Annotated in this window: 51 protein-coding genes and 1 pseudogene; 4 read left to right on the top strand and 48 right to left on the bottom strand. The window is 44.3% G+C overall.

Features of this window, described 5'->3' with window-relative positions; all coding sequences use genetic code 11:
• Positions 1 to 544: 544 nt before the first annotated feature.
• The 15 genes from groL to QM873_RS08765 form a co-directional block, all read right to left on the bottom strand.
• A complete protein-coding gene (gene groL / locus QM873_RS08690; protein ID WP_120701336.1) occupies positions 545 to 2,167 on the bottom strand; it encodes a chaperonin GroEL in 1,623 nt (540 codons plus the stop codon).
• A 23-nt stretch (positions 2,168 to 2,190) separates the two neighbouring features.
• On the bottom strand, positions 2,191 to 2,475 hold the full coding sequence (gene groES, locus QM873_RS08695) for a co-chaperone GroES (RefSeq protein WP_414279168.1): 285 nt from the start codon (positions 2,473 to 2,475) through the stop codon (positions 2,191 to 2,193).
• Between the two features lie 127 nt (positions 2,476 to 2,602).
• On the bottom strand, positions 2,603 to 2,896 hold the full coding sequence (locus QM873_RS08700; RefSeq protein WP_048690545.1) for a hypothetical protein: 294 nt from the start codon (positions 2,894 to 2,896) through the stop codon (positions 2,603 to 2,605).
• Between the two features lie 102 nt (positions 2,897 to 2,998).
• Positions 2,999 to 3,853 carry a PTS system mannose/fructose/sorbose family transporter subunit IID gene (locus QM873_RS08705; protein WP_042361448.1) on the bottom strand — a complete coding sequence of 285 codons (855 nt, stop codon included), beginning with the start codon at positions 3,851 to 3,853 and terminating at the stop codon, positions 2,999 to 3,001.
• Positions 3,837 to 4,679, bottom strand: coding sequence for a PTS mannose/fructose/sorbose/N-acetylgalactosamine transporter subunit IIC (locus QM873_RS08710; protein WP_048789492.1), 843 nt, complete (start codon positions 4,677 to 4,679; stop codon positions 3,837 to 3,839). The genes QM873_RS08705 and QM873_RS08710 overlap by 17 nt, the downstream gene beginning before the upstream one ends.
• Positions 4,680 to 4,741: 62 nt before the next feature.
• Entirely contained in the window at positions 4,742 to 5,236 is a 495-nt protein-coding gene (locus QM873_RS08715; protein ID WP_006595112.1) for a PTS system mannose/fructose/N-acetylgalactosamine-transporter subunit IIB, read from the bottom strand.
• 17 nt (positions 5,237 to 5,253) lie between these two features.
• Positions 5,254 to 5,694, bottom strand: coding sequence for a PTS sugar transporter subunit IIA (locus tag QM873_RS08720; RefSeq protein WP_006595113.1), 441 nt, complete (start codon positions 5,692 to 5,694; stop codon positions 5,254 to 5,256).
• A 134-nt stretch (positions 5,695 to 5,828) separates the two neighbouring features.
• Positions 5,829 to 7,136, bottom strand: a complete 1,308-nt coding sequence (locus QM873_RS08725) for an ABC transporter substrate-binding protein (protein ID WP_006595114.1) — start codon at positions 7,134 to 7,136, stop codon at positions 5,829 to 5,831.
• Positions 7,133 to 7,819 (bottom strand): response regulator transcription factor, encoded by a 687-nt coding sequence (locus tag QM873_RS08730; protein ID WP_006595115.1) that lies wholly within the window; start codon positions 7,817 to 7,819, stop codon positions 7,133 to 7,135. Before QM873_RS08730 ends, QM873_RS08725 begins: the two co-directional genes overlap by 4 nt.
• Positions 7,816 to 9,135 carry a sensor histidine kinase gene (locus QM873_RS09960; protein WP_462217796.1) on the bottom strand — a complete coding sequence of 440 codons (1,320 nt, stop codon included), beginning with the start codon at positions 9,133 to 9,135 and terminating at the stop codon, positions 7,816 to 7,818. Before QM873_RS09960 ends, QM873_RS08730 begins: the two co-directional genes overlap by 4 nt.
• A complete protein-coding gene (locus QM873_RS08745; protein WP_023022091.1) occupies positions 9,135 to 10,121 on the bottom strand; it encodes a substrate-binding domain-containing protein in 987 nt (328 codons plus the stop codon). Before QM873_RS08745 ends, QM873_RS09960 begins: the two co-directional genes overlap by 1 nt.
• A gap of 219 nt (positions 10,122 to 10,340) precedes the next feature.
• Positions 10,341 to 10,736 carry a single-stranded DNA-binding protein gene (locus QM873_RS08750; RefSeq protein ID WP_006595118.1) on the bottom strand — a complete coding sequence of 132 codons (396 nt, stop codon included), beginning with the start codon at positions 10,734 to 10,736 and terminating at the stop codon, positions 10,341 to 10,343.
• 237 nt (positions 10,737 to 10,973) lie between these two features.
• Positions 10,974 to 11,600, bottom strand: coding sequence for a YtpR family tRNA-binding protein (gene ytpR, locus QM873_RS08755; RefSeq protein WP_006595119.1), 627 nt, complete (start codon positions 11,598 to 11,600; stop codon positions 10,974 to 10,976).
• Positions 11,601 to 11,614: 14 nt separating this feature from the next.
• A complete protein-coding gene (locus tag QM873_RS08760) occupies positions 11,615 to 11,932 on the bottom strand; it encodes a thioredoxin family protein (RefSeq protein ID WP_006595120.1) in 318 nt (105 codons plus the stop codon).
• Positions 11,929 to 12,219 carry a DUF4651 domain-containing protein gene (locus QM873_RS08765; RefSeq protein WP_006595121.1) on the bottom strand — a complete coding sequence of 97 codons (291 nt, stop codon included), beginning with the start codon at positions 12,217 to 12,219 and terminating at the stop codon, positions 11,929 to 11,931. Before QM873_RS08765 ends, QM873_RS08760 begins: the two co-directional genes overlap by 4 nt.
• Before the next feature lie 146 nt (positions 12,220 to 12,365).
• Between QM873_RS08765 and pepA the strand changes: the two genes are divergently transcribed.
• Positions 12,366 to 13,430: a glutamyl aminopeptidase gene (pepA, locus tag QM873_RS08770; protein ID WP_414279169.1), complete on the top strand. Its 1,065-nt coding sequence runs from the start codon at positions 12,366 to 12,368 to the stop codon at positions 13,428 to 13,430.
• A 158-nt stretch (positions 13,431 to 13,588) separates the two neighbouring features.
• On the top strand, positions 13,589 to 15,073 hold the full coding sequence (locus QM873_RS08775) for a DUF1846 domain-containing protein (protein WP_343094213.1): 1,485 nt from the start codon (positions 13,589 to 13,591) through the stop codon (positions 15,071 to 15,073).
• 109 nt (positions 15,074 to 15,182) lie between these two features.
• Here QM873_RS08775 and QM873_RS08780 read toward each other — a convergent pair whose 3' ends face one another.
• The 24 genes and pseudogenes from QM873_RS08780 to pbp1b form a co-directional block, all read right to left on the bottom strand.
• Positions 15,183 to 15,338: a hypothetical protein gene (locus QM873_RS08780; protein WP_343094214.1), complete on the bottom strand. Its 156-nt coding sequence runs from the start codon at positions 15,336 to 15,338 to the stop codon at positions 15,183 to 15,185.
• 252 nt (positions 15,339 to 15,590) lie between these two features.
• A pseudogene (gene folK, locus QM873_RS08785) lies at positions 15,591 to 16,400 on the bottom strand (2-amino-4-hydroxy-6-hydroxymethyldihydropteridine diphosphokinase); the annotation flags it as partial.
• Between the two features lie 26 nt (positions 16,401 to 16,426).
• Positions 16,427 to 16,981, bottom strand: a complete 555-nt coding sequence (gene folE / locus QM873_RS08790) for a GTP cyclohydrolase I FolE (protein ID WP_006595126.1) — start codon at positions 16,979 to 16,981, stop codon at positions 16,427 to 16,429.
• A gap of 1 nt (position 16,982) precedes the next feature.
• Complete coding sequence (locus tag QM873_RS08795) at positions 16,983 to 18,287, bottom strand: bifunctional folylpolyglutamate synthase/dihydrofolate synthase (protein ID WP_006595127.1); 1,305 nt, start codon at positions 18,285 to 18,287, stop codon at positions 16,983 to 16,985.
• Between the two features lie 16 nt (positions 18,288 to 18,303).
• Positions 18,304 to 19,260: a dihydropteroate synthase gene (folP, locus tag QM873_RS08800; RefSeq protein WP_414279170.1), complete on the bottom strand. Its 957-nt coding sequence runs from the start codon at positions 19,258 to 19,260 to the stop codon at positions 18,304 to 18,306.
• 159 nt (positions 19,261 to 19,419) lie between these two features.
• Positions 19,420 to 20,094 (bottom strand): CPBP family intramembrane glutamic endopeptidase, encoded by a 675-nt coding sequence (locus QM873_RS08805; RefSeq protein WP_224781595.1) that lies wholly within the window; start codon positions 20,092 to 20,094, stop codon positions 19,420 to 19,422.
• 151 nt (positions 20,095 to 20,245) lie between these two features.
• Positions 20,246 to 21,442: an acetate kinase gene (locus tag QM873_RS08810; protein WP_023022080.1), complete on the bottom strand. Its 1,197-nt coding sequence runs from the start codon at positions 21,440 to 21,442 to the stop codon at positions 20,246 to 20,248.
• 48 nt (positions 21,443 to 21,490) lie between these two features.
• A complete protein-coding gene (locus QM873_RS08815; protein ID WP_023022079.1) occupies positions 21,491 to 22,444 on the bottom strand; it encodes a class I SAM-dependent methyltransferase in 954 nt (317 codons plus the stop codon).
• A gap of 31 nt (positions 22,445 to 22,475) precedes the next feature.
• The gene (gene comGG / locus QM873_RS08820) at positions 22,476 to 22,922 is read right to left on the bottom strand and encodes a competence type IV pilus minor pilin ComGG (RefSeq protein ID WP_006595132.1); all 447 of its coding nucleotides are present in this window, start codon (positions 22,920 to 22,922) and stop codon (positions 22,476 to 22,478) included.
• Complete coding sequence (comGF, locus tag QM873_RS08825) at positions 22,888 to 23,340, bottom strand: competence type IV pilus minor pilin ComGF (RefSeq protein WP_048717662.1); 453 nt, start codon at positions 23,338 to 23,340, stop codon at positions 22,888 to 22,890. The genes comGG and comGF overlap by 35 nt, the downstream gene beginning before the upstream one ends.
• Complete coding sequence (gene comGE, locus QM873_RS08830) at positions 23,324 to 23,617, bottom strand: competence type IV pilus minor pilin ComGE (protein ID WP_048717510.1); 294 nt, start codon at positions 23,615 to 23,617, stop codon at positions 23,324 to 23,326. Before comGE ends, comGF begins: the two co-directional genes overlap by 17 nt.
• Complete coding sequence (gene comGD, locus QM873_RS08835) at positions 23,583 to 24,008, bottom strand: competence type IV pilus minor pilin ComGD (RefSeq protein ID WP_042507426.1); 426 nt, start codon at positions 24,006 to 24,008, stop codon at positions 23,583 to 23,585. The genes comGE and comGD overlap by 35 nt, the downstream gene beginning before the upstream one ends.
• Positions 23,977 to 24,294: a competence type IV pilus major pilin ComGC gene (comGC, locus tag QM873_RS08840; RefSeq protein ID WP_023022076.1), complete on the bottom strand. Its 318-nt coding sequence runs from the start codon at positions 24,292 to 24,294 to the stop codon at positions 23,977 to 23,979. Before comGC ends, comGD begins: the two co-directional genes overlap by 32 nt.
• Entirely contained in the window at positions 24,291 to 25,313 is a 1,023-nt protein-coding gene (comGB, locus tag QM873_RS08845) for a competence type IV pilus assembly protein ComGB (RefSeq protein WP_023022075.1), read from the bottom strand. The genes comGC and comGB overlap by 4 nt, the downstream gene beginning before the upstream one ends.
• Positions 25,255 to 26,196 carry a competence type IV pilus ATPase ComGA gene (gene comGA / locus QM873_RS08850; protein ID WP_006597118.1) on the bottom strand — a complete coding sequence of 314 codons (942 nt, stop codon included), beginning with the start codon at positions 26,194 to 26,196 and terminating at the stop codon, positions 25,255 to 25,257. The genes comGB and comGA overlap by 59 nt, the downstream gene beginning before the upstream one ends.
• A gap of 106 nt (positions 26,197 to 26,302) precedes the next feature.
• Complete coding sequence (locus QM873_RS08855; RefSeq protein ID WP_006595139.1) at positions 26,303 to 26,680, bottom strand: DUF1033 family protein; 378 nt, start codon at positions 26,678 to 26,680, stop codon at positions 26,303 to 26,305.
• Between the two features lie 482 nt (positions 26,681 to 27,162).
• Entirely contained in the window at positions 27,163 to 28,266 is a 1,104-nt protein-coding gene (locus QM873_RS08860) for a glycosyl hydrolase family 8 (RefSeq protein WP_414279171.1), read from the bottom strand.
• A gap of 8 nt (positions 28,267 to 28,274) precedes the next feature.
• The gene (locus tag QM873_RS08865) at positions 28,275 to 29,585 is read right to left on the bottom strand and encodes a glycosyltransferase family 2 protein (RefSeq protein WP_023027557.1); all 1,311 of its coding nucleotides are present in this window, start codon (positions 29,583 to 29,585) and stop codon (positions 28,275 to 28,277) included.
• A complete protein-coding gene (locus QM873_RS08870) occupies positions 29,578 to 29,718 on the bottom strand; it encodes a hypothetical protein (protein ID WP_006595142.1) in 141 nt (46 codons plus the stop codon). Before QM873_RS08870 ends, QM873_RS08865 begins: the two co-directional genes overlap by 8 nt.
• 9 nt (positions 29,719 to 29,727) lie before the next feature.
• The gene (locus tag QM873_RS08875; protein WP_414279172.1) at positions 29,728 to 30,486 is read right to left on the bottom strand and encodes a hypothetical protein; all 759 of its coding nucleotides are present in this window, start codon (positions 30,484 to 30,486) and stop codon (positions 29,728 to 29,730) included.
• A gap of 31 nt (positions 30,487 to 30,517) precedes the next feature.
• On the bottom strand, positions 30,518 to 31,669 hold the full coding sequence (gene wecB / locus QM873_RS08880; RefSeq protein WP_048717463.1) for a non-hydrolyzing UDP-N-acetylglucosamine 2-epimerase: 1,152 nt from the start codon (positions 31,667 to 31,669) through the stop codon (positions 30,518 to 30,520).
• Positions 31,670 to 32,058: 389 nt separating this feature from the next.
• Positions 32,059 to 35,712: a DNA-directed RNA polymerase subunit beta' gene (gene rpoC / locus QM873_RS08885; RefSeq protein ID WP_414279173.1), complete on the bottom strand. Its 3,654-nt coding sequence runs from the start codon at positions 35,710 to 35,712 to the stop codon at positions 32,059 to 32,061.
• A gap of 150 nt (positions 35,713 to 35,862) precedes the next feature.
• Positions 35,863 to 39,432 carry a DNA-directed RNA polymerase subunit beta gene (gene rpoB, locus QM873_RS08890; RefSeq protein ID WP_154854065.1) on the bottom strand — a complete coding sequence of 1,190 codons (3,570 nt, stop codon included), beginning with the start codon at positions 39,430 to 39,432 and terminating at the stop codon, positions 35,863 to 35,865.
• 421 nt (positions 39,433 to 39,853) lie between these two features.
• Positions 39,854 to 42,304: a penicillin-binding protein PBP1B gene (pbp1b, locus tag QM873_RS08895; RefSeq protein WP_398575119.1), complete on the bottom strand. Its 2,451-nt coding sequence runs from the start codon at positions 42,302 to 42,304 to the stop codon at positions 39,854 to 39,856.
• A 208-nt stretch (positions 42,305 to 42,512) separates the two neighbouring features.
• Here pbp1b and tyrS point away from each other — a divergent pair, with 208 nt between their 5' ends.
• Positions 42,513 to 43,769 carry a tyrosine--tRNA ligase gene (gene tyrS, locus QM873_RS08900; RefSeq protein WP_023022070.1) on the top strand — a complete coding sequence of 419 codons (1,257 nt, stop codon included), beginning with the start codon at positions 42,513 to 42,515 and terminating at the stop codon, positions 43,767 to 43,769.
• Between the two features lie 56 nt (positions 43,770 to 43,825).
• Positions 43,826 to 44,668, top strand: a complete 843-nt coding sequence (locus tag QM873_RS08905; RefSeq protein ID WP_195348400.1) for a methyltransferase domain-containing protein — start codon at positions 43,826 to 43,828, stop codon at positions 44,666 to 44,668.
• A 50-nt stretch (positions 44,669 to 44,718) separates the two neighbouring features.
• On the opposite strand, the gene QM873_RS08910 is transcribed toward QM873_RS08905, so the two are convergent.
• The 9 genes from QM873_RS08910 to QM873_RS08950 all read right to left on the bottom strand — a co-directional run bounded on the left by QM873_RS08910 (position 44,719) and on the right by QM873_RS08950 (position 57,593).
• Positions 44,719 to 46,017 (bottom strand): response regulator transcription factor, encoded by a 1,299-nt coding sequence (locus QM873_RS08910; RefSeq protein ID WP_195348399.1) that lies wholly within the window; start codon positions 46,015 to 46,017, stop codon positions 44,719 to 44,721.
• A gap of 12 nt (positions 46,018 to 46,029) precedes the next feature.
• Positions 46,030 to 47,676: a sensor histidine kinase gene (locus tag QM873_RS08915; RefSeq protein WP_414279174.1), complete on the bottom strand. Its 1,647-nt coding sequence runs from the start codon at positions 47,674 to 47,676 to the stop codon at positions 46,030 to 46,032.
• Between the two features lie 2 nt (positions 47,677 to 47,678).
• Positions 47,679 to 48,290, bottom strand: a complete 612-nt coding sequence (locus QM873_RS08920) for a YesL family protein (RefSeq protein WP_270616157.1) — start codon at positions 48,288 to 48,290, stop codon at positions 47,679 to 47,681.
• 197 nt (positions 48,291 to 48,487) lie between these two features.
• Complete coding sequence (locus QM873_RS08925) at positions 48,488 to 49,969, bottom strand: ABC transporter substrate-binding protein (protein WP_414279175.1); 1,482 nt, start codon at positions 49,967 to 49,969, stop codon at positions 48,488 to 48,490.
• Between the two features lie 63 nt (positions 49,970 to 50,032).
• Positions 50,033 to 50,965: a carbohydrate ABC transporter permease gene (locus QM873_RS08930; RefSeq protein ID WP_023022064.1), complete on the bottom strand. Its 933-nt coding sequence runs from the start codon at positions 50,963 to 50,965 to the stop codon at positions 50,033 to 50,035.
• 13 nt (positions 50,966 to 50,978) lie between these two features.
• Positions 50,979 to 51,908 (bottom strand): ABC transporter permease, encoded by a 930-nt coding sequence (locus QM873_RS08935; RefSeq protein ID WP_126403651.1) that lies wholly within the window; start codon positions 51,906 to 51,908, stop codon positions 50,979 to 50,981.
• 211 nt (positions 51,909 to 52,119) lie between these two features.
• Positions 52,120 to 54,000 carry a beta-N-acetylhexosaminidase gene (locus tag QM873_RS08940; RefSeq protein WP_414279176.1) on the bottom strand — a complete coding sequence of 627 codons (1,881 nt, stop codon included), beginning with the start codon at positions 53,998 to 54,000 and terminating at the stop codon, positions 52,120 to 52,122.
• Positions 53,994 to 54,863 (bottom strand): ROK family protein, encoded by an 870-nt coding sequence (locus tag QM873_RS08945; protein WP_414279177.1) that lies wholly within the window; start codon positions 54,861 to 54,863, stop codon positions 53,994 to 53,996. Before QM873_RS08945 ends, QM873_RS08940 begins: the two co-directional genes overlap by 7 nt.
• 84 nt (positions 54,864 to 54,947) lie before the next feature.
• The gene (locus QM873_RS08950) at positions 54,948 to 57,593 is read right to left on the bottom strand and encodes an alpha-mannosidase (protein ID WP_414279178.1); all 2,646 of its coding nucleotides are present in this window, start codon (positions 57,591 to 57,593) and stop codon (positions 54,948 to 54,950) included.
• Positions 57,594 to 57,671 lie beyond the last annotated feature (78 nt).

The raw sequence follows: 57,671 nt of genomic DNA on the forward strand, positions 1-57,671 counted from the left end.
TAAATGACCAGTCTCCTGTAGAGTACAGAAAACTGGTCGCATAAGAGGTTTTTTCTCTTGTCCCATTATTGGGGTGCAGTGCCCATAAGAGGTTTTTTCTCTTGTCCCATTATTGGGGTGCAGTGCCAATAACTGCTCTGATCCTCATCGGATTGATCTTAGTTTCTTCAAGAAAGGAAACCGACCTGTAGAAAAGACCGGCTTCAGCAAAATTTATTTCACAAACTTTTGTAATATATATAAATATGTACTCTCGCCCCCACAAAGATGAGATTAGAGTAAACAGTTCATCCAATGATAAGTCGAAGATTGAAATTATTCACCCATTCCCTTTGAGCAAGTAAGACGTTTAGCCAAACCTCCTGATAGCGGTTGGCGTCAAATGATTAGAGGCATAGTTTCAATCAAACACACAGGTTACGACAGAAAATAAAGAAGGCCGATAATGCCTTCTTTGTTTTCTTAGTAAGATGATTAGGTAGGCCGCAACAAAGCGGCTACCGTCCAATGATTCGGTGCTTTAGCACCAATCATTGGTATCAGATTACATCATCCCACCCATCATGCTTGGATCCATAGCCGGTGCTGCTGGAGCTGGTTCTGGTTTGTTGGCTACCACTGCTTCGGTCGTCAAGATAAGGCTCGCTACGGAAGCCGCATTTTGAAGGGCTGAACGGCTCACCTTCACTGGGTCGATAATTCCTGCTTCAATCATGTTGACCCATTCACCTGTTGCAGCATTGAAGCCTGTTCCGACTTCTGCATGTTTCAAGCGATCGATGACGATTGACCCTTCATATCCTGCATTGTGGGCGATTTGGCGTACAGGCTCTTCCAAGGCGCGAAGCACGATGTTGCGTCCTGTCGCTTCGTCCCCTTCCAATTCAAGGGTTTCAACTGCAGAAATAACATTGGCAAGGGCCGTACCACCACCGGCAACAATTCCTTCTTCAACCGCTGCGCGTGTCGCATTGAGGGCGTCTTCGATGCGGAGTTTCATTTCTTTCAACTCCGTTTCAGTTGCAGCTCCGACCTTGATGACTGCAACGCCACCAGACAATTTGGCCAAGCGTTCTTGGAGTTTTTCACGGTCAAATTCTGACGTTGTGGTTTCAATTTGTGATTTGATCACGGCCACACGGTTAGCGATAGCTTCAGGATTTCCTGCACCTTCTACAATGACTGTGCTATCTTTGTCCACTGTCACTTTACTTGCTTGACCGAGCGCCTCGATGGTCGCATCTTTCAACTCAAGACCGAGATCTTCTGTGATAACAGTACCACCTGTCAAGATCGCGATGTCTTCTAGCATAGCTTTGCGACGGTCTCCAAATCCAGGAGCCTTAACAGCTACGACATTGAAGGTTCCACGAATCTTGTTCAAGACAAGCGTTGGGAGAGCTTCTCCATCCACATCATCCGCAATAATCAAGAGCGGACGGTTGCTTTGAAGGATACTTTCAAGCAATGGCAGGATTTCCTGGATGTTTGACACCTTCTTGTCGGTGATCAAGATATAAGGATTTTCAAGGTCTGCCACCATTTTTTCATTATCAGTGACCATGTATTGAGAGAGGTAACCACGGTCAAACTGCATTCCTTCAACGACTTCCAACTCTGTTTCCATTCCACGAGATTCTTCAATCGTGATCACTCCGTCGTTGCCCACTTTTTCCATGGCTTCTGAGATGTATTCACCGACTTTTTCAGAGCGAGAAGAGACAGCCGCAACCTGGGCGATAGCTTCTTTATTAGCAACTGGAATGGCATTGTTTTTCAAGGCTTCAACAGCTGTTGCAACCGCTGCTTCAATCCCACGACGGATACCGATTGGATTCGCACCTGCTGTAACGTTCTTGATCCCTTCACGGACGATGGCTTGGGTCAAGACAGTCGCAGTGGTTGTTCCGTCTCCAGCGATATCATTGGTCTTCGAAGCAACTTCTGATACCAATTTGGCACCCATATTTTCGAAGTGGTCTTCCAATTCGATTTCTTTGGCGATGGTCACCCCATCATTGGTGATCAATGGTGACCCAAATGATTTTTCAAGGACCACATTGCGACCTTTTGGTCCCAAGGTCACTTTCACAGTATCTGCTAGGATATCCACCCCACGGACCATGGCTGCACGAGCATCTGATGAAAATTTAATTTCTTTTGACATACATCTTTCTCCTTTCTGATTCTTTAGGCTTCAACAATGGCAAGAATACTTGCAGTCCCAACAATCGTGTACTTCTCATCGCCGTCTTTCACATCAACGCCTGCATGATTTTCCACCAAGACCGTATCACCGACTTTGACACTTGGTGCTACCAACTCGCCACTGAGGGTCCGAACTCCCTCACCTACAGCGATGACTTCTGCTGTTTTGGTTTCAGCTTGACTTACTCCTGCGATGACAAAGCCACCGACTGTTTGCTCTTTTTCTTCTACTTTCAAGACCACGCGGTCTCCTAATGGTTTTAACATGTCATTCCTCCGTTCTTGTATTTTAGCACTCTTCAACATCGAGTGCTAACTCATGTTTCTATTGTATCACTTGGTCAAAAATAGTCAAGAAAAAAACACCTCAATCTCTTCGAAGTGTTTTCGATTTCTAGCCAACCAAATTTAGTTTTTGTTGGTAAGCTTGGATGACTTTTTGTAAGTTGGCTCGACCACGATACATCCCATACCCCACTAGCAACATCCCTGCTATTCCAATCAGGGCAACCAAGCTACCTAAGATCAAAAATAGGAGGGAAGTCTTGTGAAAGAAATAAATCAGCAGTCCACCAATACTGGCCATGAGAAAGAGCACACTAAACCAGCGACCCAAGTTTTCCAACATATGGCGTTGGTAGCGAATTTCCGTCTCATACCCTTTTATTAATTCTTGTCTGGTGTGCATAGATGCCTCCTTCAATAAAAATTGAGAATGAAGTATTCGTAAAGGAGGTCACGTACTTCATTCTCAATGCTCCGGTTGCAATAAACTGTTTCCAGTTTTCTCTTAGTATTTGAGACCTGGATCAAAGATTCCAAGAGCTACCCCAGCTAAGGCGATGATGACTAAGAGAAGCATGACCTTGTTTGGTGAGACTTTCTTCTTCGCCATGAGCCACCAGCAAAGCGTGATAAAGGCAGCAGTCAAGAGACCTGGATAGACGCCATCAATCTTTTCTTGGATTTTAAGGAAGGCTTCTCCGTCAGCATTTTTGAATTCGAGGGCTGTTGTAACAGAGACCCAAGTCGCTGCTACGGCACCGATGACCATACCACCGACCACACTAATCGCTTTACGAAGGGCTTGTCCTTTTGGTCCTACAAGGAATTCAACAGCCTTGTCCCCTAAGTGATACCCTTTGAAGAAGGCGAAACGCATGCCTAAGTAGACCAAGAGGTTCCAAACGACGATATAGAAGAGAGCTCCTGCAATGTTTCCGCCTTTAGAAAGACCAAGGGCAATCCCGAGAAGTACAGGGATTAAGGTCCCAACAACCAAGGAGTCCCCAATCCCAGCGATTGGGCCCATCAAACCAGCACGCATCCCGTTGATGGTTTCGCCATCTACTGCTTCTCCATTGGCACGCGCTTCTTCCAAACCAGCTGTGATCCCTACAACCAATGATCCCAATTGTGGTTCCGTGTTGAAGAAGGCTGTATAGGTTTGCATAGCTTCTTTTTGTTCTTCTTTGGAATCATACATTTCTTCCACGATTGGAAGCATCGAAGTCAAATACCCAAAGGTTTGCATATGTTCTTGAGAGAAACAAGTCAAGTGACCATAATACCAATGATGGAATGCTTTGGTTAGCGTTTTCTTTGAAATTTTCTTTTTGTCAGCCATCTTAGATATCCTCCTCATCATCGTCAAAGTCATTTACTCCAGCAGGGACGACTTTCATTGTTTTAATCACTTCAAGTTCATAGTAGATCACTGCAAAGATCAATGAAACTACCGCACTCGCTACCAAGTTCAAGCCAAGAGATTTTGCCAAGGTAAATCCAACAAAGAATGGAATGAAGTCTCTCACTTCGGTAACGATTTGCTTCAAGAGGATGGCAATACCAACACATGGAAGAAGGGCACCGACTGTAAAGAGGGCTTTCATCCAGTAACCATCCATTGGAAGGTATTGTTTCATCAAATCCACCATGTTTTCACCGTATTTGGTGATAATCATGGTTGGAAGGAAGGAGAAGAGGAAGTGAGAAATCCATGGGTAAACCCAGTCAACTGCGTAGAGTTTTTTGAAGTTTCCCTCTTCAACGGCTTTCCAGCCGATATGTTGCCAAAGCAAGTTCATGGTTGCAGTACCGTAGAAAAGAACGGTACCGATAGTCCCAACGGCTGCACCGATTGGGGCTGCTGCCGCTGCAATTGCTGCCTCACCAGTAATATTGTTGGCATGAACAAATAAGATGGAAAGAGGAATTCCGATATAAGAAATAGCCCGTACATCGGCAGATACAGTTCCACCAGGTGTTACCAAAGCGATATAAACGACCTGAAGGGCAACCCCGACCATGATACCGGTTGTCACATCTCCAAGGATTAACCCTGAGATCAACCCACCAACTAGGGGACGACCAAGTGTATAGTTCCCGATACTGGAACCACCCATACCAGGCATTGAAGACAAGCTGGCGAAAATACCAAGCAAGATTGCTTGAATCCATGAAATTGTCATAACAAACGCTCCTTTTGTTTGTAAGTATAGTTTAGTGACGAAGAGCTAGGATACTCCCCTCTCTAGAATCCGAATTTTGATTTAAAATCATCCCAGTAACCGATGGATACATCTGGAAGCAACTGGAATTTCACCTTGTAGCCTGCAGCCTGAATGGCTTCGATGGCTTCTGCTTCTTCCTGGGTGATGGATTGGTTATTTCCCAATTTCACAGCACCCGGACGGTCATTTGCAGGACCGACAATGATTTCTTTGACATCGCCTGGGACAAACCCTTGGTCTACCAAAATTTCTTTCATATCGATGGGGTTCTTAGTAATCAAGAAATAGCGAGTTTCTGATTCCGTTACTTTTGCAGATTTTTCTTTGAAAGCTTCCTTGGTCCAGACAAAGGTTTTTTTATCTGAAGCCCCTTTATAGGCTTGGATCAAGACCTTATTAGAAGCTGCTGCGTCGTTGACAGCGATCAAGCCATCACAAGGCTTTTCTTTAGCCCATCGAGTTACTGTTTGACCGTGGATCATACGGTCGTCAATCCGTACAAATGATACTACCATTTTCTAACCTCCCTTAGTTAAATATCATCATCTTCTTCATCGTCACCCTCTACCGGGGCAAGGGCAAATTCTTGCAAGGCAGTGGAAGCTTCGGATAAAATCACCTGGGCTAAATCAGCCCCCTCCATCATGTCCTTCATCACAACTGCTGTCAACGCCATGGTCAAGTTCATTCCACCTAAGATCAAGGCTGTACTCAGCTTTCCTTGCTCCTCTAGCACTGTCGCTGCCGTTGTCAAAGGACTGCCACCTACAATGTCTGCTAGAACTAAGACAGAGTCCTCATCTGTTAAATGGGAAATCGCCTGACGAAAATCATGAGCAAAATCATCTACCGATTTGCCTTCTTTCAGTCCGACCGCAATCACCTGATCTATCTTATCCCCAGCAAACATTGCCAGCGAACTTTTCAGACCTTCTGCCAGTCCACCATGACTGACCAATACCAGATACTTCATCCTTTCTCCTCCTTTATGATGACCTTATTGTATTGTTTTTGAAAGCGTTTTACTATTGTCATTTGTCACAAAGAAAAGTTGACATCTGTCAATAAAAAAATGACATCTGTCACTTGACAGATGCCTAGTTGCTCTTAACGAAACTTCTCCCGAAGCATTTCCTCAATAATCTTTTGAATTTGAGGCAATTGATTATCAATATCCTTTGCTTTTAGAGCATTATAAATCAAATAATCCAATCGATCCCAGATATCATCGGGTAGGTTGCCAGGAGTACTTAGGACAGCCTTTTTCATAATCTGGTCCAGGGTCCGATTCGTCAAGGAATCAACCCCGAAATCATCCGCTTTAAGAAGGTCCCGACTTTCCGAACTATTGACCACCGAAGGGAGGACAGAGGTCCCCTGCGACTGCCGGAAGAGGTCCTGCTGGACCTGCTGGTCCTGGGTCAAAAATTCCATGAATTCCTTGGCCTCCTTGCTAGCACTGGCCCGAGAAGACAGAGCAAACAAGGACGTATCCACTAAGGTTGACGGAGTTGATCCAGAAGCCCCGGGCATAGGGATACAGGTCCAAGTGAAATTTGAATATTTGGCAACATGATAGGGATAAGGTTTATAAGTTCGGTACTGGGCCAAGGTCATCGGATAAAAAGCGACCTTGCCTTCATCAAAATCCTTAGAAGTAACATTGAAATTCCCATGAAGGGCTTCGAGTTTTTCGACAAAATAGAGCGAGCGCTTCATTTCTTTACTCGTCAGATTAATGTTATCCTGACGGAAAAGCTGGCCACCATGAGCTGCCAAGGCCTCCCTCCAGGTATAATCTGTACTTCCAAACTGATCTAGCTCACCATCTCCATCTGTATCCCGCGTCACTTTTTGACAAATCGTATAAAATTCCTCCAAAGTCCACCCCTCTTTCGGAATAGCAATCCCTTCCTTTTCCAATAAATCTTTATTGACACACATCAAAACAGGATTGCTCTCAAATGGGAGGGCATACTGACGGTTCTTGTATTTACCTGCTTCTAGGGCAACTGGATAAAAATGAGAAGGATCGACCTGTTTGTCCATCAAGGGGGTCAAATCTTCTACCGCCCCACGCGCAGCTAACACCGGGAGCTCAGTACTGGATACCATATATAGATCTGGCTCCTGTCCATGGAGGATCTGATTGGCTAACCAGCTCGCATACTGATTCTTCGGAATCCCGCTTTCGTAGACAATCTTTACCCCTGGATGCGTTTTTTCGAAACGAGCAATCGCTTGGTCCAAGACTTTTTCTTCCGTTTGGGTGGGCACATCCCAGCTAGATCCAGCGTAGACCCCCAAGCGGACAAGCTTAGGCTGACGCTGCCACCAAATCCCTCCAGCAAGTAGAAAAAGCAAAAGCAAGCCTAGAAACAATCTGGAGCCTCGAATCTTACGTTTTTTCTTCATCGGCTATCACTTTCTGTTCCAAAGTCCTTAGTGGTCACACCTTTTTGAACAGACCAAATAGCCAACTGGGTCCGATCCCGCAAGTTCAACTTAGACAAAATGGTTGATAGGTAATTCCGAATCGTTCCCTCAGATAGGAACAATTTGGCTGCGATTTCCTTATTAGACTCCCCAAAACCAACCTGCTGGATGATCCGCCATTCGGTCAGGGATAAGTCGCTCACATATTCTTCAGAAACGGAGATTGTATAATTGCTCTGAGCCATCTGAGAAAAAATCTGAAAAACCTTACTGGCAATATTGGGGTTAATCATGGCTCCCCCATGATAGACAATTTGAATGGCTTGGTAGAGTTCCTCTGTGGAAGCCCCTTTGAGCAAATACCCTGAAGCTCCATATTTCAGAGCCCGAAAGATGAAATCATCATCGTCGAAGGTGGTTAGAATGATGATTTTTACCTCAGGGAAGCGTTCCTTGACTTCTTTTGTCGCCATCACACCATCCATCTTAGGCATACGAATATCCATCAATACAACATCTGGTCGATCTTGGGGGATTCGCTCTAGCACCTCATGACCATCTGCCACTGCAGAAGTCACCTGAATATCTTGATGAGCAGACAAAATAATTTGGAGCGATTCGCGAATCAGCGCTTGATCATCCGCAATCATTACTTTGATCATAAAAGATTTCCTCCTTTTTCTTTGGGCAATTCAATTCGTGTATAAAATCCATTTCGATTGGCAAATTCGATCCTTCCTCCCAAGATAGAAACCCGCTCTCGCATTTGTTTCAAACCATAGCCAACCTGCAGGTGGTCAAAACCAACCCCATTATCTTGGAGAATCATGATATAGGCATCTTCCACCAAAAAGGAAATCTGCATATGGCTAGCATGACCGTGGCGGACAGAATTGGTCATGGATTCCTGAATCACGCGAAAGACGGTATCCTCCACCATGACATCCAGATCAACCTCATCCCAGTCATAGGTGAGATCGACTTGCAGGTGGGAGATGACTTGGTATTCGTGAACCAATTTCAAAACCGCATCCCTCAAGGTATGATCCTCTAGGGCACCTGGCCGAAGCTTGTTCAAAGAGCCCCGGACGTCCTTGATTCCATCCCGTACCACCGTAGAGACCGATTGCAGCTGGGTCTTGGCACGACCAGGGTCAATATCAATCAGAACCCCAACTGCATCAATCCCAGCAGAAATGCCTGTCAAGGCATGGCCTAGAGTATCATGAATTTCCCGTGCTATCCGCTTGCGCTCCCGGTCCTCCGCAATCTTTTCCGAAAGGGCCATGTAGCTATTTAATTCCGTATTAACTTGCGATACCATTTCTAACTCTTTTTCGATTCGATGGTGCTCTGCTACTACCGATAAAATGTAAAAGAGAAGAGAAATAATAAAGACAACCATATTTAAGGAAGCTAGCGCATTTTTAGCAAATAGAATAAGCATCCGAATCGATGAAGGATAAAAGGCGATATAGGTATCCAGCGAAGGCAACTGTACAACGAGAGAGAGAATGTCATAATTGGTCACAAGGAGGACTATGAAACTCAGAAGGATAAAGGCAAACCAGTAGCGCCTGTCCTTGGAACTACTAAACTCTTTAGAACCATAAAAGATATCAGCAAATACCAAGAGGATGATCCCATTGTAGGAGAAGCTGAGGGACATCATGACACCTAACATCAGCAATATTTCTAGGATATTCCACTTGTCAAAAACCGACCACTCCTGTGTCCCTGGGCGCATCCGATAAAAGGTAATGAGAAGAATCCCTCCAAAGAGAAGGATGGAGATCCAAAAATTCTGAGCTGGGGAACTCGGTATTTCTCTCAATTGCTCCAACAATTGATAGCCTTGCCCCTTGGCGATGATGTAATTGGTCGCATGTAAGTAGAGCGAACTGCTAAATAAAATGGCGATGAAATTAATGATTTTTAAGAAAATCAAACTATAACGAATGCCGCGGAGCTTGGTCATTACTGCCACCCGTTGACATCGTATCGGTCAACATTATCCTTATCAATCATCTCTACTGGGATCTTATATTGCTCCTTGTAGGATTTACCTGTCCTCATGCACTCAATCACTTGCATCACCTGTCTTCCCATTTTAAGAGGAGATTGAGCAACTGTCCCTTCAATATCATCCGTCGTCGAAAGCAAAACCTTCATATCCGGAGAGCCATCGATTCCATAAATAGAAATCGGCATAGCTAATTGATTTTCCTTAATCGCTGCTAAAGCTCCGATGGCTGCCCGATCATTTAAGGCCACGACAGCATCAAATGCAAGACCGTCCTGAATGACCTGGGAAACAGCTGGCAGGGCCAATTCCGTTTGTCCACGAGTCTCTTCTCTCCCAACAATCTGATAGGCAGGTTCCGACTGAATCGTATCTAAGAACCCTTGAATCCGTTGCTCTGCCGATATCGTCCCCTTATGCTCTAAGAGGAGGATTTTCGCCTCTTTTTTCTGCTTCATCAAGCGCTGGGCTACCAAGACCCCTGCTTGGTAATTATCCGACACCACACTGGCATCTACCGTGAAATGGCTGAGCTGACTGTCCACTGCAATGATTTTAATCCCTGCCTGCTGGGCTCTCTTTAAGGAAGCAATGATTTTAGGGCTATCTCCTTTTACAGGATTAATCACAATCACATTGACCTTTTGTTGACGAAAATAATCAATCTGTTGACTTTGTTTTTCTTCGTCTAACTCTGGATTACGAACTAGAAGCAAGTCCCCTTTTTCGTCAGTCACTCGTTCAATTTCTGCATTAAGTGTTTGATAGAATTCATTGTTCATGGTCATGTAGGTCACGCCAATCCGCATCTGACCACGCACAGGCTTTAGTTGACTAGCATTCAAGTAGATGACCCCTACCACAAAAACCAGGCTCAAAAATATCGTATAGATCATCGCTCGATCGCGTTTCTTTTGATCAGTTCCCTCTTCCAACCCCATCTCTTCTCCTCTTAAAAACGAATTATTTTACAACATCAAACCTTTTCGTTCGCATTTAATACCTTTCATTATAGCATTTTTTAACAAGAGCTTGAAGGTCTTACGGAAATGAATGCGTTTTACTCCTCTTTCTAGACGATAACTTTTCCCTGCAACTTCAGCGAGAAGTTTCGAAAAAGAAAAAACGACACAGCTTACCAACTGCACCGTTTTCTTCTTTTAAAATGGAAGTTCTTCCTCTTCCAGGATGAGATCTGCTAGATCCCCTCCTGCCCCATTGGCCCGCATCGCTCGTTGAGCACGACTTTCTAAAAGCTGGAAGCCTTGACAGAGCACTTCTGTCACATATTGGGTCGTCCCATTCTTCTCATAACGTCTGGTTCGAAGCTCGCCATCTACTGAGAGCAAGCTCCCCTTGTTGGCATAGGATACAAGGGTCTCTGCTAATTTCCCCCAGACCACTAGGGTGATAAAGTCCGCCTCACGCTCGCCATTTTGATCCTTGTAACGCCGATTGACAGCCAGGGTCGCACGCGCAACGGACTTATCCGTACTGGTCTTATGAAGCTCCGGGTCAGCCACAAGGCGCCCGATTAAAATTACTTTATTGTACATATTTCTTCCTCCTACTTATATAATTCGTAGTTTTCTAGCTATTTGAGGAAAAAATAAAAAAAAGAGAGTGGGACAGAAATCGGTAATTCGTTAGAATTCGATTTCGTCGTCCCACCTCCGCACAGTTGAGTAGGGCTGTAAAAACTGATGAAATCAGCGTAGTAGAGCCCACTCAACCACTGCGTCTTGCTCGACAATCCAAAGACAATTGAGGGGCCGGATTTCTGTCCCACTCTCTTATCCTTGCCAGTGACGAGCGGGGTCAAATGGAGTTCCCACCTCTTCTGTATCCTGCAATTCAATAATACCACGTTTTTGTGGTGCATTTGGCAAGTGCAATTCGCGTGGGCTACACATCATGCCAAAGCTCTTTTCTCCACGAAGGGCTCCTGGGAAAATCAAGCTGCCATCTGGCATCATCGCACCTGGTAGAGCCACGATTGTCTTGAGGCCTTCACGCGCATTTGGTGCACCTGCTACGATCTGAACCGTCTTGTCTAGTCCAACAGCCACTTGGCAGATGTTGAGGTGGTCACTATCTGGATGAGCAACCATTTCAACGATTTGCCCCACGACAAACTTAGGCTCCTTGTCATTAACCAAGACCTCTGCAAATCCTTCAGCTTGTAATTCTTGATTGAGGCGTGCAACTTGCTCATCACTCAAGAAAAGTTGCCCCTTGCCGTCAAGGGCAAAGAAAGTCGAAGCCTCAAAAATATTCCAGGCCACTGTTTCTTGCTTGTCTTCACGGTAGACACGGGCTACTTTGCCTTTGCGCTCGACTGCTAACTTGGCATCCCCACTATTTTTCAAGGTGAGCATTAAGACATCACCGACTTGTTCTTTATTATAGGTTACAATCATTCTTTCTCTTTCTCCTACTTCAATCCTGCTAAAAATTCTGAAATCTGAGCCTTGGTTTTGCGATCACGATTGACGAAACGCCCCAGTTCCCGATCCTTGTCTAGGACCACTAAACTCGGAATGCCATAGATATCCCAAAGCTTAGCCAGGTCTAGATACTGGTCTCGGTCAACCAAAATGAAGGTAAATTCAGGGTTTTCTGCTTCAATCTCTGGCAAAAAGGGCTGGATATACCGGCAATCGCCACACCAATCCGCTGAAAAGAAGAAAACCTTCTTTCCTTCTTGCTCGACGTAGCGGGCTAATTCCTCTAAGGACTGTGGAATGATCATAGTTTTTCCTCTTCATACTGAAGGAGACCCTCTTCATAGACAAAGCGATAGTGGCGCTCATCCTCAAATACGATCCCTCCTACCAAACGCTCTTCGCTTGATTCATAGAGTTCCACATAAAGGGTCGCAATCTTCCCCATATTCTCCATTTGCTCACGGACTTCTGCGACTAACTCTTCTTGCGTCCGTAGACGTTTTTGATCTTTGGCAATTTTATAGGCCCCAAGGGCAAGAGCACTTGCACTAGCTGCTGCAAGGCTGGATAAAATGATTTTTTTAGCTTTCATACCTCATATTGTAACACAAAATACAAGCTGGGACAACGAAGGAGAATAGTTCTCCCCATCATGACGATCTGCTTTCATTCCCGTCAACTGCCACTACCATCTCAACTAAAAAAGTGATAAAATAACAATCAGAAAGAAGGTAACTTATGACTGATTTATTTTCTAAAATCAAAGAAGTAACAGAACTTCCTGCCATCTCTGGCCACGAAGCGCCTGTTCGCGATTATCTACGCAAACAGATCACTCCACATGTGGATGAAGTGGTCACAGACGGCTTGGGAAGTATTTTTGGGGTATGCCACTCAGAAGTGGCTGATGCTCCTCGCATCATGGTCGCAGGCCATATGGATGAAGTTGGCTTTATGGTCAGTGAGATCAAGGCAGACGGCACCTTCCGCGTGGTGGAAATCGGTGGTTGGAACCCTATGGTGGTCAGCAGCCAACGTTTCACCCTTTTGACCCGCGATGGCCATTCCTACCCTGTCATTTCTGGATCTGTTCCTCCGCATTTGACACGGGGCGCAAACGGTCCTGCCCTTCCCGCAATCGGAGATATTGTCTTTGATGGTGGCTTTGCCAACAAAGAAGAAGCTGAGAGCTTTGGGATCCGTCCAGGTGACACCTTGGTCCCTGAAAGCACTGCAATCTTAACAGCCAATCAGAAAAACATCATCTCCAAAGCTTGGGACAACCGTTATGGGGTCTTGATGGTCAGCGAATTGGCACAAGCCCTCTCTGGACAAGCCCTAGCAAACGAGCTCTATGTCGGAGCAACTGTCCAAGAAGAAGTCGGACTGCGCGGTGCAGGGACTTCTGTGACCAAGTTTGATCCGGAAATCTTCCTAGCTGTTGACTGTTCTCCCGCTGCAGATGTCTACGGAGGCCAAGGAGCCATCGGCGAGGGAACCCTCCTTCGCATCTTTGACCCAGGTCACCTCATGTTGCCAAATATGAAGGACTTCCTCCTCACCACCGCTGAAGAAGCCGGCATCAAGTACCAATACTACTGTGGAAAAGGCGGAACGGATGCTGGAGTAGCCCACTTACGAAGTGGTGGTGTGCCATCTACTACCATCGGAGTCTGCGCACGCTACATCCACTCCCACCAAACCCTCTACGCTATGGATGACTTCCTTCAAGCCCAAGACTTCCTTCAAGCCTTGGTCAAAAAATTGGATCGTTCAACCGTTGATTTAATTAAGAATTATTAATATTTTTCCAAAATAATTGTTTTAAACCCCCATTTTGGGGTTTTTTTGATATAATACTGAATGAATATTGCAACGGGTGTTCTTTTGCACTCCCCTTTCCCTATGTGAAAGGCGGAGCACCGCTAAAGATCACCCTCGCTTCTTTATTGGAGGTTTAAATGAAGAAACAAGCTTTTAGTTCCGAAAAGTATTTGAATTTGCAACGCGATCACATCCTCGAACGCATCAACCAATTTGATGGCAAGCTCTACCTAGAGTTTGGAGGAAAAATGTTGGAAGATTTCCACGCAGCTCGTGTCCTTCCTGGTTATGAACCAGATAACAAAATTAAGCTTCTCCAAGAACTTCGTGACCAAGTGGAGATTGTGATTGCTATTAATGCTAATAATATTGAGCATTCAAAAGCGCGTGGTGACCTAGGAATCTCTTATGACCAAGAGGTCTTCCGCTTGATTGATAAATTCAACGAATTGGGCATCTATGTCGGCTCTGTCGTCATCACTCAATATGCTGGTCAACCAGCTGCAGACCTTTTCCGCAAACAGTTGGAAAAGAACGGTATCACCTCTTACCTCCACTACCCAATCAAGGGCTACCCAACGGATATGGACCACATCATTTCTCCTGAGGGAATGGGGAAAAACGACTACATTCAAACCAGCCGTAATCTCGTTGTTGTGACAGCTCCTGGTCCTGGTTCTGGTAAATTGGCGACTTGTATGTCCAACATGTACCATGACCAATTAAATGGCATCAAATCTGGTTATGCTAAATTTGAAACTTTCCCAGTTTGGAACTTACCTTTGCATCACCCAGTGAATTTGGCCTATGAAGCTGCTACTGCAGACCTTGACGATGTCAATATGATTGACCCATTCCACCTCCAAACCTATGGCGAAACAACGGTCAACTACAACCGGGATATCGAAATCTTCCCTGTCTTGAAGCGGATGTTGGAACGCATCCTTGGAGAATCTCCTTACGCTTCCCCAACAGATATGGGTGTGAACATGGTCGGCTTTGCCATCGTGGACAACGATGCAGCGATTGAAGCCTCTAAGCAAGAAATTATCCGCCGTTACTACCAAACCATTCTAGATGTGAAAGCAGAGCGTGTCGGAAACGGAGCTATTAAGAAAATTGAACTCTTGATGAATGACTTAGGCATTTCACCAAAAGACCGCCAAGTCACCGTCCTTGCCCGTCAAAAAGAGGAAGAAACCGGTGAACCTGCCTTGGCACTAGAATTGCCGAACGGAGAAACCGTGACAGGTAAGACTTCTGACTTATTTGGTCCAACGGCAGCTGTTCTCATCAATGCCATCAAGAAATTGGCCCATATTGATAAAGAAACCAAGTTGATTGAGCCAGAATATGTGAAACCAATCCAAGGCTTGAAGATTAACCACTTGGGCAGTCGCAACCCTCGCCTCCACTCAAATGAAATCCTCATCGCCCTCGCCATTACCGCCATGAACCATCCAGAGGCAAATCTTGCCATGCAAGAATTGGGTCGATTGAAAGGGAGCGAAGCCCATTCAACAGTGATGTTGACAGACGAAGATAAGAACGTTCTTCGCAAACTGGGCATTCATGTGACCATGGATCCAGTTTACCAATACGATCGCTTGTACCGCAAATAAAGAAAAGCAAGGCTAGACCGTTGGTCCTAGCTCCATATACAGAAAATCCCCTGAGTGCCTGAACCAGTTGGCACCCAGGGGATTTTTCATAGTTTAATTGAATGGAAAATTACCTCTCCTTAAAAAGATAGAGACCCACAACCAGCATCAGAACAAGGAGAATGGGATACACCTCTTTTGGCAGTAAGTTCGTTTCCAAACTCAACCAAAGTAAAAAAACAGCCAAGACAATCGCGATCAACCATTTTACAAGATAAGATTTCATGACGCCCTCCTACTCCTAATCTATTTATGCATAGTATACTCCTGCTCAATTAACCTGTCAAGGTAAAAAAAGAGGCTGGGACAAAAGTCCTAGCCTCTCAATTATTTTTGGATTGTCGAGCAAGACGCAGTGGTTGAGTGGGCTCTACTACGCTGATTTCATCAGCTTTTACAGCCCTACTCAACTGTGCGGAGGTGGGACGACGAAATCGATTTCTAACGAATTACCGATTTCTGTCCCACTCTCTTTTGTTTCTTTCACAGCATCCCACAGTTGTCGGATCTGTTTTCTTTGGACAGGATCCACAAAGTAAGGAGCAATTTCATTCAAGGATTCTAGGACAAATGCCCGTTCTGCCACATACGGATGAGGGAGAATCAAATCTGGACTATAGAGGATCAAATCCTCCATATAAAGGAGATCCAAATCGATGACCCGTGGTCCCCATTTGATCTCACGAATCCGGCCCATTTCTAGTTCGATTCCTAGCAAGGTCTCAATCAAGTCTTGGGGCGTAAACCAAGTTTCGACCTCTACGACTTGGTTGAGGAAGCTATCCTGCTCGACCCCTCCCCAAGGTGCTGTCTCAATCTGAGAAGAGGTTTGGAGAATCGTAAGCCCCTTTTCTTCTAGTCTAGATACAGCCGTCTCCAACTGTTGTCCCTTATCGCCCATATTGGTTCCCAGACCAATAAAGGCTCGTCTTTTTTCTCGTTCAATCGTGACCGAACAAGTATCCAAAGGTAGAGGAACTGGCGCCCAAGGTTTTTTCAGCTCCAGTCGAGCCTTTTTGACAAAGTCATAGGTTGCAAAAATCTTCTCCACAAGCTGAAAAGCTACTGTCTCAATCAAATCAATTTTCTCAGCTTGAACCCAATTTGTCAGTTGCTCTGCTAAGATTCCATAATGGATTGAAGCCGTCAAATCGCCCGTCCGAGCAGACTTTGTCATCTCATAATCGACACAGACATCCAAGACAAAGCGCTGCCCCAATTCCTTTTCAGCGGAAAACACACCATGATAAGCATAAATTTCCAAATCTTTGATCCGTAATTGATCCACCATCGTCACCTCAGTTTATCTAGGGATTAGTGTCCCATTAGTTTATAGGCTTCGTTTTTCAGGTCTTTATCTGTCTCTAACAAGCCACGCGCTGCTGTCGTTACAGTAGCTGTCCCTGGTTTGCGTACCCCACGCATGTTCATGCACATGTGCTCTGCTTCCACCCAGACAAGGGCTCCCTGCGCTCCCAGATACTCCATCAAGGCATCCGCGATTTCCACTGTCAAGCGCTCCTGGATTTGAGGCTTTTTGGCGTACACTTCCACTGTCCGAGCTAGCTTAGAGAGGCCCGCTACGCGCCCATTTGGGATATAGGCAATGTGGACCTTGCCATAGAAGGGCAAGAAATGGTGTTCACACATCGAGTGGAAGAAGATATCCTTTTCTACCACCATATTGTTGTCCACAATCTCAAAAGATTTTGATAGGTGGACTTCCGCAGTTTGGTTGAGACCTGCAAAAATCTCTTGGTACATCTTGGCAATGCGTTCTGGTGTTTCTTGCAAGCCCTCACGGCTTCCGTCTTCACCGACTGCGTCGATAATCATCTTCACGGCTTCTTGAATTTTCTTTGTATCCATGTTATCTCCTACTGATTTCTTCGATTAGAAAGGCTCTCACCTGAGCCAAAAAGTACAAGGATCCCGTCACTAAGAGGAGATCAGATTGTTGCAATTTTCTTTCTAGATATTGGGTTAAAAACACCTTCCATTCTTGATAAGGCAGGCCTTTTTGATGGGCTATTTCCTGCATGTCTCTCACGGAATAGGCGCGTGAATCCTCAAAGGTCGTCAAGGTTAATTGACTCTTTTCCAATCCGCTCCATAGTTCTAGCATCTCCTCAATCGCCTTAGTCTGGATACAGGTAAACAAGACTTGTTTGTCCAACTGTCCATACCGTTCTTTTATGGTGGCTACAAGAGGGGCTACTGCATGCGGATTATGGGCGCCATCTAGAATGATGAGGGGCTGGGTCGAAATAACCTCTAGGCGTCCCGGCCACTGGACCCCTTCCCAAGCTTGGAGGATTTCTTCTCGGCTTAAGAAAGAGAGCCCCTTTTCTTGACAGAAGGTATCGCAGAGAGCCAGGGCCAGTCCAGCATTGTCGACTTGATGAAGTCCCAAGAGCCCTGTCTTTAGTTGCATTTCTTCCCGATACTGGCTCTGATAGCCAAAAACTTCCCCGTCTGCCAGTGACTCTTGGTAGCTAACTAAAAAGTCCTGACCTAACAGCTCTACTGGTGCCGATAAGCAGTTCGCCCGCTGCACAATGACTTCTTGGGCTTCCAGTTCCATCCGGCCTAGCAAGACCGGAATCTTTTCCTTGATGATTCCCGCCTTCTCTTGAGCAATGGAGGCCAAATCCGGCCCTAAGAGAGCCACATGGTCCAAGCCAATCGTCGTGATGGCTGTCAAAATAGGCTGACAAACATTGGTACTATCGAGACGACCACCCATGCCCACTTCCAAAATGACCACATCCGGCTTTTCTGCTGCAAAATAATCAAAAGCCAGGACGGTCAGCAACTCGAACTCGGTCAAGCCCAGCAAGGTCTGATCAGAACTGTTTTTTGCAAGTAAGTCCTGATAGAGGGACAGATAAGTTTCTAAATCCTGATCTGAGATGGGAAGCCCATTAATACTGATTTGCTCATGAAAGGAAACTAGATAGGGGGAGGAGAAAACACCAACCCGCAACCCTTTCGCCTCTAGTAAAGACCGTAAATGGGCTAGGGTCGATCCTTTTCCATTGGTCCCAGCTAGATGGATTACAGGACAGGCTAAGTGTGGGTTTCCCCTCAAGGCCAGCAGGGCTTCCATTCGCTCCAAGCCAAAATGGGGCTCGGAAGAACGATAAGTAGCTAACCAACTGAGATCTACTGTCATATCTCTTCTCTTTTCTTTAGCGATATTGTTTCAAATGAAGGTCCTGCGCTTGATCGGCTTGGTAGATCGCACTACCGATAGCTACCGCCATCTTATGGAGGGGGATATCATGCACACGCACAATTTCTACCCCTTGGCTGGCAGCCACACTCGTCAAATGACTGGATGCCAAATCCCGATTGTAGAATCCTTCTTTCGTTTCAGGGTCAGTCTCAAATCCCTCTTCTTCCAGAATATTAACCACAAAGCGCTTCCGAGAGACTCCTAAAAAGATTGGATACCCCTTAGCATGAATGGTTTTTAAGTCCTGCAAAAGTTGGAGGTTTTCCCGCTTGGTCAAGCCAAAACCAATCCCAGGATCTAAGAAGAGTTGATCCGGACTCAATCCCGCCTCCTCTGCTAGCTCAAGGCTCTTAGCAAAGAAGGTCCACATGCAGTCTTGGATAGAGAGACCTTCAAACTGCGCCAACTCCTCTGATGAAAAGGCCGGCTCAAAACCAAAGGTCGGAAAAATGACGGAACTTGGATGATGAGGACGAGCCATGACTGGATTAAACATAAGAATGGCTCCAGCCTGAGCTTCTGCAATCACCCCAGCCATTTGCGGATCTCCTAGCAGGCCTGTGATATCATTGACCAAGTCTGCGCCAGCTGCTAGGGCTGCACGAGCGACCTCTGACTTCCAAGTATCAACCGAAATCAAGATATCACTCTCTGCTCGAATCGCTTCAATGACGGGCACGACTCGCTGGATTTCTTCCTGAATTTCCAAAAAATGACTCCCTGGACGTGTGGACTCCCCACCAATATCCAGTATGCTTGCCCCTTCTGCTATTAACTTTCGAGCTTGCTCGAGAGCTCTATCTACCGTTTGGTAACGCCCCCCATCTGAAAAGGAGTCGGGGGTGACATTGAGGATGCCACATAGAAGTGTCCTATCCTTGCCTAGTTGTCTCCATTCACTCTTTGACATATCTTCCTTCATCTTTCTACAGAAATGCCAACCAAGCATAGAAAAGAGGTTAGAATCTTTCCAACCTCCGAGTTTGTCTCTATCTGCGCCTAGATGCTTCTTTGGTAGCTTACCAAAGCTTCTGAATAAAACCCATTGGTCCTATCATTCTACCATATTTTAAGCGGGAAGAAAAGAAACCAGAATAGTTATCAGAAAGGCAAAAGCATTCATGGTAAAGTGCAATAAAATCGAATATTCTACTCGTTTGTAGCGGTAGGCAACCCAAGTCAAGATGAGGGACATGCCCCCATAGATAATCCAGGAACCAAGATTACTTGGTGTATGTAAATAGGCAAAAACAAGAGCCCCAACCAAATAACCAATTTTTTCGTGCCCCTTAAAGATCAAGCGGGGAATCACAGCACGACAGATAATTTCTTCTCCTAAAGGTGCCACTACAACAATGAGCAAACCCATTGCCAGCTGAGGGGCCAAGGAAGCCACCCCTTGGATGGTCTCTTGGTTAGCTGTCGTCGCCTCTCCCAACTGTCGAAGAAGGTTAACCCCAAGAGCATTATTGGCCAGCAACAGGAGAAAATAAAGGAAATTTCGCCCAATATCTCTGCCTTTGATTCGTGAAAAATCTAGTGAATCAAGTGGACTCCATTTCATAAACCACCAAAGCAAATAGACGAGGAGCATGGTGACCCCAAGGACCAAACTATTGATCGTCCAATTTGACCAAGCATTTTCAATCCCCAAGATCAAAGCGATCATGGGTAGTTGAGTCGCTATAAATAACGGTATTCCAATTAGTAACCACAGACCATTTGAAACCCATTTTTTCTCCATCCAATTTTCCATTATTTTACCTCGATTATCAAACTATTTTTCTAGTATAGCATAGATGAGCTACTGGGGCAAGCCCAAGTAGAAGTCACACAAGAGAAAAAAGAGGCGCTTCAAGTCAGCCTCTTCTCTCTTGTTTTTATAGAATAAAGTCTTATCCCTTGTTTTTAAAGCGTTCAACATCACGTGCAATGACTAATTCTTCGTCCGTTGGGATGACCAAGACTCTCACTTTAGCATCCGCTGTTGAAATATCGCCTTCTGCACCAAAGACATTCTTTTCTGGATCAAGCTCACAACCAAACCAAGTTAAGCCGTCAATGACTTGTCCACGGATCGTTTTAGAATTTTCCCCGATACCAGCTGTAAAGATGATGGCGTCTGCTCCATTCAAGACAGCAAAGTATTGACCGATGTATTTCTTAATACGGTCGACAAAAATGTCGTTGGCCAAAAGTGCCTTGTCGTTTCCACTGCGCATGGCTTCGTGGATATCGCGCATATCACTAGAAAGCTCAGACACCCCTAGAAGACCAGATTCACGGTTCAAGATACGACTAATATCTTCTGGACTGTTGAAGTCCTCTGTGTGCTCCATCAAGTAAGGAATAATAGCAGGGTCAATATCCCCTGTACGTGTTCCCATCATGATGCCACCAAGTGGTGTGAAGCCCATAGACGTATCGACAGAAATCCCTTTGTCTACCGCTGTAATAGAAGCTCCATTCCCAATGTGGCAGGTGATTAATTTCAACTCTTCGATTGGTTTTCCAAGAAGCTTCGCAGCTTCGTGGGCTACATACTCATGGCTGGTCCCGTGAGCCCCATATTTACGAACCTTGTTTTCTGTATAGTACTTAGTTGGAAGAGGATAACGATAAGCTTTTTCAGGCATTGTTGTATGGAAAGAGGTATCAAATACAACAACGCTGGTAATATCTGGTAACAATTCTTTAAAGGCACGGATCCCAGCAGCGTTGGCAGGGTTGTGCAATGGGGCCAACAAAGAAAGTTCCTCAACCTTTTGAATGACTTCTTCATCTACAAGAGCAGACTCTTTGAAGTACTCGCCACCTGCAACGACACGGTGCCCTACTCCAGTGATTTCATCGTAGGAAGAAATAATATCGAAACGAATCAAATCATCGAGAAGGATTTTAACCGCTTGTGTGTGGTTCTCGATATCTAAAACCTGTTTTTCCGCTCGACCGTCAAATTTTACTGTCGAAATGGAATCTTTAAGTCCAATTCTCTCGATGAGCCCTTTTGCCAAAACTGTTTCTTCTGGCATTTGGTATAATTGCCATTTCAAACTTGAACTACCTGCATTAATTGCAATTGTTTTCGTCATTTTTTTACCTCTTTAAGCGTTTTCACTCCTATTATAGCAAAATTTTGTTTAAATTTCACTTTCTTTATTCCAGTTTTGAAAACTTTCACGGAATTTCATGAGGTCTTCCTGGTCTTGCAAATCAGTCAAAGGATAGACAAATGGTTGGACCACCGCTTCTTCTTGCTTGCGGAAAACAAAGATGGTTTTTGCTAGATTGGCTGATCGAAAGAGGTTCTCTGGCAAGGTCACCATGGCCAAGACCTGAGCATGATCCTGCATCCATTGTTTCAGCAGAGGACTCTGCTCGCTCGTCAAGAGATCATTCGGAGCTAGAAAAATAGCGACGCCACCTGGTTTTAAGTATTTTAGCGATTGTTCAATCAATAAATGATGGGCATAGGTGTGGCCCTGAGGGGAAGCGACCTGGTAACGACTCGCAATGGCATCATCTGGATAATAACCGACAGGTAAATCGCTGATAATCACATCGCTCTCTTTCAAAACTTGTGGACGAATGGCATCACCTTGGGCAAAATTCACATCCGCCTTCATCACTTCTGCCATACTAGCCGCAAGGTCAATCAAGAGATCATCAATTTCCAAGCCCAAATAATCTAAGGAACGCTGACAGTTGTTCATCAAGGTTTGGGCCAAGTTCCCTGTTCCACTCCCCATTTCTAGCACATCTACTTGATCGGAACTCGCCAACTGATCCACTAGGAAGACCAGAAGAAATCCAATCCCATCTGGCGTAAATTGGTGATTGGCCTGTAGGGGCTCTGTTTGGGCAGCCTTCATCAAAAGATACTGGAAGGAACGACGCCACTCTTCCTTGTTTAAGTTCAAGTCCTTCAGGCGCTGGTTGTTTTCCTTCACTAGAGTCAACTCTGTTTGCCCATCCAGATAGATGGCATTCTGCTCAACTAGAGCATCATAAAAGTTGGTCTGCAAATCATTTTGGATAGTTTGGGTATTCTCTAATAGGTAGCCGTAGGCTTTCTCAATTTTTTCGAAATTCATGCTTTCCTCCATCTCTTAATCATATCAAATTTTAAGAGTTTTCGCTATGCTTTTCGAAGGCCTGAGGCTTCTCTTCCTCAGTCGTGGTCGGGTGGTCTGTGGCCGAATCTGGAGCCTGCTTCTCCTTTTCCTTCTTGTCGGTTTTTTTCTTTTCACGAGGAGGTAGAGCAAAGGTGAAATGATAGCTTCCCCCATCTTGTAAGTGACTCGTTACGTTGGCAAAGCCCGATTTTTCTTCCAAATCGACTCGACCAGTTGAGAAGGTTATGGTTTTTTCTTCCCGATCCCAAGTATCAATCGCCAATTGAGCTTGTGCATAAGCCTGGATCCGGTGCTGACTAGCAAGGAGGATCCGTCTCTCTGCCACTTGTCTGTTCAGGTAAAACTGAAGCAAGAGACTAAAAACCGCCGACATAAAAAGGGCATAAAGAAGGATCCCTGCCTCAATCTGCTTCTTTTTTATCCTTTTCCACCACACGGTAGACCACCTCCCTTTCTAACCCTTCTTCAAAGCGCAGTTGAATAGACACCAGATCTCCTCTTTTTTCAATCCAGGCGGATTCAACTCCATCTATCATCGGTTGATAGCCACGGCCAGTCGCATCTGTCTTTCGGATATCTCCCCCCTTAGCCAGTCCAATGGCTATGGGTTTTTGATCCTGAACAAGATAGAGTTTGTTGTCTCTGACCTCTTCAAATTGGCTACGAGACAATTCAATGTCCAGCTGGTCCTGAAAGAGCAACCATTCCTCTTGCTTGATGTGACTTTGGTACTGAAGTTCTTGACGCAAGAGGCTTGTCAATCCTTGAAACACCAATAAACCACCGCTGATGACGAGCAGGGCAACCAAGGCCTCCAGTAAAGTAAAGGCTGGCAGTTTAGTTCTTTTCAACAGCAATCACAACCTTTCCTTCATGATAGACCTTTAAGGACTTGGCAGACCTCTCCACCTGGACACTGACCTGATTGATGTTCAATTGATCCTGCCTGGTCTGGATCGCCATTTTTGCGACTCGCAAGACTTCTCCTTGTCTCAACTCTTCTAAGCGCTGCTGTCGCGAGTCCCCTAGCTCTCCCAGCACAAGGGTCGTGAGGACACCAAACATCGCTAAGGCAATCAGTCCTTCTAACAAAAGACTAGCGGGGAGCCGTCGATTTTTTAATTTTTCCATTCCCAATTGCCAACTGATAAGTCACCACCTCTTTCTCTGTCTGAAATTGAATCTTGGTCAGGCTTGAATTGCCTCCTGCTGGATCAAAGGTCAGTTGCTTCTCTCTGACCACTTCCACCCCTTTTGGAAGCGGTAATTCTTGATAGGGACTATGAACCCCACCGTGGTCGATGGAAAGAAGAGCTCTCTCCTCTTTTGCAATACTCATCTTTTGTGTCTCCTGATAGACCCGTTCAAATTCCGAGAAAAACAATGTTTCTTCCACCTGCCCAAAGGCTTGATGGACTGACCCAGCTAGCAGCCAACATAGAAGACTGACGATACCTAGAGTTAGTAAGCTCTCTAGAAGGGTGAAAGCTTTAATCTGCAACCGCACGGTGATCACCTGCATTCTTCACATAGTGAGCACGGTAGGCTTCTGCTTGTTTTTGAGTGATTTGTCCTTCTGCGACTAGCTTAGAAAGACTAGCTTTTTCATTCTGATGATTGAGTTCATAGAGCTCAGCCTGGCTCTCCACGACTTTGACGACTGCTCGATTTCCTGTATCTGTTACCGAATCTTTCTGCTTGGTCAAGTTCGGAACAAAGAGCAAGAGAAGAACGCTGATAATGAGCAAAACAACTAACATTTCAATCAGAGTAAAAGCTTTTACCTTGAGTGTGCGCAATGATTTCATAAAGGAACCTCCAAATTTTCATAAATCGGCAGCAACATGGCTGCATAGAGCAAAACAATCATAAGAGCAACAAAGACAAAGACCAGTGGTTGAACGACATTCATGGCCTTGTTCAAACGATGGAAAAAGCCTGCCCAGGTCTTGTCTGCATAGATCTCCAGCTCACTACCGAGCTTGGATTTGGCTTCCCCATATTCAATCATGAGGGCCAGCTCTCGTTTAAAGAAAGGATAGGTCTGAATATGGTCAGAAAAAGACCTGCCACGAGCCAATGCCCGCTCTAAATCCTGTCCAATCTCTCGAAAGAGACGGGAACGTTGCCCCTGCATCACAGGAAAAATTTGATTCAGCTCCAACCCTTGGGCAATCATACTTCCCCATTCTCGAGCATAAAAAGCGGTCAGATAATCCTGTAAGAAGGGGCGAAGAAAAGGAAATCTAGCCAAACATGAAACCAGGGCCAGCCGTTTGGCACGACGGCCTAGGAAAAGGAGCATCAAAACTCCAATCGTCAGCAACACACTCCCTAACAAAACATACTGGGGAAAGATACTAATCAGTCGTGTCGCCCCATTTTGATTCTCCAACTGGGGCAAGAGATAATTTTTCAGCCCCAGCATAATCAAGATCAAAAATCCCAACAAGAGCACGGGATAGGTCGCCACCTCAACTAGTTTCTTTCGAACCTGGGTCAGATTTTCCAAGTAGCTACGGATCTTTTCTAAACTTAAGGTAACATTTCCATGCTGCTCCGCCAGTGCCAATTGAGTCGTTACCTGATCGGAGAAACCTAGATCAGAGAGAATGGCTGACAGGGGCTTCCCGTTGGCAAGTCCGACCTGCATCCTCTCGACAAAATCTGCCTCTACCAATTGACTGCGCCGAAGAAAGTCGATGACCTCTGATAGATGAAAGCCACTGCTGTAGAGATTGTGAAAGAGTTCAATGACATGTTCTTGCTTAGCAATCGATAATTTTTTCGGCTTGCGCCTGATCCAGCTCAATATGTCCCGCTTCATAAAGCGCATCCATTTGCTGGTTCCACTGTTGACTGGAGTGGTTTTGGTAATCTTGGATGGCAAAGTCAGTGACACCTCCTCCCTTTATCAAACGCTGGTAACAGATCCCTTGAAGGACAATCCGTAACTCCTCCTCACTCACCCCCAACTCCAGTAGGCGTTCATAAACCCCAGGAATGCTCTTGGCATGGATGGTAGAAAAGACCGTCACACCTGTCAGACTAGCCCGAATAACTGCACGAGCTGTCTCCGTGTCACGAATTTCTCCGATGAGGAGGAGATCCGGGCGATGACGCAGAGACAGTTTAATCAAGCTATCATAAGTCATGCCAATCGCTTCATTGAGCTGCAGTTGCAGCATCTCTTCTTGCTTAATTTCTACGGGATCTTCAATCGACATGACTTGTTGCCCCGAAAATTTTTTCTTGGCCAGGGCATGCATCAGTGTTGTCTTCCCCGATCCGACTGGACCCGCAAATAAGTAGAGCCCCCGCTTACTCACCTTCTCTTCTAGCTCTTGAAGTTGGTCGAACCAGAAACGGAGCTCCCGGTCCTCATTGTGGAGCAGGCGAATAACTAAACTCTCGTATCCCCTATAGTCTCCCACAGTAGACAAGCGTAAGGACAAGACCTTATCCCCTAGAGAATAGTCACAGGAGCCCAATTGACTCCGGCGCCTTTCCCCCACATTCATCCCTGCCATAAACTTAAAATGACTGATGACCGCTACCATTTGTTCTTGCGAATAGGTCTCGACAAAGCGTCGCTCATCCCCAACCCTTAGAAAGAGCTGATAGTCTGATGCTCGAGGAACAAAATAAATATCCTGAGCTTCGGCATTCGATGCCATTCGAATTATGGATTGTGCAATTTCTTGAACCATATTTCCTCCTTTCACTATATAATTCGCAATTAATTGGCCAACTAGCGCTGGATTTAGAAAAAAGAGCAAAAAAAAAGAAACTCAACTGCATATTGAATTTCTCTTCCTATAGATTATTGCTCTCGTAGTCTAGCTTACAAGAGCGATGAGCCGTGTGGGCATTCTCTTTTTCGTAACCTGGACGACGCTTGCTTCTCGGAATCTTCTGATCATTTTCTAATAAGGCGACTGAATGATATTGTTGCACGTATTCCGCACACTCTTCACACCAGCGCTGATCCTCAGGATCCCAAAAAATCGTCATTAAATCACTTCTACTTTTAAATAATGGAGATTGCTCTCTTAAAAGTAACCATTGGCGTTTGTAGTATTTTAGGGCTTCATAATAGTCATCAAAACTCTGACTAGTGACAATGTCCTTCTCCCAATCTTCTAAAAACCACCAGGGTTCGTAATCCCCATACATTTCAATTACTTGATACATATTTCTCTCCGTCCTTTGTATCCAATATTATATATAAAATCCTTTGATAACAAAAGAATTCTGCTTATGAAAGAAAAATAAAGTAAATTTTCCGAACGTTTCCATAGTTTTCTTTCAAAATCTCCCCTTATGGAGGAGAGACAGGCTATTTTTTGACAAGAAAAAACTGAGAATACTAAGTTCTCAGTTCAGATTGAATATAAAATCTTCTGAAAAACTTCCCTTAGGTGAGTACGGACGTCAGCGAACTTCTACGAAGTTCCATGACTTAGTTTTGAGCCTAAGGTCTCAAAACTCCCGAGTGCTAGAAACACCAGTGTTTCTAGCACTTTTCTCACTGTGGAAAGTTTTTAATCTTCTTAAATGGATAAAAAATAAAAGTCACTTTTTTGAAAATCATCTAGCCGTTTTATGAAAAACAATAGTTTGTCTACATTCAAAACTGAGAACCTAAAGTTCTCAGTTTTTCAAATGCTGATTCATTAGAACAATTGAAGGGCAATCATGGTTGTCATGGTTGCATCGTAATAATTTTCTGTTGATAGATCTTGCATAAAGATAAACTTGTTCTGCTGCACCAATTTGAGATAGCCATCTCTATTTTCAGCCGCATAAGATACCGGAGCAATGAAGCTAGCTGCTTGGTACTGATGAAGGGCATTGCCTTTCAGATCATAGCCTGCATAGATATTCCGTTGCTTCATGAAGAAATCCAGCATCTTCTTGCCCAATTTTTGACTGGTCTTGTCCTGGCTTTGAGCCAAGTTGTATGGCAGACGACAAGCATTGTAAGAATAAGCACCATCGTACTTGGATTCGATGGTATCTGGATCCGCTACACGCGCTCCTTGTTCATCTACCCACATAAAGTCTGGCAGAAGGCCTGTTTTAGTTTGTGAACTGATAGCGTCAAGCTGGGCCAACATCTTCTCTTTAATACTTAACCATTGTTCATTTCCAGTCAACTCATAGAAGGATTGGAAAAAGGATGGAAGGGTATCAGAGGTTCTCATCAAGTGATAGAATTCGGAATCTTGATTGGCCCAATTCCCAACGGTCAAGACACCCGTTGTCTCATTGTAGTTGTACTTGAGAATATCGTCCAAGATAGCCTTGGCTTGCTGTTGATAGCCTTTACCTTTTTCAGGCCACTGTTTTGCTGCCTCCATCAAGGCATAGGCTATATATAGATCACCATCCGTCGCATTTTGATGCTCAGATGAAAGCTCCCCTTTTTTGATGATTTGTTTCCAAGCCATTAATTGGGTATCGTCTAAGCGATTGTTTTGATAATACCGATACAGACGGTCAAAATCCTCTTGATTGGCTAGGTCTTTCTTGGCAGCCTCTACTGTGATTAGCATGCCATAACCTTGCGCTTCTGATAAGACAACCGTTTCTTGGTCACTGTTAGTCGTACGAACATAGGACTGTTTTCCATCCGTCACGAGGTAGTGTTCCGTCCATTGACGATAGAGGCGGTTCCGCATCTCCACCTTGCTTCTTGTCCGAGCCAAGAAGAGAGTCAAACAAAAGACTGCCAGGATGACCACAAACCATAAATATTTCATTTTTTTTGTTCTCATAAGTCCTCCTAACCAGCAAACCGTTTCGTTTTCACCCACTTGGTTCCTTCACGGTGAAGCAATTTATCCATGATGATGGATGAAATCGAATCAATCGAAACAATGATAAAGAGTTGGGAATAGCTAAAGTAGGCTGCTAGGGCCAACCAAATCTGTTTCACCGTCGCCTGACCAAACTGAGAAGCCATGGCAATGTTGATTTGCAACAAATACAAACCAATCATTAGCACCCAGTTAAAGAGCATCAATTGGGCAATGTAGATATTTTCGGAGTCAAAAGCAAAAGGAATCTGTACACCCGGAGCAAAGAGATGGATAAACATAGCAAGGACATTGGCAAAGAAAATCAAGTCTGACAAGACAATCGCTGCATTAAACCAGAAGAAAATACATGAATAGTTGAAGACCTCTAGTTTTACCCGCCAGTTCCCTTTTCCGAATAAGTGTTTAAAGTTGGAAAGTACAACCTCGTAGTTCCCTTTTGCCCAACGTTTCCGTTGCATGTAGTAGGTTTTTAGAGTCTCTGGCTCTTGTTGGAAGGCTTCCGAGTTGTAAGCCAAAGCGATCAGTTTTCCGCTTTGCATGATCTTGAAGGAAATATCCGTATCTTCCGTCAAGGCACCATTCTTCCAACCACCGATACTTTTGACAAATTCTGTTTGGATAATAAAGTTGGTACCTGGAATCCGTCCGATTTTGAAGAGATTCCACATCCCGACGTGATGAACCCGTTGGGTCACGACGATTTCTTGGTTGATACAACGCGTCAAGAAGTTCTGGTTGGCATTTCTCGTCTTATTGCGTCCAAATGAAGCCACATGGCGTTCTGGATCTTTAAGAACTTCCTTAACCAAGAAATAAAGAGCATTTTTCTCAGGCATGGCATCCGCATCATAGACACAGATATAATCTCCTGTCGCCATCTTCAAGGCATCATTCAATACTCCAGCTTTCCCACCTGTACCGGTACGGTCAATAATGGTCACGTCCCGGCCAGCGTATTCCGGAAGGGCCTTGACAGCCAAACACTCCTCATAGGTACGATCCGAGCAGTTATCTGCAAAGAGAAGCAACTCCACACGATCATGAGGGTAATTCATATCCAAAATCGCCTTAGCAGTTTGAGCAATGACCACATCTTCATTGTGGGCAGGTACCACAATGGTTACTTTAGGATAATAGAGAAGCGGGCTCGTATCCACTCGAAAATCACTGTGTTTCAACCAGAATTGAACCGCTGAAATCAAGATTACCAAGCCCCAGGCTAGAGATAACCAGATAGAAATCAAGGTAAAAATCATTAAAATTTGACTAATCATGGTCCACCGCCTTAAAGTTTTTGTTTACCCGATGGTAGATGACCAAGTAGGCAATGAATAATGCACAGAAGCACACCGCAAAGAATAGACTAATCCCGAGGGCTAGCCCAAAAAATAGATTTGTAAGAGTCATCGGTTCCCCCTAATATTCCACAATAATATCCGTTTCAAGTTGACGTTTCAAGTTACTAATAGCTTCCTGGTAGCTATGGAATTTCGTCCGATTGGTCGAATCCACTACCAAGTATCCTTTTTGGAATTGAATAGCTTGATTACCGTCTTCTCCCTTAAAGACCAGAGATTCCAATTGATTTTTTAAATACAACTGATAATATTCTTGCAAATTTCGTTGCTGACTATTCGTAAGTACTAGGAAATTGCCATCTGAAACATAATAAAGTCTCTCATCTTGTATCAAATGGTGGCCAATCAGATAATGAATTTGGTTCAGTGTCCGATTGTACTCACGAGGATGAATTTGATAGAAGAGTTCCTCATGAGACCAATGGATCAAGAGGGCTTGTAATTTCTGTTCCTGTTGAACACCTGAGTGTTCCAGCAAGCCACGGTAGGCAACTTCAGCATCCTCTTCTTGGTTTTGAACTTTGGCAACTTCTTTAAATAAGTAGTAGCGAATTTTTGATAGAATCCCAATCAAAATAGGGAAAGAGAAAAGTAATAACAGTGCCTGGTTTGCAGGGATATACACGACTCCTGCTACCAGAAAGACAATTCCTAAACCGAATGAAATTAAAATCGTCCAGGTCAGAAGCAAATTGGATAAGACAAGAGAGGCAAACAAGGCTAACACGAGAAAGAGAGCTTCCTCAATAATAATTTCCCGTGCAAAGAATAGACAGTATATCAGGACGGCCAATACAAAGCCGACTAAAATAAGCATCCAGTTTCCTAAATGATTCCTTTTTTCATTCCTAAATCTCTCCCTCCATAAATTCAGATACCGAGTCAACGAGGCCATAATAGTGCTGAATAGCTTGAACAATCCGCTCAGATGCCTTCCCGTCTCCATATGGATTTCGAGCCGAAGCCATTTTTTGATACAGATCTGGGTCCGTCAACAAAGCCGTCATTTCTTCCTTGACACGCTCAGGATCGGTTCCGACCAATTTTAAGGTTCCAGCTTTGACACCTTCTGGACGTTCGGTCGTATCCCGAAGGACTAAGACAGGCTTGCCTAAAGAAGGGGCCTCCTCCTGAACTCCTCCCGAATCAGACATAATAAAGTAACTTCTCGAAGCGAGGTTATGAAAGTCAAAGACGTCCAAAGGCGCAATCAAATGAATGCGGTCGTGTTCTCCTAAGATGTCCTTAGCCGCCTCTTGAACAGCTGGACTAAGGTGGACTGGATAAACGACTTCCAATTCCGGATGGGCATCCACCATTTCTCTCAAGGCACCAAACACAGCTCGCATCGGTTGGCCTTGGTTTTCCCGACGGTGCATGGTCACTAAGACCAACTTCTTCTGCGGATCCAACTGATCAAGAACCTGGTGGTGATAATCCTCTTGTACTGTTAATCGCAGGGCATCAATCGCCGTATTCCCTGTAATGAAAATAGACGACTCTGGATGATGTTCCATAAGAAGATTGGCCTTGCTTTCACTGGTTGGGGCAAAATAAAGATCCGCCAAGTTATCCGTCATTTGACGGTTCATCTCCTCAGGGAAAGGCGAATACTTATCGAAGGTTCTGAGCCCCGCCTCTACGTGACCGATACGGACTTGGTTATAGAAGGCAACAAGACTAGCCGCAAAAGTCGTCGTTGTGTCCCCATGTACCAAAATCATATCCGGTTGCACTTCTTTCACGACTGGGTCAAATTTTTCAAGGATTCTAGCCGTGATATCTAGAAGAGATTGGTTTTTCCCCATAATATCTAGATCGTAATCCGGTTGAATGCGGAAGGTCTCTAGCACTTGATCCAGCATTTGACGATGCTGTGCAGTTACCACTGTGATCGTTTCAATGGTCTCACTTTGCTTTTGGAGCTCTAGAACCAGGGGAGCCATTTTAATAGCTTCTGGGCGCGTTCCAAAAACAACCATCACTTTAATCTTTTTCATCATCTCACCTTTTTACCTTGTGATTTTATTAACAAAATCAACAACATATTTACCATCCATTCTACCTTCAATTGCTTCATAAGTCAAACTATCTCAATGCTTTCGTAATACATTTAATCGAATTTTAATAATCTGTAATTTATGTGTAATATTAATTAGTTTAAAACCCGTAAAAACCTTGAGATAGCTGGATTTTATACCATATTTATTTTAACAATCAAATCTTTCTAAACTTCCTTTTTCAGTCTTAATATATGCATTTTTTTGAATATATATTTATTATTGCGCATATCTTTAACATGGTATTATAGGAGAAAACAGTGTCTTTCTATTCATTTTTAGGCATAAAAAAGAAGCCTTACTGAAGATCAGTAAAGCTTCTTTTGGGATTAATTTTCTTCCACTACAGGTGATTCAACCATTTCAGTTGCTTCTTCTGTGACTGGAACTTCTTCGATAATTTCGACTTCATTGACTGCTTGTGGTTCCAAGTTACGGTAACGCGCCATACCTGTACCGGCAGGAATAATCTTACCGATGATAACATTTTCCTTCAGTCCAAGGAGATGGTCTTTCTTACCACGAATCGCTGCGTCAGTGAGGACACGAGTTGTTTCTTGGAAGGAAGCCGCTGACAAGAAACTATTGGTTTCAAGAGAGGCTTTGGTGATTCCCATAAGGACTGGACGAGCCGTCGCAGGAACCCCACCAGAAATAACCACATCACGGTTGGCATCTGTAAAGTCTGTGATATCCATGAGAGTACCCATGAGAAGGTCTGTATCTCCTGGATCCATGACACGAACCTTACGGATCATTTGACGCACCATTACCTCGATGTGTTTGTCGCCGATTTCTACCCCTTGGCTACGGTATACTTTTTGTACTTCCGCAAGGAGGTAAGTTTCAACTGACAAGACATCACGAACGGCAAGGAGACGTTTTGGTTGGATAGACCCTTCTGTAAGAGCCGCACCACGAGAGACTTGATCTCCCACTTCGACTTTCATGCGGGCTGTGTAAGGGACAACGTATTCTCCCTCTCCAGTCGCACCACGTACAAAGACTTTCTTGGTCCGTGTAGAAGCATCTTCTTCAATGGCTGTGACTTCCCCTTTGACCTCAGTGATGACCGCTTCCCCTTTCGGATTGCGGGCTTCAAAGATTTCTTGGACACGAGGAAGACCTTGCGTGATATCAGTATTTGAGGCAACCCCACCCGTGTGGAAGGTACGCATGGTCAACTGTGTACCAGGTTCCCCGATAGATTGGGCAGCGATGGTTCCGACTGCTTCACCAACTTCAACCGCATCACCAGTCGCCAAGTTGATACCATAACAGTGACGGCAGACACCATGACGAGTGTTACATGTAAAGACAGAGCGGATGGTCACTGCTTCAACACCCGCATTGACGATGTCGCGAGCGATATCTTCTGTAATCAAGGTATCTGGACCAACGATGACTTCTCCTGTTTCAGGATGTTTAACAGTTTTCTTGGTATAACGACCTGTCAAACGTTCTTCCAATGGTTCAATCATTTCTTTACCATCTGTAATAGAGGTAATCAGAAGTCCACGGTCAGTTCCACAGTCATCTTCACGAATGATTACGTCTTGGGCAACGTCAACCAAACGACGAGTCAAGTAACCTGAGTCGGCTGTCTTAAGGGCCGTATCGGTCATCCCTTTACGAGCACCGTGAGTAGAGAAGAACATTTCCAGTACTGACAAACCTTCGCGGAAGTTTGAAAGGATCGGCAATTCCATGATCCGTCCGTTTGGAGCGGCCATCAAACCACGCATACCGGCAAGCTGTGAGAAGTTTGAGATGTTACCACGGGCTCCAGAATCCATCATCATAACGATTGGGTTCTTCGGATCTTGGTTATCAATCAGACGTTTTTCCAATTTCTCACGGGCTGCACGCCATTCAGCTGTAACCGCATTGTAGCGTTCATCATCTGTAATCATCCCTTTACGGAACTGTTTGGTGATTTGTTCTACACGTTTGTGAGATTCTTCGATGATTTCAGCCTTATCTTCAACAACTGGAATATCGGCAATCCCCACTGTCAAACCAGCAAGGGTTGAGTGGTGGTAACCTAAGTCTTTCAAGCGGTCCAAGAAAGCAGATGTTTCTGTTGTACGGAAGCGTTTGAAGATTTCCGCGATAATATTTCCAAGGTTTTTCTTCTTGAATGGAACATTTAATTCCAATTTCTCAATCGCTGCTTTGACATCTTGACCAGGCTCTAAGAAGTACTTAGCTGGAACGCCTTCTGTCAAGTTAGCATTATTTGGCTCTTGAAGATATGGAAGTTCTGCAGGCATGATATCGTTAAAGAGGATCTTACCAACAGTTGTCAAGAGAATCTTGTGTTGTTGCGCTTCTGTCCATGGTTTGTTCAAGCTATCCGTCGCAATTCCGACACGGGTATGCAAGTGAACATATCCATTGCGAAGAGCCATGACCGCTTCATCACGGTCTTTGAAGACCATGCCTTCGCCTTCACGACCAGCTTCTTCCATAGTGAGGTAGTAGTTCCCCAATACCATATCCTGAGATGGGGTAACGACTGGCTTCCCGTCTTTCGGATTCAAGATGTGCTCAGCAGCCAGCATCAAGATACGAGCTTCTGCTTGGGCTTCTTCTGAAAGCGGTACGTGGATGGCCATTTGGTCCCCGTCAAAGTCGGCATTGTAGGCTTCACAGACAAGTGGGTGCAAGCGAAGGGCTTTCCCGTCAATCAAGACAGGCTCAAAGGCTTGGATCCCCAAACGGTGAAGGGTCGGTGCGCGGTTCAAGAGAACTGGGTGTTCTTTGATGACTTCTTCCAAGATATCCCAGATACGTTCATCTCCACGTTCGACCAAGCGTTTAGCAGCTTTTACGTTTTGCACGATGTCACGCGCAACGATTTCACGCATCACGAATGGTTTAAAGAGCTCGATGGCCATTTCACGTGGCACACCACATTGGTACATCTTAAGAGTCGGACCAACGGCGATAACGGAACGTCCTGAGAAGTCCACCCGTTTACCGAGCAAGTTTTGACGGAAGCGTCCTTGTTTCCCTTTGAGCATATGGCTCAAAGATTTCAGTGGACGACTACCTGGTCCTGTGATCGGACGACCACGACGACCGTTGTCGATCAAAGCATCAACGGCTTCTTGGAGCATCCGTTTTTCGTTTTGCACGATGATACCAGGGGCATTCAACTCAAGCAAACGTGCCAAACGGTTGTTCCGGTTAATCACACGACGGTAAAGGTCATTCAAGTCAGAGGCAGCAAAACGGCCACCATCCAATTGGACCATCGGACGAAGATCTGGTGGAATAACGGGAAGGATGTTGAGAACCATCCATTCTGGCTTGTTGCCAGATTTGTAGAAGGCATCTAAGACATCCAAACGGCGAACTGCCTTCACACGTTTTTGACCAGTTGCAGTCTTCAATTCTTCCTTCAAGACAGCAATTTCAGCTTCCAAATCCACTTGTTTCAAGAGGTCTTGGATCGCTTCTGCCCCCATCTTAGCTACAAAAGAACCTGGTCCGTATTCGCGCAAGCGTTCACGGTATTCACGCTCTGTCATGATGGACTTGTGCTCAAGCGGTGTATCTTTTGGATCGATCACCACGTAAGCTGCGAAGTAGATGACTTCTTCAAGGGCACGAGGACTCATGTCCAAGGTCAACCCCATACGAGAAGGGATGCCTTTAAAGTACCAGATGTGTGACACAGGTGCTTTCAATTCGATGTGTCCCATGCGTTCACGACGAACCTTGGCACGTGTTACTTCCACACCACAGCGGTCACAAACGATCCCTTTGTAACGGATCCGTTTGTATTTTCCACACGCACATTCCCAGTCTTTTGTCGGTCCAAAGATGACTTCATCAAAGAGACCTTCACGTTCTGGTTTCAATGTACGGTAGTTGATTGTTTCAGGTTTCTTGACCTCTCCATAAGACCATGAACGGACCTTGCTTGGAGAAGCTAGGGTGATTTGCATACTTTTAAAACGATTTACATCAACCACTATTTCTTACCTTTCTTTATGTTCATTATCGATTGTATGTTCTTTTGCTTTTTGGCGAAGGAGAGAAGGAACTTCCTTCACTCCTTCAAGCCTAAAGCTTGGGATAGAGAACCTTCTCAGGTTTTCCATCCTATTGAACTACATATTAAATTATTCTTCTTTCCCTTCAGCTTCAAAAGCTGCGCGAGCTTCCTTGGCTGCTTTTTCACGTGCTTTTTCTAGATCATCTACGTGGATGACATCGTCGTCTTCCCCTTCGTCAAGATCGCGAAGTTCAACTTCTTTGTCATCTTCATCTAGGACACGCATATCCAATCCAAGTGATTGCAATTCTTTCACAAGTACTCGGAAGGACTCTGGCACACCTGGTTTTGGAATTGGTTTTCCTTTGGTAATCGCTTCATAAGCTTTCAAACGTCCGTTGACATCGTCTGACTTGTAGGTCAAGATTTCTTGAAGGACATTAGACGCACCATAAGCCTCAAGGGCCCAAACTTCCATTTCCCCGAAACGTTGTCCACCAAACTGAGCTTTACCTCCGAGTGGTTGTTGGGTAACCATTGAGTATGGTCCGACAGAACGAGCGTGGAGTTTATCATCAACCATGTGGTGAAGCTTGATCATGTACATGACACCGACAGAAACACGGTTGTCAAATGGCTCACCTGTACGGCCATCGTAAAGAATCGTCTTAGCATCGCTATCCATACCAGCTTCACGAACGGTATCCCAGAGGTCTTCTGAGCTTGCTCCGTCAAAGACTGGTGTTGCGATGTGGATACCCAAGTTACGAGCCGCCATACCAAGGTGAAGTTCCATAACCTGACCGATATTCATACGTGATGGCACCCCAAGTGGGTTCAACATGATATCAACTGGTGTACCATCTGGAAGGTAAGGCATGTCTTCAACAGGAACAATACGGGATACAACCCCTTTGTTTCCGTGACGACCGGCCATCTTATCTCCGACGCGGATCTTGCGTTTTTGTGCGATGTAAACACGAACCAACATGTTGACACCCGATTGCAATTCATCTCCGTTTGCACGCGTAAAGATCTTGACATCACGAACGACACCATCTCCACCGTGAGGTACACGAAGAGAAGTATCCCGCACTTCACGAGATTTATCTCCAAAGATAGCGTGGAGGAGACGTTCTTCAGCAGAAAGGTCTTTTTCACCCTTCGGTGTCACCTTCCCAACTAAGATATCGCCTTCTTTTACTTCCGCACCGATACGGATAATACCCATTTCGTCAAGGTTTCTGAGAGCATCTTCCCCAACGTTTGGAATTTCACGAGTGATTTCTTCAGGGCCTAACTTAGTGTCGCGCGTTTCTGATTCGAATTCTTCCAAGTGAACAGATGTGTAGACATCTTCTTTCACCAAGCGTTCGCTCATGATAACGGCATCCTCGAAGTTGTAACCTTCCCATGTCATGTAGGCAACGATTGGGTTTTGACCAAGGGCCATTTCCCCTTTTTCCATCGATGGACCGTCTGCGATAAAGTCGCCTTTTTCAACGACATCGCCAACTTTTACAAGGGTACGTTGGTTGTAAGCCGTACCTGAGTTTGAACGACGGAATTTTTGGATATGGTAAACATCAAGAGATCCATCTTCCCGACGAACTTCTACCTTGTCAGCATCGGCATAAGTAACCTTCCCATCATGTTGCGCAATGACTGCAGCTCCTGAGTCATGGGCTGCTTGGTATTCCATACCAGTACCCACGTAAGGCGCTTTTGGATCGATCAATGGCACAGCCTGACGTTGCATGTTGGCACCCATGAGGGCACGGTTGGAGTCATCGTTTTCCAAGAAAGGAATACATGCTGTCGCAACGGCAACTACCTGTTTTGGAGATACGTCCATGTAGTCGACTTGATCAGATGGGAACTCTTGGTTGTTACCACGGTGACGTCCCATAACGATCGGCTCAGCAAAACCACCTTTTTCGTTCAACTTAGAGTTGGACTGGGCTACGATGTACTCATCTTCTTCATCAGCTGTCAACCAAACGATTTCGTTGGTGACCACACCTTTTTCACGGTCTACTTTACGGTATGGCGTTTGGATGAAACCATACTTGTTCAAGTGTCCATAGGATGACAAGTTGTTGATCAAACCGATGTTTGGTCCTTCAGGTGTTTCGATTGGACACATACGACCATAGTGAGTGTAGTGCACGTCACGGACTTCATATCCAGCGCGGTCACGTGTCAAACCACCAGGCCCTAAGGCAGACAAACGACGTTTGTGGGACAACTCAGAAAGTGGGTTGTGTTGGTCCATGAACTGTGACAATTGTGAAGAACCAAAGAATTCTTTGATCGCCGCAGTCACTGGACGGATGTTAATGATTTGTTGAGGTGTCAATACTTCGTTATCTTGAACAGACATACGTTCACGAACATTACGTTCCATACGTGAAAGTCCAAGACGTACTTGGTTGGCAAGCAATTCACCAACGGCACGAATACGACGGTTTCCGAGGTGGTCGATATCATCGATACGACCGATGCCTTCAGCCAAGTTAAGGAAGTAGCTCATTTCAGCAAGGATATCTGCCGGAGTGATAGTGCGAACTTTATCATCTGGATTTGCATTTCCGATGATTGTTACAACACGGTCTGGATCAGTAGGTGCTACAACCTTGAATTTTTGAAGAACAACTGGTTCTGTCAATACTGCTGAATCATTTGGAGTGTAGACAATCTTGTTCAAATCACCGTCCAAATGTTCTGAGATGCTGTCGATGACATCGCGTGTCATCACGGTACCAGCTTCTACAAGGATTTCTCCTGTTTCAGCATCTACCAATGGTTCTGCAATCGTTTGGTTCAACAAACGGTTCTTGATATTGAGTTTCTTATTGATCTTGTAGCGACCAACTGGAGCCAAGTCATAACGACGTGGGTCAAAGAAACGGGCTACCAACAAGCTACGAGAGCTTTCCGCTGTTTTTGGCTCACCTGGACGAAGACGCTCATAAATTTCTTTAAGGGCTTCATCTGTGCGAGAATCCATTGGGTTTTTGTGGATATCTTTTTCAACTGTGTTGCGAACCAATTCGCTATCCCCAAAGATATCAAAAATCTCGTCATCCCCAGAGAAACCAAGGGCACGAACCAAGGTCGTAAATGGAATCTTACGCGTACGGTCGATACGAGTATAAGCAATATCTTTTGAGTCTGTTTCAAGTTCTAGCCAAGCTCCACGGTTCGGAATAACCGTTGATCCATAGCCAACCTTACCGTTCTTGTCCACCTTATCATTGAAGTAGACACCTGGTGAACGCACGAGCTGAGATACGATGATCCGCTCTCCACCATTGATGATAAAGGTTCCCATCTCGGTCATGATTGGGAAATCACCAAAGAAGACTTCTTGCGTTTTGATTTCGCCTGTTTCCTTGTTGACCAAGCGGAAGGTTACAAAGATTGGGGCAGAATAGCTCGCATCATGGATACGTGCTTCTTCCAAGGTATACTTTGGTTCTCTGATTTCATAGCCGACGAATTCCAACTCCATTGTGTCTGTGAAGTTCGAAATTGGCAATACATCTTCGAAAACTTCTTTCAAACCATGATCCAGAAAATCTTTAAATGAATCCGTTTGGATTTCAATCAAATTTGGTAAATCAAGAACTTCTTTGATTCTTGAAAAACTACGACGGGTCCGATGTTTCCCGTATTGAACGTCATGTCCTGCCAAAGTTTTAACTCCTTTTCTATACTAGGATACCAGCTAGGGGAAAACCCTCTCTGAAAATCCGGTTTCTAGATCGCTTCTGACCATATCAGAATGGTTCTGATCCAGTCGAAACGATGTTATGAAGGGGGTGTGATCTACATCACGTGAGAAGAAATCTCCTCCGTATCATTCATCCTTTTTGGAATTTTTAGAAAGATTAAGTTTGTGTGACAAGCTCCGTTTTTTCTAAAAATAGGCACAAAAAGAGCAGCTAAATCGACTTTTATAAAGTTTGATTTAACTGCTGTAAGCTTCTATTTGGACAATATTTCAAATAAAGCGCACGACAAATTACTTGTCCTTATTATATCGTATTTTCATAAAAAACACAAGGTTTTCTCTAGACATGAAAACGATTTTATGGTATTGCAACTCGTTATTTTTATCTGTTTTGTCCACTAGATGATGAACTAGCTGTCGTGTTCGAACTACTTGGCGTGTTCGAATTGCTTGTCCGGTTGCTATTGCGATTTCCATTGGAAGTATTAGCTGAACCGCCTAGAATTCCAGCCCAGGCACTAGCATAATCACTATCCGATCCACCAATTGCGAAGCGGTAGGTCGTTTGTGGAGCGCCATTTTTAGCCCAATAGCTGGTAACCGTCGCACCCGACACATCGATATCACGACCATTGACATTGACACGACCAGGTCGTTGTCCTGTCGATTTGAGAACAGTCGATGAAATAACACTGCTATCTAAGGTAAAGCGATCTTGCACGCCCCAAGCAGCTGGATCCGCCTGGTAGATGGCATTCGCTAAATAGGCCATGTAACTTGCGTTATTATTGTAGCCTGTCAACGGAGCCATGGAAGCATTGTTGTCATGTCCAATCCAGCCACCTAAGGTAAGATTTGGAGTAGACAGCATGAGCCACATATCTCCATTCTCATTGGTGGTTCCAGTTTTCCCGATCCAATCGGCATTTGCAAGAGTTGGATTGACCTGGCTGATTCGGCTCTTAAAGGTCGTTGTTGCACCAGAGCTGATGACACCTCTTAACAGGTCCTGCATGATAGTCGCAGTTGCTGCTGAGTAGACGCGGGTCGCCTTGCTCTCATGTTGGTAGACCACTTCCCCATTGCGATCCATGATTTTTTCAATCATGTAGCGTTTTTGGTAATTTCCATTATTTGCAATGGTTTGATAACCATTTGTATGTTGGGCGACGCTTACTTCGATCCCGCCTCCCATTGGCAGACTTTCAATGCCGTACTCAGCGATATCGTAGCCCATTTTTTCCATATAGCCTGGGACATCGACACCCTTTTCACGGAGAGTACGATAGGTCCAATAAGCTGGGATATTCCATGAGGTATTAAGGGCCTCTCGGAGGTCCATCATCCCAGTCCCCCGGTTATCCACGTGCATAATTGGCTCTCCACTAGAAAAGTTAGTTGGGTAATTGGAGACAATGCTATTGCTTCCCATCAAGCCTTGGTCAATGGCGATTCCATAAGCCAGCAAGGGTTTAATGGTAGATCCTGGAGAACGCTCTGTATCAAAAGCGTGGTTATTCTGATTCCCGTCAAAATTCCGTCCCCCAACAAAGCCAAGAATCGCTCCTGTTCGGTTGTCCATAAGGACATTTCCGACTTCTACCGTACCCGTTCCATCGTCCAAGATACCGCCATAATTGGCAACTGCTTCTTGCATGGCATTGTAAATAGCTTTGTTGATAGTGGTCTGAACCGTATAGCCACCCTCTCTCAATTCTTTCTTCGCTAACTCTTGATAAGACTTAACCGTTGAATTGTTTTTTAGGTCGTGACTCGAAACATTGTCCCTCTTGATTAAATAGTCATACATAGCATCTTCCGCTTCACTAACAGCTTGGAAATACAAGTAGTCGTGTGGTGTCTTCTCGATGCCATTTGAAGGAAGGAAATCCTTGCTTAGATCATATTGACTATATTGGTCGTACTCTTCCTTGCTGATAGCACCTGTCCGATACATATTGTACAAGACATCCTTGGCACGATCCAATCCTAAAGCTTGATTTTCCTGAGTCTTGAGGCTGCCATCAGAAGCGTAAGGTGAGTAGACAATTGGGCTCTGTGGCAAACCAGCAATAAAGGCTGCCTGTGGAACAGTCAAGTCTTTGGCAGAAACACCAAAAATCCCTTGAGCTGCAGCTTCCACTCCCGCGATATTTTGTCCCCGGTTGTTTCGACCAAATGGAGAGACATTGAGGTAGGTTGTTAAAATTTCGTCCTTATCCATTACCCGCTCCAGAGCAAGGGCATCGATAATCTCAGCAGCCTTCCGTGAGAAGGTCGGTGCATCTCCCACAACTTGTTGTTTAATCAACTGTTGGGTCAGAGTTGAACCACCACTAGAGGACCCTACTCCAGCAACTGAACCCAAGGTAGCCCGGATCACCGCTTTCGGAACAACCCCGTTATGGCTATTAAAGTTCTCATCTTCTGTGGCAATGACAGCCTTTTTGACATTGTCCGAAATCGCATCCTTTTGGACAGGGATCCGAATCAAGTCGCTGTCAATATCAGAAATGATGCTTCCATCTGAGTAGGAAATCTTTGAAACGCTCGAAATATTTCGCACTTGTTGAACCAATTGGGTCGGATCCGGCGTCTCTGTCTCATTAAAGAGGCTAGCTGCATAGCCAATCGCAATCCCTGCACCAAACAAGAGACCACCCAAAGCAAACACCAGTAGCACATCCCAAAGGAGTTTCATCGTCCGTAGAACCGTCGCTAGGAGATCTCCTAGTGACCAGCCCTCCTTGTCTTCTTTCTCATTGACTTCAACCGTCATTTTGGCAAAGAAGTCTTTTATTTTCTTCCCGCACTTTGTAAAAAATTCTCTCATTTGACTCACTCTATTTCTCCTTGTCCTTCCCATTATACCAAATGGACCTCTTTCTTTTCAATTCCTAAAGTTGAGAACACTGCTTCCGATTGGATTTTTTTCGTCCATTCATTGCTATTTCAAGTCATTATGGTAAAATAGAGAGAAACCATACAGATACTGGACTGTTTTCATCGATCTGGCCAGTAGCTTAGAAAAGGAGAGAACGATGCACATTTTTGATGAGCTAAAAGAACGTGGTTTGATTTTCCAAACGACTGACGAAGATGCTTTGCGTAAAGCCCTAGAAGAAGGGCAAGTATCGTATTATACTGGCTACGATCCAACTGCTGATAGCTTGCACCTTGGGCACCTTGTTGCAATCTTGACCAGTCGTCGCTTACAATTGGCAGGCCACAAACCTTATGCGCTTGTCGGTGGTGCGACCGGACTCATTGGAGACCCTTCTTTCAAAGATGCCGAGCGCAGTTTACAAACTAAGGAGACTGTAGACGGTTGGGTCACTTCTATCCAAGGGCAATTGTCTCGTTTCTTAGATTTTGAAAATGGGGAAAATAAGGCTGTCATGGTCAATAACTACGACTGGTTTGGCAGCATCAGCTTCATTGACTTCCTTCGCGACATCGGAAAATACTTTACTGTCAACTACATGATGAGCAAGGAATCTGTGAAGAAGCGGATTGAAACAGGGATTTCTTACACTGAATTTGCCTACCAAATCATGCAAGGCTACGACTTCTTTGTTCTGAACCAAGACCACAATGTTACCCTGCAAATCGGTGGTTCTGACCAGTGGGGAAATATGACAGCTGGTACCGAATTGTTGCGTCGAAAGGCTGACAAGACTGGTCACGTCATCACTGTTCCACTCATTACAGATGCGACTGGTAAGAAATTTGGTAAATCTGAAGGGAATGCGGTTTGGCTCAACCCTGAAAAGACTTCTCCATACGAAATGTACCAATTCTGGATGAATGTCATGGACGCTGACGCTGTTCGCTTCTTGAAAATCTTTACCTTCTTGTCTCTTGATGAGATTGAAGAGATCCGCAAACAGTTTGAAGCTGCGCCACATGAACGCTTGGCTCAAAAAGTCTTGGCGCGTGAGGTGGTCACCCTCGTTCACGGTGAAGAAGCCTACAAAGAAGCCCTCAACATCACAGAACAACTCTTTGCAGGAAATATCAAAAACCTTTCTGTCAAAGAACTCAAACAAGGCCTTCGTGGTGTGCCAAACTACCAAGTCCAAGCAGACGAAAACCTCAACATCGTAGAATTGCTTGTATCTTCTGGCGTGGTCAACTCCAAACGCCAAGCTCGTGAAGATGTACAAAATGGTGCCATCTACATCAATGGCGACCGCATCCAAGACCTTGACTATGTCTTGAGCGATAGCGATAAATTGGAAAACGAATTGACCGTTATCCGTCGCGGTAAGAAAAAATACTTTGTTTTGACTTATTAAAAAGAAGACCTCTGAAGCTATGACTTTCAGAGGTTTTTTGGTACACTAGAAGTATCATGACGATCAAACCAAAATTACAACGATTTCAGACTGCATCGGCTTTTGCCTGTCCCATCTGTCAAGAAGCCCTCGACCTGGTCCAACAAAGCTTGGCTTGCCCCAACCGCCACTCCTTTGACCTTGCTAAGTTTGGCTATGTGAACTTGGCGCCACAAGTGAAGGCCTCCAAGGACTATGACAAGGAAAATTTCCAAAACCGGCAACTCGTTCTAGAGAATGGTTTCTACAACCATATCCTTAATGCCCTGTCAGAATGCTTGTCTCCACTGGCCCATCCAGCCAACATTTTAGATATTGGTTGCGGGGAAGGCTACTATTCGCGCAGCTTACAAGAACGCCATCCAGACCATTCCTTTTACGCCTTTGATTTGTCGAAGGAATCGATCCAGCTGGCTGCCAAAAGCGACCAGGAATGGAAGGTCAAGTGGTTTGTCGGAGACCTGGCTCATCTCCCTCTTTTAGACCAGAGCATGGACCTCCTCCTAGATATCTTTTCGCCAGCAAATTATCAGGAATTTAAACGGGTCCTGGCCCCAGATGGTCGCCTCATCAAGGTCATCCCAACTGCCACCCATCTGCAAGAGATTCGTCAAAAGGTGAAGGACCACCTAGACCAGGTAGATTACTCCAATGAGCAGATTATTCAACATTTTTCTGATCATTTTACGATTGAAAATACCATCCATTGCCAGGAAAGGTTCGAACTGACTCCAGCATTGCGGGAGGCTCTTCTGAGCATGACGCCTCTCCTCTTTCATGTCGATCCAGCTCAAATTGACTGGACCGATCTGACTCAAGTCACGATTTCTGCTACGATTTTGATTGGAAGAAGCAACTAAAAAATACCCTCCATTTTTAATCAATGGAGGGTATTTTTCATGTTTACAGATTAATCACTTTCCTCTACGCCGATTTGTTGACGGTAGGCTTTAGGAGACTTGCCACACAACTTGCGGAATACCTTGTAAAAGTAACCAACATTGCTGTAGCCGACCTCATAGCAAATATCTTCAATACTTTCCGTTGTGGATAAAAGCAACTGTTGGGCAGCTTTGATCCGTTGTTTATTCAAGAGTTCTGCAAAGGTGGAATTGGTCTCACGTTTGATCAATTGCCCTAAATAAACGGGATTGATATAGAGATCTTTGCTGATATCCTTGAGCGACAGTTCCTTCCGATAGTCGCGTCCAATTACTTCTAGGACGGTCGCCACATTATTGTTCATCCGATATTGAGAAAAGAAACTCTCCAATTGGTTCCGAACGCAGGTAACAAGATCCTCGAAAGTCGGTGTATCATGAACGGCTTTCACAATTTCTGTCAGGTCATCACCGTGCAGGTGTTCAAATAAATGAAAGACATCCATAATGAACTGAATAAAGAGTTGCTTGGCTATCGCCACTTTTGGAGTATGGCTTTTCACAGTTTCTTCTAACCAGTTTAACTCCTCCAAAATTTGCTGGATATTCCCCTGAATGATGACACGGTAGATGGGTTCATAGTAATTAAAGACACCATCTTCTTCCTCCAATGGGATATCCCCATAAAACAGACTTCGTTCAACAAGCTCTTTAAATTGTTGAAAATGTTCCTTATAAGGTGCTTGGAAACGGCGCTGTAGGAAAGCCCCTTCATCCTCATCGGAAAGATAGAGTTGAAGATTTTTTCCTAAGACCTGATAAGATGAACTGGCAAAGCCCTTCCTTTCCTTATCCACTCCAATCCAGAGTTGTTTTCTTCCTCGGATGGCTTGTTCGAACTCTTCTTCTGACCAATCTTCATGAAGGAGCCGATTGGCCGTCGCTTGATCTGGGTTTTTCAGAGTTTGGGATAATTTTTCTAGGATATTCCCCAGCTCCACCTTATTGACAGGCTTTAACAGATAGTCTGCTACTCGGAGGTTTAAGGCTTTTTTTACATAAGCAAAATCTTGGTAACCTGACATAATGATATAAGCTGCATGGGGAAGCATGGACTGCATTTGATCAATCATTTCCAGACCAGTTTTTCCTGGCATATTGACATCTGTAATCACGATATCCACTGGATAATCCGCAACATAGGCCAAGGCTTGATCTGCATCCTCTGCTGTGTAAACAACCTCCATGTCCCATTTTTCAAAGGGAATCAGTTTTTTCAACCCCTCAGTAATCATATATTCATCGTCAACCAATAAGACTTTATACACGATTTTTTCCTCTTAAGTGTCCTCGATGGTAATCGTATAGAGAACACCTTTTCCTTTTTCTGATGTAATTTGAATGTGGTAACGATCCCCAAAGTAGAGAAGGAAACGCTCGTGGACATTGACAATCCCAATCGATTGTCGCCCCTTACTCTCTTCTACTTCTTCTCGTGGATCCCTATGACTCAATATTTGTTGAATTCGTTGCAGTTGGCTCGGTTCCAGTCCTCTCCCATTGTCTTGAACCCGAATTTCCACAGCTCCTCCAACATGACGGACTTTGATACTAATGACATTGTCCTTGCGCTTGTGATCAACTCCATGAACAAAGTAATTTTCCACTAGTGGCTGAAGAGTAAACTTCGGAATAATCATCTCTTCTAGACCGGGTTCAATTTTAAAGCCATAAGCAATCGATTTTGGATAACGCACCATACAGAGATAGCTGTATTTTCTACAAAATTCCAACTCATTTTCTATGGTCGTTTCTTTCTCCTCTGAAATATTGTTTCGAAGGAGACTACTAAATTCGTAAATAATATCAGCTAATTCTTCTTGATCCTGCATAACTGCATACATGCGAATAAACTCCATGGTATTATACATAAAATGCGGATTAATCTGCGCTTGCAAGGCCTTCAAATTGGCATCTTTTTGGCTCAGTTGTAGCTGATAGATATCACGGATAGACTTGTCCATATTGTCTAACATGGCATTGGTCGTTTCTGCAACTAAAAGGAGCTCCTGCTCTTTGGTATCCACATTGATCCGTCGCTCAGAATCCCCCTGGCTGATGGCTTCCATGGTATCTACCAAATCCAAAACTTGTTTTTGGTAATTACGGAAAATTCGTTGAAGCAAGAGATACAAGACCAAGAATAGGATTAAGGCGACCGAAATCATCCAGGTAAAACTAAACAAGGCTGTTCGAACCGTGTAAGAGGTCGGAATCCCAACCCAGATTTGATAGCCGTAAGCAGTATCTCGCACAATCCACTGACTATGATCTTCTGGATTGATGTCTCCCCTGTGGTAAAAAATCTTTCCCAAGGGATTATAAATCTGGACGGCAACGGGAATGGTGTCTTGGATATTGTCGACAACAGAATCCAAAAGCGCTGGATTGACTTTAATGTAGGCTAGTCCAATATCTTCGCCAGTCGTCACATCCGTCAAGGAGACTGGGATTGCTTGTGAACTAGCTATGTATTGATCCGCTGGAACTTGTTGCCCTCCTTTTTTATTTTTACTGGAGACAAACACAGTCGTATAGTCATTTAACACCAAATCAATTTGATCAATAACATCGTGTTCCAAATACAGAGTTTCAACATTACGGTGCAGCGAAACTTGAATATAATTGGAGAAAAAATTATCCAAACGCCAGCTTTCGTATTCAGAAGGCGTCATTGAAAAATACTTGTAGACTCCTTCGAGCTTGGCAGGATTCTCTACCAGACTCTTCCCCCATTGAGAAGATCTCTTATAAATATCCTCTACCTCAGCAGTCAAGCGCGAGGAAATCAACTGAGCGATTCGATCTGTCTCTGCTTTCTGATTATGCCAATAGACCAAAGATACCGTCACACCTAAAGTCGTGATGATCCCCACCATGATATAGGCATAGAATTTCAAAAGTGTTGCTAACCATATTTTTTTCATAATTAAGAAACCACTTTAGAGCGAATTGTTTCATAGACGGGTTGAAAAATATCATTGACAAAGAAATGCCACAAGCCCAGTAAAACAAAGAAAAATAAAGCCGGAACGAAATGGGTAACAACTCCTAGAAGAAAGGTCCCCAAGAGAAACTTGGTCACTGCACGAATATCCAGAAAAGCACCAATAAAGCTCAGCTTCAAGCTGTTGAGGTAGGACAAGTCAAAATGGACTTGAAGTTTGAGATAGACTGCAAAAGTTAGGGGAGCCACCAATAAGAAAATCAAATTGACCAATAGGATAAAAATCTGAAATAGGGACAAGTGGGGCAATTGAACCATCAGATACATACCATAAATAAGAATAGCTTCGATCAAAAAAAATGTATAGAAAACCTGGTTGGCTCGACGGAAATTTTCTTTATAGAGCGACCAAGCTTCAGACCAAGCATATTGTTTGTAATCAGATCCATGTTCGGCATATAGACTCATAATCGTTGCACTAGCCGGCCCAAATCCAAATAGGATGCCTCCACAAAAGGTTAGCGCCCAAAAGATTCCTGTTGCCAGCATGGCTAAATAGACCCTTGTAAAAATAAATTCAATCATTCTTCCCATATTTCGTCTCCATATTCATTTGTTGTAGAGGGGAACTTCAATCAAGTTAGTATAGTTTCCCTAGTACAACTGATGATTATACCCTATATTATAGCACATTTCCTCTGATGGTTTCGATTTCGAAATCATCAACAGAAAAGACTTTGAAGTGCGAAGACCTCAAAGTCTTTTGATAGACTTAAGCAAGTAATGTTAGCTTATTTCTTAGCAGCAAGGTACTCATCGTATTGTTTTTGGATTTCATCCAATACTTTTTGGTAGGCACCTTCTGATTTCAATTTTTCAAGCATCTTAGGAATTTCAACTTCAGGATCTACTGTACCTGTATTGATAGCACTTGTGAATTGGTTCAAAGTGTTAGTAAGGGCAGTGATTTCTGATTTCACGTTTTCAGTGTTGAAGATGAATCCAAGTGCTGGAGATTCTTTTGCAGTTTCCAAGTCTTTCTTAGATTGTGCAATTTGCTCATCCGTTACGTTTTCGTTGATGTAAAGAATCCAGTTGTTACCAGTATTCCATCCAGACATGTGAGTGTTTCCGTTGTAGCCATCCAAGACTTTCACACGGTTTTCTTTACCTTCAACTTTTTCCCAGTTCTTGCCTTCTGGTCCGTAAACAAGACCGTTCAAGAGTTCTGGGTTTGTGTTCAAGAGATTCAATACTTCCATTGCTTTTTCTTTGTTCTTAGAGTTGTTTGAGATGACAAAGTTTGCAACTTGAGTAGTGTTGTTCTTCTTGTAAAGTTGAGTGAATGGTTTGATTTCGATCTTACGGTTTGCTACACGAGTAAGCAAGCTGTTACCGTAGTCAGCAGGTCCTACTGTTTCTTCACGTACCAACCAAGTATCTTGAGAAAGGTCATATCCAGTGTCGCTTGTAGCTACGTCTTTTGGAATGTATCCTGCTTCATAGTATTTATGAAGAGTCTTCAAGTTTTCAACATAACGTGGGATAGTGTAACGGTCAACGATCTTAGTTGTGTCACCTTGCAAATCGACAACGAATGGAAGTCCATCTACTGCAATGTAATCGAAGTCATCAGAAGGTCCGCCGTAGCTCTTGTTCATTGCGAATGGAACAACGTTTGGATCTTTTTCTTTGATCGCTTTCAAGACTGGTTCAAGAGAAGCATAGTCTGTGACGTTTGAGATGTCGATACCATATTTTTCAAGAAGTGGTCCGTTGAAGGCAAAGTTTTGTGAAGATGCAACGTTGGCTGCAACTGGAACAGCATAGATCTTGCCGTTTACAGTATTCCCTTTGATGTAAGCTGGGTCAAGTGCTTCATAGAGCTCTTTCCCTTCTTTCTTGTACAAGTCTGTCAAGTCAGCGTAAGCACCTTTTTGAGCGTTGATGACATAGTTGTTAGCAAAAGCAATATCGTAGCTTTCACCAGATGAGATGATAACGTTCATCTTCTTGTCGTAGTCACCCCAACCAAGGTATTGGATGTCTAATTTAACGCCAACTTTTTCTTCGATGATCTTGTTCGCATTTTCTAACAAGGTATCCAAGTTATCCGGTTTGTCACCGATTTGGTACATTTTGATAACTGTTTTGCCGTCTTCACTCTTAGATGATTTTTGGTTATCACCCGTCAAGTTACCACAAGCAGCAAGAGTTGCTCCAAGTGCGAGAACGCTAGCAGAAGCTAAAGCATATTTTTTCCAATTTTTCATGAGAAAAACTCCTTTTTTATTTTTCTTTATTAACATTATGAAGGGTGGGTGAGAAAGGTTTGCTTACTCTTTCACACCACCGATGGTCAATCCTTTTACAAAGTAACGTTGGAAGAATGGATAGAGGATAGCGATGGGAACTGTTGCCACCACCACCATGGCCATCCGTCCAGTTTCCTTAGGAAGGGATTGGACTGCACCAGCGATTTGGCTAGATGCACCGACGGATTTAGAGATGTAATCCATATTATTTTGGATTTGCATCAGCAAGTATTGAAGAGGATAGAGGTTTTCACTCTTGATGTAGAGGAGAGCGTTGAACCAGTCATTCCAGAAGCCGAGGGCTGTAAAGAGACTGATGGTTGCAATCCCTGGGAGAGAAAGTGGTAAACAGATCTGGAAGAAGATCCGTGTTTCACTGGCTCCATCTATCCGAGCAGACTCAAGAATAGCTTCTGGGATCGTCCGTTTGAAGAAGGTCCGCATCAAGATGATGTTAAAAGGACTCAATAACATCGGAATGATGAGGGCTCCAACCGTATCTCCTAAATGAAGCAACTGAGTGGTAACGATATATCCTGGTACCATCCCTGCACTAAAGAGCATACTCAAGAGGGCAAAGACAGTAAAGAAGTTTCTGTACTTAAAGGTTCTACGAGAGATCGCATAAGCGTAGGTCGTTGTAATAAAGACATTACATGCTGTCCCTACAATCGTTACAAACAAGGTAATAAAGAGGGCTTGAAGAATCTTATCCTTAAATTGCACAAGGAAAAGATAGCCATCTGCACCAAACTTAGCAGGCCAAAATTGGAAGCCGTGAATTGCCAAACTTTGTTCATCTGTCAAGGAAATCATGACAACGAAGATGAAGGGCAAGATACAGGATAGAGCAACCAAGCCGACGATGCTACTAAAGAAGATGTCTGCTTTCTTACTGAAGGAGTGGATTCCAACATTATCAACTTTTTCTTTTTTAATTTTTGATTTTGCCATGGTATCCTCCTTTCTAGAAGAGCGCTGCATTCTTATCAATCCGACGTGCTACAATATTAGAAAGTAAAACGAGAATCAATCCGACAACTGATTGGTAAAGACCAGCCGCTGCGGCCATCGCAATATCTCCTGATTTAGCAAGTCCGTTGTAGACATAGACATCAATTACGTTTGTCACACTATAAAGAGCACCTGAGTTATGTGGGATTTGGTAGAACAGTCCAAAGTCAGCACGGAAGATATTTCCGATGGCAAGGATGGTCAAGACCGTAATCAAGGAAGACAACTGAGGAATGGTAATGTGGCGGATTCGCTGCCACTTAGATGCTCCATCCACTGTTGCAGCTTCGTAGAAGGTTGGGTCAATCCCCATGATGGTTGCATAGTACATAACACTGCTATAACCAAAGCCTTTCCAGATTCCTAAGAAGAGGAGAAGCGCTGGCCAAATGGCAACCTCTGTATAGAAGTTGATTCCTTTCATCCCAAGTGATGTTAAGATGTGGTTAATCAAGCCTTTATCGACGTTTAAGAAGGCATCTGTAAAGAAGCTGATGATAACCCATGACAAGAAATAGGGGAACAACATTGATGTTTGAAACACTTTAACCAACCGTTTGGAACGCATCTCACTAAAGATGATGGCAATCCCAACCGAAACAATCAAGCCCAAGAAAATAAAGGCAAGGTTGTAAAGGACGGTATTTCTTGTAATGATATAAGCGTCTTTAGAACTAAAGAGGAATTTGAAGTTATCAAATCCTACCCACTTACTCTTCATTACACTATCAATAAATCCCTCTCCGGTGATATGATAGTCTTTAAATGCGACAACGTTTCCCAAAACAGGTATGTAGAAGAATAAAATCAACCACGCTGCACCTGGTAAAACCATCAAGAAGAAAATGAGATTTTCTCTCAAGGTCTTAACAAACTTTTTCATCTGACTCCCCCCTTTGTCATTTTATTTTTGGTAACGTTTACATTTTTTATTATAAAACTCTATGAAAACTTTTTCAAACTCCTAATTATAGAAAAAATTCTACAAATTTATGACATAGCCTTAAAAATGGAGAAAAAAGGAGAAGAAATGCCTCCATCGGACATCTTTCTCCTCCTTCAACAGCATTTTCTTTAAAGACACCCTTTTTGAATTAGGTTGTATAAATGGTTGAAGCTGTCGCAATAGTATGCCACTGGTTGGCTGTCGTTGCTGCGAAGTCCTTCTCTCCATAGAAATCATTAAATGGCAGGATGTCTACTTCTAGTTCGTCGATACGAGAGATTTCGCCTGCTAGATAGTTTTCAATGCGACTTTCTGCGCGCTTGATCCGTTGCAAGAGGCCTCCCATACGAATGTCTACTGTATCCAAGCCAAAGACCTTATTCTCTTTCAGCCATTGGTCGCTAAAGAGATTGTGGAAGGTTTCGATCTGGCTTCTGAGTTTTGGCAGTTCTTCTCGAGTAATTTGTTGCAAGCTCTCTTTATCGCCTGCATGATAGGCTTGACGAATGCGTCGTCCCACATCCACCTTGCTACTTAAAATAGCATTCAACTGGGCCTGGGTCTCAAAGAGATAAGTATAGATGCCTGCTCTTTCTTTAATGTCAGAAAGAGTCTCAGCTGCTTGGGCAAAGTGGGGTTTGTCCTGTTCAGGAGTCATGTGCTTGTCAAGGATTGGACAGAGGACATCCTGATAAAAGACATAACGATTGGGGTTGATCCCACTGAGATTGTCTGGTAGATCTGGCAAGAGGTTGGCCAAATCAAGCTGCATAAAGTCCTCAACGGATAGGCCTGTATTGGTCTTGAAATGAGCTGACAAACGGTCTAAATCATTGCGGTAGCTGAGTTCTGCCCAGATTTGCAAGCTTGGCAGAATAGAGAACTGAGCTGTTTCCCCACCATTGTCCCCCCAACCTGTCACGATGACTTCTTTGATCTGATTGGCACGGCAGGCTTTATTGGCTTCAACTGCAATGAGACGACTAAAATGGTTGTGTGGTGTAAAACCAATCCACTTCCAAGCACCACCAGCAAAGGCGATATCTTGGCTAATCTTGTGGTGGTTACTGAAGTTACGATTGTATTTTTCTTCGCTATCCTGATAATAATCCCAGTAAACCAAGGTCACACGGTCTTTGAGACGGTCAAGGTAAACACGCGTTTCTTCTGGAATTTCCACCTCACGGTCGTACTGGCCATCTGCTGACATGAGCTTGAAGAACATATCGCTCCACATCTGGCAGTGGAAACCGTACTTGTCCGCAATATCCAGCACGCGCTCCAAGTGTTGGCACATGAGGAGGCTACGATCAACCACACCGTTCAGGATAAGGTAGCGTCCCAAACCAACCAAGTGAGCTTCATCCATCCCGATGTTGACCTTGCGAGTTTGTAGTTTAGATAACGTCGCAAACATACCGTCAATCAGGTCGTAGACTTTTTCTTCACCGATGAGGAGAATGTCTTCTACATCGCGGAGTTGCTGCACTTCCTTGACACCCCATTTGACAAAGGCTGACAAGTGGGCCAAGGTCTGGATGCATGGGACAAAGGTCATGTCAAACTGCTGGGCGTATGCTTCAATTTCCTGTAACTCTTCAGCTGAATACGCTCCACGGAAATAACCAAAGTAAGGTTGCCCCTCAATCTGATAGGTGTCTTCCATATAGAGCTCAAAGGTTGAATAACCCATCAGAGCTAAGACTTCAATCATCTGTTTGGCAGATGCGACATTGAGCACGGCATTTCGCGAACAGTCCGCCATATAGGCTAAATCTTCATAAGCCGCCTGCTCTTCAATCTCTACCTTGTCCCCTTCTGCTAAAGCTGTTGCTAGCACAGACAAGGCACGATAGAGTTGATGAGGTTTTCGATAGGTCAATTGATAGTGGCCACCCTCACCCTTGATAGAGATGGAGCCCTGATCAGACTGAGCGACTGCCACCTCTACATCCGGTAGAGAGATGTGATTTTTTAATACTTCCATAGCTTGCGCTTGTTTGGAACTAAGTCCTGTAAAAATTACCATTGGTTTTCCTCCTGTAACCAGTTGACAAGGGCACCGTAGAGATTGGCATCTGCGTGATAGGTGCAGGCTTGAATAACTGGAGCGATTGTATATTCTTCATATCTTTCCACAAAGGCGTCCACTGCTTCTTGCACCCCTTTGATAAAATCTGGGTTCTGACTGATAGAGCCACCTAGGCTAATCACATCTGGGTCGATCAGGTACTGGATATTGAGCAGTCCTTGAGCAAGATTACGATTCATGCGCTCAATGGCTTCCTGACAAAGGGCATTTCCTGCCGCAGCCTCTTGGTACACCTTGCGTCCGTCCCAGTCAGACTGACCAGATTTTTCAATGACATAACGAACCATGTTTCCTGTAGAAGCGAGTTGCGACCAGTTGTTGAGTCTTTCTGCTGGTGCGATGGTGGTCATGTAGCCAAACTCACCGCCCAAACCATGGCGACCTCGGTGAAGTTTCCCATTGATAATCATGGCTCCACCGATCCCTGTACCAATCACAACACAGGCTGCATTCTCAATCTCAGGATGAGCTAGCAGTTCACTCAGTCCGACACAGTTGGCATCATTTTCTAGATGGACAGGAAGTCGGTGATGGGCAAGGGCCTCATACCATGAAAAACCATGGATATAAGGAATGGCACTGATCCCTTCAATCACCCCGGTTTCTTGGTTAACAGCCCCTGGCACACTCATAGCAATCCCACGGTAGTCACGTTCTGACAATCGCTGGTCCAACCAAGCTAACAACTCTTCTAGAGTTTCTGGAGTTGGGGTACTGGCCTTATCTAAAATCTTTCCATCAGGAGTGAGACTAGCAAACTTAATCCCAGTCCCTCCGATATCAATCGTTGCAATGGTCATTGCTTTTACCTGTAAAAAGGAGCGAGTCAGTAGTTGGTTCTTACTTTGTCGCTCCTCCTTTCTTTTTATGTTATCTTTTTGAGATTAGATTTCTTCTTTTTTGATCAATTCTGTACGAATTTCTTGTGGCGCCAATAGTCCTGAATGAACTGGATATGGGCGTTCTAGCAAGTCAAGAATGATTTGTTGTTTGTCAGACACACGAACATTTTCTTGGCTCATGTTGTAGTAACGAAGAACATAACCTTCTTCATTTTCAGCAACTTTAAAGGCTGTTGGGCAGACTTGTGGCAAGTTGAGGGCTGCATGGTTGAAGAGACTACCTGTTGCAGCGACGCTACCTTCTTGTTTTGCAACTTGAAGAGCTGTAAATGGCACCTGGAAGGCTTTGGCACGACGGAAGGCTGAGAAACGTTCGCCGGCTTGATGGCATTCTACTGCAAACTCAACTTCGATATCGCGCAAACACTGGGCTTCTGGTGTTGGGAAGTAGCCCCAGTCACCTAGCTCACCTGAAGCACGGAGAAGAGTTACAGCCATGGTGTCGTCTCCAAGGATTTCGTATTCGTGCAATCCTTTATTGGATACGGTCACTCCTTTTACATCATCATACAAACTGACAAAGGCTTGTTGGTGTTGTGGATTTTCAGGATTTTCCCAAGAAGCTGCTGGTTTATTTGGTCTTGTCACAACTTCATAGATGCTTTCAGAATCATTGCTTGGACGAGTGTTATGAGTTTTCACCAAGAGACGAACGCGGTGGTCTTTGGCTGTATTAGTAAAGCGAGTCTTAAAGCGAATCTGTGGATTGTCCACAAAGACGGTCATCTCAGTTTCAAGAGAAATAGTTGTCAACTCTTCTGAACGACCTGCGTCTCGTTTCATAAACTCAATAATGCCTCTTTGCTCCGCATCCAATTTTTCATCTGCGCTAACTGGAATAGTCAAGTCATGTTTGAGCAATACCTTAGCATAGCGAGCATTGTTTTCTAGGACATCGTATCCCTTCAATTGAGCATAGATTGGATCAGTTCCTTTTGGTTGGAAGTAAATGTACTCGTTACCAATATCTCCACGGTCCTCAAATTGGATGAAATCTTCGTAGGCTTCGTTTGTAGTCTTGTCATAGACTGTGATTCCTTCATCTACACTCACTGTTACGAATGGGGTATCAATGACTCCGTTTTGGTAAATACCATCACGGTAATCTACTTGACCCTCGACCAATTGGAAGCTTGCCCAAGAAAGCGGTGCAAGGTGGACTGGGATTGTCACGCGCACTTGGCGTGCAATATATGGTTGGCGGAATTTATCCTTAGGCAAGGTATAGCCAAAGCTTGCTCCCAAGTCTTCAACCTTGGCTTCAAGGATATGGCCATCCAAATCTTCAACATGGTAATCTGGCAAGGTCACGGCTGCCATCTTCTTGTAACCTTCAGTCGGATGCAATTCTTTAAAATCACAAGTCACAACATCCACTACAACACTAACTGTATCAACCTTGTCATGTAAAGCTGTGTTGACAACGGTAAAGAGGTGGTCGCTTTGCGCTTCCTGAGTTGCTATTTTATGTTTCCACTCGTTAAGAAGATTAGTCTTAACAAAATTCCCGACTTGATTAACCTTTGCAAAACGAGTTTCCATTTCACGGTGAACTTCGTCAATACTACAACCACAGATACTATCGTGCGGTGCATTTTGCAGAAGTACTTTCCAAGCATAGGTCAATTGATCTTTGTGGTTATGTCCACCAGTGATAATGGTTAATGGTTCCACGACCTGCTCTAACAAGTTGCTATTTTCTTGGAAGGCTTGTTTGAGATAAACACGTGAAGAAGAAGTATTGGCAAGAGTATACCAACCATCCGTTTCCTGACTGGTCAACTCACCTGTGACAGTTGATAATTGTTCAGGAAGGGCACTTTCCACTGCTTGGACATATTCGTCAAATGAGCTATGAATAAAGGTCACGTCAGGGAAGAGTTCATTTGCCACACGAATGGCTTCGCTCAGATTTCTCTGAACAGGCTGGTGGTCACAGCCGTTCATCATCAACCATTGGTTGGTCGATGCATAGTCACGAACGTCTGCTAATTTTTGCTTCCAGAAAGCCAAAGCCTCGTCTTTATCCACTGGAATTTCATTCCCGTTACTGTACCAATTAGCAAAAAGAATGCCGAGTACACGGCTACCATCAGCCCCTTGCCAGTACATCTCAGAAAATTGAGAGGTAAACTGTTCATCTTCAAGGACTTGGTTGTCAAATCCGATTGGCTTGACACCGCGACCAAAGGCTGCTACGTGAATACCTGATTTTTGAAGGATTTGAGGAGCCTGTCCCATATTTCCAAAGGTGTCTGGGAAGTAACCAATTTGAGTAGATTTGCCCCATTTAGCACATTCCGCTTGTCCAATCAAAGTATTGCGGACGTTAGCTTCACTGGAAATCAAGTAATCATCCTGCAAGATATAGAAAGGCCCAATCTTGAGCTTGCCCTCGTCGATATAACGCTGCACCTTGTCACGGTTTTCAGGGCGAATTTCTAAATAGTCATCGAGGACGATGGTTTGTCCATCCAAGTGGAAACTTTTGAATTCAGGGTCATTTTCAAAAAGATCAAAGAGATTGTCAAAGAGTTCCACCAATTGCATGCGGTGACTTTCAAAAGGTAAATACCACTCACGATCCCAGTGGCTGTGAGAGATGATATGAACAACAACATTTTCCATGAGTAAAACCTCATTCTAACTTAAATTTTTAATGTTTTAAATATAAACTTGTGATTCTAACAAGAATCAGTGAAGCTA

Source organism: Streptococcus australis (assembly GCF_047463015.1).
GTDB classification, from domain to species: domain Bacteria; phylum Bacillota; class Bacilli; order Lactobacillales; family Streptococcaceae; genus Streptococcus; species Streptococcus australis_F.

Coding starts and splice junctions, on each gene's coding strand:
- groL (WP_120701336.1), bottom strand. CDS start 2,167: ATGTCAAAAGAAATTAAATTTTCATCAGATGCTCGTGCAGCCATGGTC.
- groES (WP_414279168.1), bottom strand. CDS start 2,475: ATGTTAAAACCATTAGGAGACCGCGTGGTCTTGAAAGTAGAAGAAAAA.
- QM873_RS08700 (WP_048690545.1), bottom strand. CDS start 2,896: ATGCACACCAGACAAGAATTAATAAAAGGGTATGAGACGGAAATTCGC.
- QM873_RS08705 (WP_042361448.1), bottom strand. CDS start 3,853: ATGAGGAGGATATCTAAGATGGCTGACAAAAAGAAAATTTCAAAGAAA.
- QM873_RS08710 (WP_048789492.1), bottom strand. CDS start 4,679: ATGACAATTTCATGGATTCAAGCAATCTTGCTTGGTATTTTCGCCAGC.
- QM873_RS08715 (WP_006595112.1), bottom strand. CDS start 5,236: ATGGTAGTATCATTTGTACGGATTGACGACCGTATGATCCACGGTCAA.
- QM873_RS08720 (WP_006595113.1), bottom strand. CDS start 5,694: ATGAAGTATCTGGTATTGGTCAGTCATGGTGGACTGGCAGAAGGTCTG.
- QM873_RS08725 (WP_006595114.1), bottom strand. CDS start 7,136: ATGAAGAAAAAACGTAAGATTCGAGGCTCCAGATTGTTTCTAGGCTTG.
- QM873_RS08730 (WP_006595115.1), bottom strand. CDS start 7,819: ATGATCAAAGTAATGATTGCGGATGATCAAGCGCTGATTCGCGAATCG.
- QM873_RS09960 (WP_462217796.1), bottom strand. CDS start 9,135: ATGACCAAGCTCCGCGGCATTCGTTATAGTTTGATTTTCTTAAAAATC.
- QM873_RS08745 (WP_023022091.1), bottom strand. CDS start 10,121: ATGGGGTTGGAAGAGGGAACTGATCAAAAGAAACGCGATCGAGCGATG.
- QM873_RS08750 (WP_006595118.1), bottom strand. CDS start 10,736: ATGTACAATAAAGTAATTTTAATCGGGCGCCTTGTGGCTGACCCGGAG.
- ytpR (WP_006595119.1), bottom strand. CDS start 11,600: ATGATTGTAACCTATAATAAAGAACAAGTCGGTGATGTCTTAATGCTC.
- QM873_RS08760 (WP_006595120.1), bottom strand. CDS start 11,932: ATGATCATTCCACAGTCCTTAGAGGAATTAGCCCGCTACGTCGAGCAA.
- QM873_RS08765 (WP_006595121.1), bottom strand. CDS start 12,219: ATGAAAGCTAAAAAAATCATTTTATCCAGCCTTGCAGCAGCTAGTGCA.
- pepA (WP_414279169.1), top strand. CDS start 12,366: ATGACTGATTTATTTTCTAAAATCAAAGAAGTAACAGAACTTCCTGCC.
- QM873_RS08775 (WP_343094213.1), top strand. CDS start 13,589: ATGAAGAAACAAGCTTTTAGTTCCGAAAAGTATTTGAATTTGCAACGC.
- QM873_RS08780 (WP_343094214.1), bottom strand. CDS start 15,338: ATGAAATCTTATCTTGTAAAATGGTTGATCGCGATTGTCTTGGCTGTT.
- folE (WP_006595126.1), bottom strand. CDS start 16,981: ATGGATACAAAGAAAATTCAAGAAGCCGTGAAGATGATTATCGACGCA.
- QM873_RS08795 (WP_006595127.1), bottom strand. CDS start 18,287: ATGACAGTAGATCTCAGTTGGTTAGCTACTTATCGTTCTTCCGAGCCC.
- folP (WP_414279170.1), bottom strand. CDS start 19,260: ATGTCAAAGAGTGAATGGAGACAACTAGGCAAGGATAGGACACTTCTA.
- QM873_RS08805 (WP_224781595.1), bottom strand. CDS start 20,094: ATGGAGAAAAAATGGGTTTCAAATGGTCTGTGGTTACTAATTGGAATA.
- QM873_RS08810 (WP_023022080.1), bottom strand. CDS start 21,442: ATGACGAAAACAATTGCAATTAATGCAGGTAGTTCAAGTTTGAAATGG.
- QM873_RS08815 (WP_023022079.1), bottom strand. CDS start 22,444: ATGAATTTCGAAAAAATTGAGAAAGCCTACGGCTACCTATTAGAGAAT.
- comGE (WP_048717510.1), bottom strand. CDS start 23,617: ATGGAAAAATTAAAAAATCGACGGCTCCCCGCTAGTCTTTTGTTAGAA.
- comGD (WP_042507426.1), bottom strand. CDS start 24,008: ATGCAGGTGATCACCGTGCGGTTGCAGATTAAAGCTTTCACCCTTCTA.
- comGC (WP_023022076.1), bottom strand. CDS start 24,294: ATGAAATCATTGCGCACACTCAAGGTAAAAGCTTTTACTCTGATTGAA.
- comGB (WP_023022075.1), bottom strand. CDS start 25,313: ATGAAGCGGGACATATTGAGCTGGATCAGGCGCAAGCCGAAAAAATTA.
- comGA (WP_006597118.1), bottom strand. CDS start 26,196: ATGGTTCAAGAAATTGCACAATCCATAATTCGAATGGCATCGAATGCC.
- QM873_RS08855 (WP_006595139.1), bottom strand. CDS start 26,680: ATGTATCAAGTAATTGAAATGTATGGGGATTACGAACCCTGGTGGTTT.
- QM873_RS08860 (WP_414279171.1), bottom strand. CDS start 28,266: ATGAGAACAAAAAAAATGAAATATTTATGGTTTGTGGTCATCCTGGCA.
- QM873_RS08865 (WP_023027557.1), bottom strand. CDS start 29,585: ATGATTAGTCAAATTTTAATGATTTTTACCTTGATTTCTATCTGGTTA.
- QM873_RS08870 (WP_006595142.1), bottom strand. CDS start 29,718: ATGACTCTTACAAATCTATTTTTTGGGCTAGCCCTCGGGATTAGTCTA.
- QM873_RS08875 (WP_414279172.1), bottom strand. CDS start 30,486: ATGCTTATTTTAGTCGGCTTTGTATTGGCCGTCCTGATATACTGTCTA.
- wecB (WP_048717463.1), bottom strand. CDS start 31,669: ATGAAAAAGATTAAAGTGATGGTTGTTTTTGGAACGCGCCCAGAAGCT.
- pbp1b (WP_398575119.1), bottom strand. CDS start 42,304: ATGAGAGAATTTTTTACAAAGTGCGGGAAGAAAATAAAAGACTTCTTT.
- tyrS (WP_023022070.1), top strand. CDS start 42,513: ATGCACATTTTTGATGAGCTAAAAGAACGTGGTTTGATTTTCCAAACG.
- QM873_RS08905 (WP_195348400.1), top strand. CDS start 43,826: ATGACGATCAAACCAAAATTACAACGATTTCAGACTGCATCGGCTTTT.
- QM873_RS08915 (WP_414279174.1), bottom strand. CDS start 47,676: ATGAAAAAAATATGGTTAGCAACACTTTTGAAATTCTATGCCTATATC.
- QM873_RS08920 (WP_270616157.1), bottom strand. CDS start 48,290: ATGGGAAGAATGATTGAATTTATTTTTACAAGGGTCTATTTAGCCATG.
- QM873_RS08925 (WP_414279175.1), bottom strand. CDS start 49,969: ATGAAAAATTGGAAAAAATATGCTTTAGCTTCTGCTAGCGTTCTCGCA.
- QM873_RS08930 (WP_023022064.1), bottom strand. CDS start 50,965: ATGGCAAAATCAAAAATTAAAAAAGAAAAAGTTGATAATGTTGGAATC.
- QM873_RS08935 (WP_126403651.1), bottom strand. CDS start 51,908: ATGAAAAAGTTTGTTAAGACCTTGAGAGAAAATCTCATTTTCTTCTTG.
- QM873_RS08940 (WP_414279176.1), bottom strand. CDS start 54,000: ATGGTAATTTTTACAGGACTTAGTTCCAAACAAGCGCAAGCTATGGAA.
- QM873_RS08945 (WP_414279177.1), bottom strand. CDS start 54,863: ATGACCATTGCAACGATTGATATCGGAGGGACTGGGATTAAGTTTGCT.
- QM873_RS08950 (WP_414279178.1), bottom strand. CDS start 57,593: ATGGAAAATGTTGTTGTTCATATCATCTCTCACAGCCACTGGGATCGT.